Consider the following 56710-nt stretch of genomic DNA (forward strand, 5'->3'; position numbering starts at 1 on the left):
CCAAGACATAGGCTAAGGATACCACAAAAAATCCGCTTAAAGCAACAGTAACTAGCTTTTCCATTCCAAAGCGGAGCACCATATAGGCATTGGAAAAGACAGCCAGGCCAATGGCGATGCTTAAACCTGCAAATATGTAAGGGAAGGCTTCTTTAAGCCCATATTGTTCTTGAAAGATCTGTTGCGATCCGCTGAGATATACAAAGAACGATCCTGCGATCAAACCAGAAATAACTGTACATCCTATGGTCACAGGGTATCGACTGATCTCCTTGAAACCATCTACAAACAAATGGCGGCTCATGGGAATCTTATTTTCCGGCTTTAGGGTCTCCGGTTGTCTTAGATAAAACCACAGACATACCACAGCGCCGATGACCAATTGAAAATAAAATATGGCTTGCCAATTGTAATGGTCTAAAACTAGTTTTCCAAAGGCTGGTGCTACAATAGGAACCAGAAGAAATACCACGGTTACAAAGGACATGATACGTGCCATATAATCTCCGGAGTAGAGATCTCGTATAATAGCAATGGCTATGGTTCTGGGCGCGGAAAGCCCAATGCCTTGAACTATACGACCAAAGATCATAACCCACAAACTGTCTGTACTAACACAAACCAAACTAGCTAGAACGAATAGGCTAAAACCCATGTAGACCACCGGTTTTCTACCCAGACTGTCAGAGAGTGGGCCAAAGAGTAGGGGGCCTAGACCTAAGCCCAAGAAGATCATAATGATAAACAGCTGATTGTCGCTGGGATTGGTGGTGCCCACATGGAATCCGATGATATCTAAAGCAGGCAACAGCGCATCTATCGCTAGGGCAACTATAGACATTAATGCCGCCATCATGGCAACAAATTCTAACTGGGTATTTTTGCGGTTGGCAGACACGCAGCAAAATTACTGCATTTAGAGCGAGCGAACTATTTAATTGGAAAAGAACTGTAACAAATCAATTCTTAATAATTCTTATCGGACAACATGCATCAATCAACTAAAATCACAAAATGAAAATTCCCTCCAAACCCTTGTTGGCCGTCATAGGTTTTTTATTCTTCTCGCTAAGTTTAAGCGCGCAAGTACAAAATCAGCTCAGCTCTGAAGACTGGCAAGCCGACCTCGACTTCTTACAACAAAGCATTCATAAGGATTATCCCTTCTTATTTAAAAAAGTTACCACAGAGAAATGGGATGCCGAAGTGGCTAAACTCCGCAGTGAAATACCAACTATGGCAGATCACGAGATAATGGTTGGGCTATCGCGCATGGTAGCAATGTTTGGATACGGGCACACTTACCTCAGTCTGAGTGGAGGCCAAGTAGACTTTCACAAAATACCTGTGAATTTGTATCAATTCAGCGATGGTGTTTTTATAGAGGGAACCATAAAAGGCCACGAGAAGGCCTTGGGTGCTAAACTCCTTAAAATAGGTGATACCCCTATAGCGAAAGCCATAGAACTTATTTACCCTACAGTATCGGCAGAAAACGAACAGTTCTTTAAGGCATATGGAATCAATGATCTGACCATACCGGAGATCTTGCACGCCCAACGCATTATTCCAAACAACAGCCTGGAAATTCCATTTACTTTGGAAAAAGATGGGCAAGTTTTTACCTATACCTTTAAGGCAGGAGACAAAAAGGCAATTCAAACCAATTACAGTCTTATAAAGACAGAAGGGGAGCTGATCAGCGCTAGAGCACAAAACAGTACTCCTTTGTATTTACAGGAGTTAGACAAGATCTACAACTTTAATTACAATCCAGAGACCAAAACTGTTTATGTGCGTCAAAGTCAGGTGCAGAACGATCCTTCTCAGCCAACCCTAGAAGCATTCTATGCAGAGATCTTTGATTTTATCGCCCAAAATGAGGTAGAACGTTTCATTTTAGACGTTCGATTAAATGGCGGTGGAAACAACTATTTGAACAAGCCGCTTATAACGGGTTTAATCCAATCTAAGGTCAATGAGGTAGGGAAGTTCTTCTGTATTATTGGGCGAAGAACATTTTCGGCCTGCCAGAACTTGGTGAACGAATTGGACAATTACACCAATGTCATATTTGTAGGCGAACCTACAGCAGAAAACCTCAATTTTTATGGAGATAATCGGAAGTTAGTTCTTCCAAACAGCCAGTTCAATGCTCGTTTGTCATGGGCTTGGTGGCAAGACAAACCACAATGGGAAAACCAACAGTGGATGCCACCCAACATTGCTGTTAGCACAACTTTTGAGCAGTACAAGAACAATGAAGATCCTGTGTTGGCAGCGGCTATGGCAGATATTGGCGATGATGTGATACTTGACCCCATGGGCCATTTGACCCAGTTATTTATGGCTGGCGAAATGGAAAAGGTGAGTAGTGAGGCGGCGCGTATGCTGAACGATCCGATGCATCAGTATACCGATTTCGAGGCCTTATTTACACAGGCGGGATACAATTTGCTCAACAGTGACCAAATTCAAGGAGCGCTGTTTGTCTTTGATATGAGCAGTAAACTCTTTACAGATTCTTCGCAGCTGTGGTTAGGTTTAGCAGATGCGCTAAAGGTCAGTGGTAATGTAGATCAGGCCAAACAAGTTTACGCCAAGGTAAGTCAAATGGACCTTTACGGGCCTCAAGGGGAAAAGGCTAGAAGGGCTCTAAAGGAATAATCTTTAGGGTTTAAGACCTAAAGCTTTCCTCTCGAGTCTGAGATTTAACCTCAGGTTCTTGGGTGTGCAAGGTTTTTTCAAAGCCTCCGGAATCTACATTAATAAAGCGAAGTACTTCGGCTTCATTTTTAATCTGATGGCATGTTGCCTTGTAAAAAAGCAAAGGAAAGCTCAAACTGTTTGGATTCTTCTCTAGGATCTTCATCAGGTCGTGTTTGGAGAAGACTGCGTTTGAATCTGTAACCGTTTCTTTTAAATCTACGATTTGATGGAGTTCTCCAGGTAAAAGCGATTCAATCTCGGCCCAAAGGGTTTGGCTTATCTTTTCTTGGCTTATATCGAGGGTAAGCAAGGCCTTTTTGGTAGCAGAGCAGAGGGCTTTTACACGGCGATGTAAGGCGTGATTATCTTTATAAATTAGTGTGATCTGTCTGTTATCATTGCTGAGTGTGTGCATTTTTAGGTATTAATGGTTTGCGGATTTGGCTTTGTATTTTTCTAGCTGAACAAGGAGTTCATCTGTGGCTTGCGCTACAGATTTTTGGAATTCATCGTTTACAGCTTCTGCAAACAAGGTTTCTCCCGGGAGCTCCACGCGAATTCCTGCAGTCATTCGATCATGTGGTAATTGTGCGTCATTGACCTTAAAATAAACGTCGACGCCTGTGATTCGATCACTGCGTTTTAAAATGTGCTGAACTTTGTTTTGGGTGAAATTTTCTAAGACCTCGCTGGAAGCGACATCATGGTATTCGTAATTGATTCTCATATAAAGTGTTTATCAATAAACTACACGAGAAAACGAGAATTCAAAAACTTTAAAACAACTTTATCAGAAACTGTTAAGGCTATGTTATTGTGGATTTGTTGTCTTATTCAAGCCAGAGTATTTATTAGTTGATTGTATCACAAAGGAGGGATCTCAAAATAATCTATTTTACATAATATAAATTATGTGACAATTATAGCAAATAACGAATAGCTCGGCTATTTGATATAATATCAGATATAAGTTCGCGTATGCGAATTATATCGGCAGCTATTGTGTCAAAGTTATTTGCGGTGACTTAGACGGGATATTTTATAAGGTCTCTGATATAAGTTCGCGTGAGCGAATTATATCGGCAGCTATTATGTCAAAGTTATTTGCGGTGATTTAGACGGGATATTTTATAAGGTCTCAGATATAAGTTCGCGTATGCGAATTATATCGGCAGCTATTATGTCAAAGTTATTTGCGGTGACTTAGACGGGATATTTTATAAGGTCTCAGATATAAGTTCGCGTATGCGAATTATATCTGTAGCTATTATGTCAAAGTTATTGTGAGAAACTAAAAGCTTATGCTAAATTCTTAATCACATCCAAAGCTTTGTCAATCTCCGCCTTAGAATTATAAATATGCACAGAATGCCTTAAGAGTTCATTGCCCACAGATCTGGGCTGTAGTTTTTCGCGCTCCCAAAGTGTTTGTTGTAATTCTGGCCCTGTATAACCCTTAACTGCATAAGTTGTGATTCCTGCAGCCATAGCTTCATTGGTTGATGAATGTATAGTCACGTGAGGCATTTGTTTTAATCCATTGCGTAAATACGCTCCCAATTCTTTTATACGACCCAGCCAACGATCTTTCCCGACGCTGTTAAAGAAATCTATGGCAGCACTGTATCCAGCTATCAAAGCTGGGTTCCCGGTTCCGTTTTGCATCAGCCTAAATCCGTGATCGTCCTGATTGTCCCAATTGTAACTCGCTATGGTACTCCAAATGCTGCTCGCCACCTCTTTATTCACATACAACAAACCACTGCCTGGTGGCGCCAACAACCATTTGTGCAAACTGCTGTAATAGGCGTCGCAACCAATATCTTTGACATCTACATCGATATGGCCAACACATTGGGCCCCATCCAATACCGTAAAAATACCACGTCTTCTCGCTTCTTCACAGATGGCTTTTACGGGCATGATTGTACCGTAAACGGATATCATATGCGGAATAGCAATGACCTTGGTTTTAGGGGTAACTTCCTTAAATACAGCCTCGTATATTTGCTGCGGATCGTTTGCAGGCACAGGCATAGTGGCTTGTTTGTACACGCAACCTTTGCGTTTTGCTAAGGTCTGCCAAGCGCCAAATCCGCCCCCGTGCTCCTGATTGGTATTGAGCAATTCGTCTCCGGGCTTAAGGTCTAACCCCATCCCTACGTAATTCATGCCAAAGGTGGCATTTTGCGTTATGGAGATCTCTTTGAAATCACAGTTTATATGGCTTCCAAGCTTTTCTCTAAGCTCCTGATACGGAAAATAACCGCTCAGTAATTCCGGCCCAGATCCGTTCTTATAATCAACTGTGGCTGCCTCTTTGTTCCAATGCAGCATATGATTGATCATAACATCTATCGTATAACCAGGTGTTGGCCCCATGGTACCGTTATTAAAATAGGTCTGCCCTTCTTTAAGCGGGAATTGTTTGCGAATCATGGCCCAGTAATCATCCGGAGTCTCAAAATGTCGCTTTAAAGGATCTAGGGACCAATTCTGAGATTGATCAAACGACATTAAGGGCAAAGAGAGTGCTGCTAGACTAGCGGACTTGAGAAAGGACCTTCGATTAGACATGTTGGTAATTGTAGTTGGTTTTTGCTTAAAATTAGGGAATTCCCCGCTAATTCTAGGCTCTTGAATCCGCCATGGCATTTATGTCCTTATTCTCCAGATGTTTTTTAAGTTGATCTGCAGTAAAACTAGCTATCATCGCATACCCGATTTTTGATGTAGTTGTGATGCTCTTCATCTTCTTTAATAAGCCAAAGAAAGGTCTTAATACCACATAAACTGCATTGTACCAACCCGTGCTCGACTTTATGCCTCGCTCCGGAATGATCATTCCTGGTCTAAAGGCGTAGGCATCTTTAAAACCTTTGTTAAGTACATAATTCTCGGTCTTTCCTTTAACACGAGCCCACATGACTCGTCCGGTTGCGGTACTGTCTGTGCCCGTTCCGGAGACATAATTAAAGACCATATTGGGGTTAAGCTCGTGTAGAATATCTGCAAAGATTACGGTAATGTCGTACGTTATGGCAGTGAATTTGCCCTCATTCATCCCTATGGAAGATACCCCCATGCAATAAAAGCAGGCATCATATCCTTTGAGCTGATCTTTTAGACTATCCAGTTGGGTAAAATCTTCTAGGAGCAACTCCTTCAACTTAGGGTGCTCCATTTGCAGTGATGATCTATTGATCACCAAGGCTTCGGTAATAGAAGCATCGTCCAGGCATTCCAACAAGACCCCCTTGCCTACCATACCTGTACTTCCTGTAATTATAACCTTATACATAACGTAAATTTAAGATTTCTTACCGATACCAATGCTTGCTTTTCAGTTTTACAATACCTTCGCTACACATGTCTATACAATTACAATTTTCGGGTTATCTCGCCACTCCACCGCTATGGGAAGGCAGTGGTCCGATGGGTTTAGAACAATTGCATTTACCCGCTCTTGAAACTCCAATATTCCGACAAGAACTCAGTGGTAAATTTCGCTTGGGCAATCTGGTGGAGCGATTCGTCGCTGCGGAGCTCAATGCACATAAGCACATAAAGATACTAGCTGAGAATGTACAGATTCAGCAAGACAAACGCACTTTAGGAGAACTCGATTGTTTGCTGCGGATAGGTCAAGAAGCCTTGCATTTGGAGGTTATTTATAAATTCTATCTCTACGACCCTGCCCATGGAATAACGCCCTTGGACCATTGGATAGGCCCTAACAGAAGAGATTCCTTGGTCTTAAAGCTCAATAAGCTCGCTGAGAAACAGTTGCCACTCCTCCACCGCCCTGAAACAGCTTCGTATTTACAAACATTTGATCTAGAGGCTGATCATATGACTCAAAAAGTGTGTTTTAAAGCGCAATTGTTCTTGCCTTATAGCCAGAAGGATTTGGATATAACTCCCCTGAGTCCTAAAAGTGTTTATGGCTATTATTTGCCACTCAAAGATTTCCATTTATTCAAAGACTGTAAATGCTATATCCCGCGTAAGCACGATTGGTTGGTAAGTCCGCACACGCAGGTAGCTTGGCTATCTTTTAAACAGGCCTATGAGCGTATAGAAATTTTTCATTTAGAGCAATCTGCACCTTTAGTTTGGGTTAAAGACCCTAAGGGTACTATCTCTAAGATCTTTGTGGTGTGGTGGTGATTACTTCCTAATTGGCAGTTTAATATGAGAAGGATATTTACTCGAATGATGAATAGAATTGGTAGCCACCACGCCTACTGATTCGTCATAATTGTTTCCGCCAGTATTTAAGTTCCTGGCAAATCTTGGGAAATTACTGCTAGATACCTCTATACGGATACGATGCCCTTTTTTAAAGAGATTGCTTGTGGCCATAGGAGTTAGTTTTAGCTCGTAAACCTCCCCTTCTTCCATAAAAACCTCTTTGTCATAACCCTCACGGTAGCGAGCGCGCTGTATGGTTTCATCTAGGTTGTAAGCACGACCATCTGGATATACGTCAATGATCTTAATGGTGAAATCGGTGTCTTTCGCATCCGAAGAAACATAAAGGGTAGATTCTATAAAACCGGTTACCTCCGTATCTTCTGTGAGCACCTCCGAAGAGTAAACCAAAATATTCGGGTTCTCCTCCATGGACTGCTGATCGTAGGCCCCACCTTTAACCGCATTTCCGGTACAACAAACGTTTCCACCATAGCTCATAACCGGATCCATAGGATCATAGGTAAAGGTATCTGGATTGTCTTTGCGCGTTTTTTTAGTTGTTAAAACACCATCGCCATTTAAAGTGTTGGCCTTGCCACCACTGTTCAGGTAAAAGGTGGTCATTTCTACGTCTGCAGGCGGCCACTGTTCTGCAGCCTGCCATTTATTGCTGCCCATAGTGTAATACTGGACTCTAGGAGTATTGGCCTTAAAACCAGTTTCTTCGCCTTTCAGCCACATATCCCACCAAGCATAGATCTGCTCGTCATAATTCAAGCGGGCATCACCCACTGGACGTTCTCCGACTATAGTGTTCTCTGTAGCACGTGTATAAGCACAGTGCAAGGTTGGAGCAATTACCAAATATTGATTGTCTCTAATTACTGCGTCCTTAGAGTTACTGCGGACATGATTGAACAGCGCCAAATTGGGCGTAATGGATACGTCATACCAGCTGGCGAACCAGAATCCCGGTGTGTTTATATCCATAGTATCGTGATAGAGTCCACCGTCATACCAGGCAGGATCATTCGGTTTTCTACGGATCATTTTATCAAAAATCTCTCGCTTCCCGTTTATGTTGGCCAATATATCTTGAATAGGCAAGTGTTTTAAAGCCTCCGCCATGTCTACAGGAGGGTTTTCTGGTGCCAGATCGTAGAAACGCGAAATGCGGATAAGATCTTCTTGCGTAGCTCCGGCAGGTATACCGGGTTTGAACTTATCGTGCTCTACACCGTATAACCAACTAAAGAACAGCATCTGCTCCACGCCGCCACGGTACCAGTTACCCTGTTCGGTGATATCTCCTATCTGCCCTACTCCTGCTCCAAAACCTTGAGGCACCATGGCAAAATGCGCTGGATGATCCAATGCCGCTACGGCCATCTGCCATTCTGCCGTAGAGGAACAGCCGTAAGTTCCTATTCTTCCGTTAGACCATGGCTGAGCCTTCATCCAACTAAAGGCGTCATACCCATCAGTTAAAGGCACTCCAAGTATGTCCCACTCCCCTTCCGAATAATAGCGCCCTCGCTCGTTTTGCACCACATAGGCATAGCCGCGTTTTACTGCTTCATACGCACGCTGAGCTGTACGGGTACGCTGTTTTCCATCACCCCAAGAATTAAAATTATAGGGCGTTCTAGAGAAAATAATTGGTACAGGTTCGTCTGTTTTGGGTCTGTAGATATCTGTTGCCAGTCGGACGCCATCACGCATGGGCATCATTACCTTTTGATCAATTATGGCAATTTCTTCTAGCTTTTTAAGAATATCTTCTTCTTGAGCATTTGTCCATAATGGTAAAACAAATAAAACGAAGAATAAGGTGCGAATTAGCGTGATGCGTGACATAGAAGTTAAGATTTTTGGTTAGCGTTCTTTAAAGGTACTGAAATTTAGAATTCTTCCCGATGTATTTGTCTCTTGTTTCCTTGTGAAACCTGTCGTTAATCGTCGATTTTTGAATTAAGTCTGGATTTATTGTATCTCATCGATTAATTCGATTTTCTATAATAAAGTTGCAGAAATTTCTTACCTTTAATTGCCTCTATTTATGAAACTTACCTGGCTATAGTCGCCACCAATCTCGTCTTTAACTACACGTGCAGATCCTTATTATTCTTAGGCTTTTCGCCTTGGAGTAAAGACTGAATAAACACGCTAACCTCACTGTATGAAGCGACTATTACTCAAGTTAAACTTTGTTCTAAACAAGGACTGGGATCGAACGCGAGAATGGCTCAAGCTCAAGTTGGTCGAATACGCCAGAGCGAGCAGTTATGCGATTCATCGTTAAGATCACCCTTAAATTCAATATCCCCGTTTAGAGCGGGGATATTGTTTTTTAACGACTAGGATCGGTTGGATTTGGAGTTGGTCCGGAATTATTGTGATCTAGCGTGACATCGGCCAAAAAGTGATTGCTAAAAAGTATTTGCATCTCATCACTCAACAAGGCTTGTCTGGCCTTCTTCCAAGATTTTATATTGTCTTTAGGGAACATATGTCCTACCAAGCCTGGAAACTTCCAATCGGCGTTCTTTCCCCAGTGTAGCGTAAAGGGAATATTGTGTTTTTTTAACTCTTCTATCATACGCCTTCCGTATTGATTCAGACTCATGATACGGCGGTTTGGCTTCCAGAGCACGCCATCTATCTCTAACATACAAGTAATTGGAAAACGCGTAAAGGCCATAGTGGCTTCGGATTGTTTTACAAATCGCATGGCGAAGATTCCAGGTATTGGCCCCTCGTTTACGGTGAGATCGGTTAGCACTTTCAAGGCTTTGGCCGCATCTTTATGATCTACGCCAAAGGAACAGGCAAAGGCTGCGCCTTGGTAAGGTGCATCCCAAAAGATCTCTGGTAAGGTGCCGGTAACTATACGTTCCAGGTCATTTATGGGTAAGATGGTCTTTCTAAGGCGTTTAATAAGCCAAGGAATGCTTTTTGGGAATTTCTCCGCGATCTTGATAAAAACATAGATCAGATCGCGATAAATGGATTCTTTGATTATTGGAAAAGGGTCTGGATAAGGAGTGGTGTAAGGCTTCTTGTACATCACCTCCACCACATAGTCCTTTTCGTTGGAATACGGATTTATAAATACTTTATAATGATACGGTCTATTGGGCTTACCTTGAGAATCAACCTCCCCAGGAATTTTAAAATTACTATTGGCAAAGTCCATGCTGATGGCTAGTTCCAAAGCTAACTTTTTAGGGATCTTTTGCACATAGCGCTTGAGCAAGAAGCGGTCTTCTGCCTCTATTACAACACCGTGAATAAATCCAAAACTACCCAAGCTCACCAAAGCTGCTCGAAACAGTTCATCGTCACGGACTATTTTGGTCGCTATTTGAGCGGCAAAGGCATCATTTAAAGCTGGTTTGTTGGCAGGTTCTAGATAGATGATATCCTGCGGATCAGGTCCAGTGATAATATTTAGGCCAACAACGTAGTCCTGTACAGAACCGACATCTAAAGCAGAGCCGTGCACGCCAGTAGAGATGCATCCTGCAATAGTTTGCCCGTTACTAGCTCCGGAGGCTTTTAGTGACTTTCCGTGTGCTGAGAGTACTTCAGAAACTCTTTTAATTGTATTGCCACACTGAAAGAAAAAGATGTTGTCTGCGCTAAAGTTGCTTTGTGCATGCATGTCCGCATCAAAAGTCGGAATGTGCATGTTCATAAATCCGTTGTAATGCATACGGTCGTGATGACTGGCAATATGATTCATAGACCAACGAGATCCGTAGGCGCGAAATCCTTGATTGGCGTTTTGCGTTTCTTTGATCAATCGCTGGATCTCTGCTGCCGCGTCTTTATAACGGGCTATCTTATCGGGCAGATTCCCCTCCCCTTCTAGTTCAGTAATGTATAGTGTTTTCAGCGGGAAAGGCCCGTTGTGATGCAAGGTGTCCCATTCAGACTTTGCGTGAGCTACTGTAGAGGCCATAATCAGTTCGTTTCTAGTTGACAGACATATTTTATCTTCACCTTACGCTTGCGCCCAAAGGTCACGGCACTGAGCAGGATAGCACCAAAGGTGTTGCGGACTTCTACCGTATGCAGGCGTCCTGATTTACAGGCAGAACTTTCCTTGATCAGGTAGTTGATGTCTTGCGTGGTGGCCTTTGCAGTGATAACAGTGTCTAACTCTACAACCTGCATATCGCGATAATAATCAGTTCGCGTACTTAAAGGGTCCGGTTGTTCATCGCCATTGATACTTACAAAACGGACCGAATAGCAAGATTGCAAACACAGACCGAGCGCAAGGAGTATAAATACTCTTATTCTAAAGGGGTTTGTTAGTTGCATTTCTGGGTATTTGATTATGTTTGATTGTGGGCTGAATTGTCTGATTTAAAAGTAGTTGCATCCCTTTGCTTATACAAGAGGATTTATCCCCTAATTGCGGGAGGATTTCCCGTACCTTTGAAGAAACTTAAAAATCTATGGGTTTAGCAATTGGAATATGGCAGGCGGTTCTTATTGGAGTGTTGATCTTTGGGATCATGTTCCTTTCCTTTCTAATAGCTATGATTAAAAAGTACCAAAAACGCAAAAACCAGGGCAAATAAAAACACCTTTTAGGCATAACCCAAAAGGTGTCTTCTTTGTTGATAGTTCTCTAACTCTCATGCCTCCAACTTCTCCTTATAGACAGGCCTGATCTGGATCGGTAGGATTGTACAATTTGGAATACCAGGTGTCTATCCGACCTCCAACGCGATCACTTGCCTCAAAAAGCTCGAATTCTAACCCAAGCGATTGCAAGATCAATCCTGCGTACATACCAGCGAATCCGCCACCTACTATTCCTACTAAGGGCTGACTTTCGTCCAGGTCTAGCTCTGGCCCTTGCGCTGCAAGCTCACATTGCTGTTTAACTTTCTTTAAATAGTGGTCTCCGTAGTTCTTGACCACAAAATCAGAGAAGGCCCTTTTTATTTGACTTTTGGGGGCTGCTTCTTGGGTTTGCTGCTTAGCCTTAAAGGCTGTTGTTTCAGGCTGCGCCGGACTTCTGAATTCTAAATAACTTATGCTGTAGGAATTTTAGGTTGGACTAAACTATTACTACGGCCGATGGTAAACTAGGTGGTAAATACCTGATTTATACTTTTTCTCGTTTTTTGCGTTTACCGCTATTTATAAAGTAAACTCCTGTTAATAATACAGTTGCGGCTATAATTGATTGCGTGCTTATAGACTCCTGCAAAACATACCAACCCAACAGCATGGCGATGATAGGATTTACGTAAGTAGAAGTAGCTACCTTTTCTGGAGAAACTCGCTTGAGCAAATAATTGAAAGAGGTGAAAGCGGCTATACTTCCAAAGATGACCAATATGAGCATTACCCATTGTACGTCTGGTTTCCATTGCTGCGGAGCTACCCAAGCTTCGCCAAAGGCTAAACTCGCTATCAGTAACATAATGCCTCCAAAGAACATCTGAAAGCCTGTATTGACAAAGTAGTTCCTAGGCATATCGGCCTTGGCCACGAACAGACTCCCATAGCCCCAACTCAGCATACAACTAAAGATCATCAGCACTCCTAAAAGACTGTTTGGCCCCATCAAGATCTCATCTTGGCTAATGAGTAAATACATCCCTATGAAACCTAAGAAAACACCGATCATACTTTTGAACTGTATGCGTTTGCCTTGTAAGATCCACATCAGCAATAAAACAACCAAAGGTTGAGCAGCGATCTCTAAAGCGGCAAAATTACTGTCAACGAATTTTAGGGCCCAGACCACTACTCCATTCCCATAGGTCAAGAACAAAAAGCCCACAAAGGCAGTATTGCGCACTTGGCGCCAGCTTATACTGAGTTTGTGGCCCATAAGTCGGGCAATGAGAAAGATCAATAGTCCGGCCGTTGTAAAACGAATGCCTGCTAAATAAAAGGGTTCTAGCTGTTCAACGGCAACCTTATTGAGCATATAGGTTGCGCCCCAAATCACGTAGATGGCAAAAAAGGCCAAAGGAATAAGTGCGCGTTCAGATCTCATATTTGCCATAGGTGGAATTAGTATTCAATACTACTGCAATAAATTGGACTTTCTGTTTAGCGGCCATAGAATTTTCTGAACTCACTATTGGATTTGTTCGATTAGCCGTATTTTTAAAGAGCAAATCACAAACCAATACAATGCGAAAATTACAATTACTATTGCTGTGCTTGTTAATAGCACCACTTTCAATTTTAGGGCAAGAGGAAGATCCTGTTATAGCCGGGATCATTAAAGAAGCCAATGAGAATTCTCAACTAGAACCTTTGGCGCACGAACTTATGGATCTTATTGGGCCAAGATTGGTCGGTACCCCTCAGATGTACGCCGCCCACGAATGGGCTGTTGCCAAATACGGCTCTTGGGGAATAATAGCCGAAAACCAACAATTTGGTACCTGGCGCGGTTGGGAACGCGGTATTACACATATCGATATGGTACATCCACGTGTCCAGAGTCTTAGAGGAACTCAATTGGCCTGGAATCCGAGTACATCTAAAGAAGGAGTAACAGCAGAACTTGTGGTTTTGCCAATGGTAAAGGATTCCTTGGAATTTGCAAAATGGCTCCCTTCGGTAAAAGGGAAATTGGTGATGATCTCTATGAATCAGCCCACTGGCCGTCCAGATTATAACTGGGAAGAATTCGCGACAGAAAAGTCCTTTGAAAAAATGAAAGAAGCACGTGACGAGCAAACCCAGATGTGGCGTGAGAATTTTGAGAACATGGGATACAACAGCCGAACCTTGCCGAAAGCCTTGGAAGATGCAGGAGCTGTAGGTATCGTAACCAGTAATTGGTCTCGAGGTTTTGGGGTGAACAAGATCTTTGGAGCTCGCACTAAGGCAATTCCAACGGTAGATCTAGAATTAGAAGACTACGGAATGTTATACCGCATGGTAGCCTCCGGACAAAAACCTCAATTGAATATAGTTGCCTTATCTAAGGAGTTGGGAGAAATGCCCACCTTCAATACTATTGGAGAGATAAGAGGAACTGAATTGCCCAACGAGTACGTGATACTGTCTGCTCATTTTGATTCTTGGGACGGTGGTACAGGTGCTACGGATAACGGAACAGGAACCCTTGTTATGATGGAGGCTATGCGTCTGCTTAAGAAGTTCTACCCTAACCCTAAGCGTACCATTCTAGTTGGTCATTGGGGAAGTGAAGAACAAGGTTTAAACGGCTCCAGAGCTTTTGTAGAAGACAATCCAAAGGTGGTAGAAGGCACGCAAGCACTTTTTAATCAAGATAATGGGACCGGTCGAGTAGTTCGTATTTCTGGAGGTGGTTTTCTGAATAGCTACGATTATCTAAGCCGCTGGTTGGCTGCAGTTCCTAAAGAGATCACTGATGAGATTGAGACTAGTTTTCCAGGTTCTCCTGCTAGAGGAGGATCGGACTATGCGAGCTTTCAGGCTATGGGTGCACCAGCATTTAGTTTGAGTTCTTTGAATTGGTCGTATTGGAATTATACCTGGCATACCAACAGAGACACTTACGACAAGATCGTTTTTGATGATGTTCGCAACAATGCCATACTAACAGCCATTTTAGCTTATATGGCTTCTGAGGATCCGGAGCGAACCTCCAGAGAGAAAGCTGTACTGCCTTTAAATCCTAGAACAGGAGAGCCAAGAGAATGGCCTACTCCTAGAAGCCCTAACCGCCGTGGTGGAATGGAATAAATTGCTAAGCGGCATACTTGGATAAAAGCGCTCCAAGGGTGTAAAGCGTAGAAAAAACCAACCAAAGCAGTTGTGGTAATAGCCACAGCTGCAACTTTGGGGTTTGTGCTTTAAGTTGTTTGAAATAATAGACAGTAAGGCCTAAGGTGAGTAGGTTAACTATAAACCCAGATTCTATTGGATAGACATAAGGAGTTACCAATGGGTAAAGCCAAATGACGACTAAGAGCACTACCCCGGTCTTAAACAAGGGAGTCTGCATATTTTGGCGCTTGTTGAGCGTTAATAAGATAAAGATCAAAAGGCCGCTAAGAACGATCCAGATTCCGGTTGCGTAATCTGGAACCCAAGAAAGGGCATCTAATAATTGGTCTATCATAGCAATAGAATTTAAAGCAAAGTAAATACATTTTACTGCTATAATTGCTGATTTTTATCAAACATTATCATTGGGTTAAAAATCTTGGACTAAGCCCAGAATGACAGTATTTTAAAGAAATTTGTAAAAAAACAGAATGACCATATTTGTAGACATGGATGAAGTGCTTGCCGATACTTACGGGGCACACATAGACATTTACAATAAAGAGTTTAATGCAAACCTGACCTTGGACGATATTTCAAGTGGAGAGGTTTGGGAGAATGTTCCCTATGAACATTTGCAGAATGTTAAAGATCACGTTTGGCGCGATGGTTTCTTTAGGGAGTTGCCCCTAATCAAAGACAGTCAAGAGGTAATGCGGGAACTAGCCGCCAAACATGAAGTTTATATCGCTACAGCTGCTACGCAGTTTCCAAATTCTCTAAGAGAGAAAAGCGATTGGTTAGATGAACACTTCCCTTTCATTACTTGGGAGTACCGCATTTTGTGTGGGCATAAATTTATTTTGGATGGCGATGTTCTTATAGACGACCGTTCTTATAACCTAAAATATTTTAACGGTCGTGGGCTGCTTTTTAACTCGCCTCATAACAGAAAAGACGAGGGTTACGAAAGGGTAGCCAACTGGCAAGAGGTAGCTGAAAAACTTCTGGACTAAGTATTTTAACAATTCGCTAACGCAACCTGGCACGTTATTTAAGACTTATAAGTATAGAGACATAAGTTTAATTAACAACAAAGCGTTATGACCTTTTTATTTAAGAATTGGGCAGCCAAGAGAGCCAGATTACTGGTGCTGCTTGAAGAGTACGCTAAAGCCAGTAGTTATGCGATCCACAGATAATATAAGTATTGCTTTTAGCACTGTATGAATCCCTTTGAACGTAGCATTTGAAGGGATTTGTTTTTTGCATAAAAAAGGCGATGAAAATCACCGCCTAATCCTTAATGTCCTGTCAAGCTCCCCAACTTGCAGTACTGTCCAAATGTAAGTCTTCAAGGTTAAGGAAATTACCGTATTTCTACCTGTTTTTAATTTAGAAGCTATAGCGCTAACTCAGATAGCGCTCTTTAATGATATTGTTGTGCCAAATTTCGTGTCCCAACACAATAAAAGCAGCAGCTCCAGCGGTTAAAGGACGCTGACTCGCGGTTCCTTTTTTGTGAAAATCTGCTTCGGTTAAGGACTCTAGAATCGAAATACTGTAAGCCCTGGTGATGGCGTACTCATTGATAAGCGCCTCTTGCGATTTCTCATTCGCTCTAGAAGTCGGCACATAGACATCTTGATCAAAACCGCTAATATTGCCTTGTTCTCCTCTAGCTATCCTAAAACAGCGATGGATAAATATGCGTTCGGTGTCTATTATGTGTTGGACAACTTCTGCCAAGGTCCATTTGCCAGCGGCATAACTGTGGTACCAGCTTTTATTGGGGATGTTTTTAAAAAAAGCTACAATCTCTTCTCCTTGCTCGCGGTAGGCCTGAATTAGATCGACATTTTTGGGGACTGCACAGAGATAGAGCTCGTAGTATTCAAAATAATCCTGAGGGTTTAATTCGGATACTGTCATGAGATCTCTTTATAGACTCAATTTATAAAAAAATAGAACGCTCCCGAGAGCGAAGTTTAAAATTACCACAAAATAACTTCTAATCGGGAGCGTTGCAACAACACTAATTTACTCACTAACTGTATGGATATCGGGCAACCAACCCGAGTAAATTACGGTCTACTGTTTTGTAAATTTTATTCTGGACGGAGCGGTTCCAAATCCGCAGCGACCATCAAATCCTAAATATCCTTCTACAAACCAAACCTCAAAGACACTGTCGTCTAAGATGTTGGCGGGTGCGTTCTCTTCTCCTGGACCTAGTAAAATAGGGCTTGACGTGGAGAATGTGCATTGCCCGATTACACTGGACAATTGATTCTTTCTAAATACCACTTGGTCACAGACTATGCTAAACTCATAAATTCTAGGCTGTTCGTTTGATGGATGAGATAATATATGCTTGAGTCTAACCTGTCTTACTGTATTGGAATGCGGTGCCTTTTCTACAGACACCAAAGTTCCGCTTTCATTAAAAGTAGGCCCTAAGGGGCCGTCTATAATGCTCGTCATTACATAGTCACCAGTAAATAGCTCCTCGTCTATTGGTTCCACTACATTGATCGTATAACAATAGGGACTACTAAAAAAAGTCTCGTAGGCCAAGATTATCGAACTGGCCATGCCTGTTGTAAAAGAACGTCCGTCAGTCAGGCGAATGACTGTCCGCAATAAGAACTGATCACTACATGAAATGTTTTCCAAAGAGACTCCCACAGCCGCTGCCATGGCTGCCTGTGAGTAGTTCAGGGTTATTTTGGGAAAACCATTGGCTCCCAAACCAAAATCTTCTGGTAATAAGCTGCCTAAACTGGCCTCTGTGGTCGAGAAGTCGCCACCTGCCGGAGTGTTATCTACAAAGCTAACTATAAGGTCTACAGCTTCCAGCAGGTCGCCGTCTAATTCATCTTGCACTTCAATATCAACACTAAATACGCTATCAGGATCTCCGACATTGAATTCTGCATTGTTGAACTGCAAAGTCCTCACTACAGCTCCGTATTCTATTTCTTCTGTAAAAATGTCTATAGCTTTCTCATCGTCCGAACAAGAATACCACGGCAGAATACTACAGATCAGCAGTATACTTCTCTTCATTTTTCTTTTTCAATTCTTTTCGATTGGCAAGATGAAAGTAGCAGCAAAATGTGCAAAAACAGTGTTTACCGATAAATGTTTACCAGTGCAATGAAGAAGTAAATACTCTAGGAAGCTTTACTATTATTGAGCTTAGCGCTGAGGCTTATTGATGATGAATTTCGCGCGAACACCTGTGGCTAAATTCCATTCATTAGAGAAAAGTAAGGCCCCGTCGTCGTCTATGATGATAAATTCTGCTGTATTTGGTCCAGAAGTTCCTTGATTGAGCGCTTCTATTTCTACGGTATTCATTCCCGGGTCTAAAAAGAGCTCAAAATCTTGATAACCACTACCGAGTCGAACATTGGGAACAAGAACATTGTCGTTGATATACACGCGAACACGGTCTCCATCTACAAATTCGTGATCGCGACAGCGCAAAACGACAAATTTGGCATTTGAGGTGTATTGTCCAAAGAATTGATTCTGAAGATATTCGTCTTTTTCCTCCTTGTCTTTGGTGAAGTATTTGGGGGCTTTATCGCTTTTGGTGCTTAAAAAACCCGTATCAGTTGTGAATTTGATGCCTTCTTTCTCGGTCTCTCCTATGCTTAAAGTATCGGTTACACTGAACTGTCCGAATCCTTGTTTGTCTTCAGGATTGTCGAGACCAAAATTTGGAATGCTCAAACTACTGCCAGAAATATTGAAATCGTCACTGCTAGAACCAAATGGGATGTCCAAACCAGAACTAGAACCCATAGGACTATCTATTTGTGCTAAAGCGGCGGTCGTCGCAATAAACAAACACCAAAAAAGTAGTGATCTTTTCATAATCATATTCGTAGCAAATATCGTGCAAAAAATGACAAATAGAGCCCATTAACCCGAATTAACCTGCAGTTAACACATTTGTCTAGAATTTGTACATTTAGTCCAACTAATCAATTAAAATTTATTCCCATGACAGAGACAAAAAAACCCACTGCCCTATTTTGGGTGATCGCCATTGTGGCATTGGTTTGGAATATTATTGGTGTTTTACAGTATTTAGGAAACGCCTTTATGACTGAACAGGAGTTAAATATGTACACTACAGCGGAACAAGAGTTAATAACCGGTACACCGTCATGGGCTACCGCGGCCTTTGCTATAGCTGTTTGGTTCGGTATATTAGGATCTGTAGCTCTTTTACTTAAAAGAAAGTTAGCTTATGCTCTTTTCCTTCTGTCACTGTTGGGTATAATTGGCCAGAGTATTTATACTTTCTTTCTCTCAAATTATGTCGAAATTATGGGTGGAGAAGGTCTTATTTTACCCATAATGATAATTGTTTTAGGGGTTTTCTTCTTCTGGTACTCTAAAAAGTCCATTCAGGAGGGTATTCTTAAATAATAATTTAAACCCCTGATTATTCAGGGGTTAACTCTTTACCTTTTGTTCACAAAAGGTTGATAATTCCCCTTGTTTTTAACGTAGAAAAACTGAAGTTTTTTTTAGTTTTATCTTTGATTTTGTAGTATTTTTCGTCCATTATATTGGGATTGGGGTGCATTGATGAAGAATTTTTTAATAGCCTTAGTGGTATTTGCCGTTTGGACCTTTTTTGCACTGTGGCTGTATTCATTGCTTAAGGCCCCTGATAATATATCCTGGACAAAAGGCAGTGTTGAAGATTCGACAGCACAGCAAGTAATCGAACAAGTGAACCAAGATACCATTACAACTACCATCGCCGCTAAAGATACGCTATTAGCTACTCAGACGCGCGTACAGCGTGACGGACTTATCGGTAAGGATGCTGATGGTTTAACGGTCTTCTATTTCGATCAAGGATTACAGATCAAAAAGAACGATTCCCTAGTTTATAGCAATAGCGCAAATCTGGATTACAAATACAAGATCTTGAATTATCTCTTGGAACATCCCGATATGGAAGTAACGGTAATCTCTCGCTACAGTGCAGACGAAGCCTTTACAAGTCCTAACTTTGGAGTAATAAGAGGAGAATTCATAAAAGAGGAACTGGTTAGTGCAGGAATCCCTCGAGAGGTTATAGTTATCAAATCAGATATTCAAGATATTCCTTTTGATACTGCCAACACTTACGATAACGGTATAGCCTTTAAATTCAATCCATTAGATACAGAGCGCATAGCACAAATGGCCAATGCGATCCCAAAGAACAAAGTGGTCTACCCAACTTTCACCAATTCTGGGATTCTTGTCAATAAGGAATTGCGTGATATACTGGAAGAAATAAAAGTTGTGCTTGAGGAAAGGCCAGAGATGACCGTGAAGATTGTTGGACACACCGACAATATTGGGAATTATCAAGACAATTATAATCTGGGACTAAAATATGCCAGACAGGTTCGCTGGTTTTTTATTGCCAGAGGAAATATAGATAAGGCTCGTATCATGGCGTTATCAAAAGGAGAATCGGAACCGATAGACTCTAACAACTCCCAACGCGGAAGAGACCTAAACAGACGAATAGAAATTATTTTTAATTAATGGAGGGACTAGCTGACATCTTCGCTAACAATATGTGGTCTGCCTACTTGGAGATCAGTATTTTGATGCTCAGTTCCTTTTTAATTGGTTATTTGGCGAGCTTGCAACTCAATAGTGGTAAATACAAAAAAAACATTAAGAAACTCCGCAAAGAGCTTGATGCAAGCCAGAGTGAGGCTGCAAAGGATATCGATGTGCTCTACACAGAGATCGAACCCAAGATCATAGAGACCATAGAGAGTCGCACCCAACAAGTCGCTGTGGCTCCACCAACAAGAAAGCAAACCGTTGTTACCACGATAACTCCTGAACCAGAAACAGCGACTCCGATCCGCAGCCAACAAGAGGTCGCAGCTAAAGCTAGTGCTACTTATCAGAAGGCACTAGAGAAAAAGGAGCTTAATTTTGACAATTTCGGTTACGCCAGTGCCAGCGAAAAAGACGATCTAACCCAGATCAGTGGTGTTGGACCGTACATAGAACAAAAGCTCAACGAGATCGGTATCTATACTTATGATCAGATCAGTAGGTTCAATTGGGAGGATATTCAAACAGTTACCGAAATGATCGATTTCTTCCCAGGACGCATGGAAAGAGACAATTGGGTCGGTCAAGCGGAGCGACTGAAAAACTACTAGTATGTCTCTATCGACCTTGGATTGGGGGATCATCCTCGCTTTTTTTATTGTTTTTGCGATTATTGGAATAGCCGTTACCAAACGCGCAGGTAAGAATACCCAAGAATTCTTTCTCTCCGGAAGGAATATGCCTTGGTGGCTATTGGGCATATCTATGGTGGCGACCACCTTTTCTGCAGATACGCCAAATCTGGTTACCGATATTGTTAGACAAAACGGGGTTTCTGGAAACTGGGCCTGGTGGGCTTTCCTGATCACGGGAATGCTTACCGTATTTGTTTACGCCAAACTCTGGCGACGATCTAAGGTGGTAACCGATCTCGAATTCTACGAACTGCGTTATAGTGGTAAAGCTGCCGCATTCTTAAGAGGATTCCGAGCCATTTATTTAGGAGTGATCTTCAATGTTTTAATTATGGCCTCTGTATGTTTGGCTGCTATTAAAATAGGAGGTGTCATGTTCGGTTTGGAACCCTGGCAATGTGTACTCTATGCCAGTGTAATCACAGTGATATACAGTACTCTTGGTGGTTTACGAGGTGTGATTTTTACTGACTTTCTGCAGTTTTTAGTTGCTATGGTAGGCTCAATTTGGGCTGCATATTATATCATTAATCTACCAGAGGTCGGTGGATTGGACGCTATGCTTGCGCATCCCAATGTTGCCGATAAACTAAACTTCCTACCAGACTTTAACGATACCGAATCACTAATTGTGCTTTTGTTAATTCCTGTAGCAGTACAATGGTGGAGTGTTTGGTATCCCGGCGCGGAACCAGGTGGAGGTGGTTATATTGCTCAGCGAATGCTGTCTGCCAAAGACGAAAAGAATGCCATAGGCGCTACCCTACTGTTTAATATTACCCATTATGCCCTTAGACCTTGGCCTTGGATTTTGATCGCCTTAGCTTCTTTGGTACTTTATCCGGAACTTACAGATATAGGATCTGCCTTTCCGAATACCGTATTGGGTCACGATCTGGGTTATTCTGCTATGCTGACCAAATTGCCTGCCGGGCTACTTGGTTTGGTATTGGCTTCGCTCATAGCGGCTTTTATGAGCACCATATCTACACATTTAAATTGGGGTTCTTCTTATATCGCCTTGGATTTCTATCAGCGTTTTATAAAACCTGAAGCCTCAGAAAAGGAACTCGTTGGTGTAGGTCGTATATCTACGGTATTGTTGATGGTCATAGCTGCTTGTTTGGCATTGTTCTTGACCGATGCCTACGGAACCTTTAAAATATTACTACAGATAGGTGCCGGCACGGGTTCTATATTTATCATGCGCTGGTTTTGGTGGCGGGTTAATGCTTATTCGGAGATTAGCGGGATGATCGTATCTTTTATTGTTGCAGTTTACTTCGAGTTTGTTCACGAAGAATTCTTTACTCCAATTGCAGATCATTATGTGTTAGTAATTGGTGTGGGAATTACCACACTCACATGGCTGCTCGTTACCCTAATTACTCGCCCAACTGCTACAGATAAACTGGTTGCGTTCTACAATGCCATTACGCCTTATGGTATCGGTTGGAACGGACTAAAACGCAAGGCATCCGAAGCACAAATAAACCTGCGTGAGAGTGGTGATAATTTCACTGCAGATCTGGGCTCTATGCTCTTGGGGATCCTTTTGGTTTACACCTCCCTGTTTGGTTTAGGCTTTGCACTGTACAGCAATCTGCTGGGTGCTTTGATCATGTTTGGTATAGCCGCTGTGGCAGGATTTGGGATATACAGATTCTGGCGCAATAAAAAAGGCACTGCATCTAGCAGCGCCTCTTAATTCTCATTATTTAGAAACGAGTTAATTGTTGTTCAGGATAAGCGGCAGCCCATCTTGTCCAGATCCAATTATGACCATTTTGCTATTTGGAGACTTAGAAAGCTCTAAAGTTGCTTGAATACCCTTTTCCTGCAGGATCTTATCGGTAAGCGAGGCACTTAGAATTCTATTCGCCGCTGCTTTACCCTCTGCTTCTATACGTTGGCGCTCTGCTTCTTTTTCTGCCTTTTCTAATCGGAACTCGTATTCCAAGGACTCTTGTTCTTGTTTTAGCTTACGCTCGATAGCATCCTTGATAGTTGGTGGAAGAGTAACATCTCTAACCAATACACGGTTAAGCTGAATATACTCCTCGTCTAAGATCTTCTTGGTCTCTGCAAAGATCTCGTCTTGGATAGCATCACGCTTGGTAGAATACAATTGCTCCGGAGTATAACGTCCAACTACGGAACGCGCAGCCGAACGTATCGCTGGCTGTACCAATCGAGAGAGGTAGTTCTCCCCTTTTTCGTTATGTAATTTTCCGAGCTGCGACACATCTGGTTGATACAGTACAGAGGCGTCTAATTGAATTTCTAATCCATTAGAGGACAGTACGTCCATGTTCTCTGATACTTCTTGCTGACGCACTTCGTACTTGATCACCTCGTTCCAAGGCATCACAAAATTAAGTCCTTGAGGCATGGCCGGCTTGTTCGGGTCTACACCACCACTTAGCGTTTCGTAGAGTACGCCGGAATAACCTGCTTCTATTCGTACAAAAGATTTAAACAAAAGTATAAGCAGTAGAATAACTGCTATTAGTACGGGGATCCCGAGTTTGGGTAATTTTTCCATGATTTCAATATTATATTAATCCGTTGTATTTTCTGGTAAACCACTCTGCAGCAAGTAGTAAGGCCAGCAAGCCGAGCAGATATTTTAGGGATATTAAAGGTACAACATTTTGCCTACTTTTTTGAACAGGTACAAAGCGTGGATCTTGCAGTAGCGCTGCCTTTAATTCAGCGAGCTGATCTTCGTAATACAACTGCGCTCCGCTACCAGTTGCCAGTGCATTAAGTTTTAAAGCGTTTGGATTGATAAACTGATCCTCTACGCTAAAATCTAATACATTGAACTGACCGCTTCTGGCAATCCCTTGTCCTTCTACAGTAACGGTGAAATCGTAAACACCTGCTGCCAGACCGTTGAGATTGGCTTGGAAATAATTATTTTTTAGCAGCATGGGTAGTCGCTGACTGTTTCCTGAGGAGTTTGTATAGGTTAAATACAGTGATGCTTCCGGATCGAACTGATAATTCTCGTTAAAATACTGGGCCTGGATGCTGATGGCGGCATTGCTGTAATAAAAGGTCTCATAATTCACATTGAGCCTACTACGTCGCTTATTGGAAGATAGGTATTGCACCATATTGGCAACAAGGTCGTCGAATTGCTTAAAGTCTCTATTCTCTACATAAGCATGTGCACGCCATCGCCAAAGGTCTTCAGCATCCCAAACGGCTTCACGGATCCCATCGGACTCAAAACTAAAGAGCATGGGCGATTCTGTGAATATTCCAGATATGGTCTGACTCAGCAGTTCATCATAAGGAACAAAAACATCTAGGCTACCAAATTGGGTCAATAAGGGTGGGTAATTGCTAAAGTCTACAGGATCTAAAGCGAATATGGCATAGTTCCTATTGGTTTCTGCACTAACCAACTCCTCACCTGCCGCACCTAATTTGGCATATTTGAGTTGTACCTCATTGATAAAATCCCAATCCGTTTGCAATCCGGTAATTGTCCATCTGTTCTTTTTCAAGCTCTCTAATTCCTCATACACGGTATTAAAGCGCGAGTCAGGCTGGTACAGAATGACCAATTGATACTCATCTAATTGCCCAACAGCGGCTGTTGGTTCCAAAACAGTGACCTGCCTTTGTTTTAATTGAGTGATCGCTTTCTTTAAGGCTCCCAGATCTGGATGCTGAACTGAAGCCACAATGGCCACTTTGGTGCTCTGATCTATAACCTCTACCGCAAATTGTTGGTAATTGTTGTTGGTGTTTCGCTCCGCTGTTAAAGGTGTCAACTCCGCAGTGTAGCTCTGAATACCCACTTGTTCAGCCTTTAAATAAAGTGTGAGCGTTGTTGCATTGTTTGTACTGTTAAATGTTAAGGGTTGTCGCGAAACCACTTGACTTCCCCTGCGAATAACGAGATTGGTGTTTACACCGCGATCTCCGGTATAGGCCAAAGATAATTCCAAAGGAAATTCATTGTCCTGATAGGCATATCGATTGGCGTTGACACGCGTAATTCGGAGATCCTCGTACTGCGTAGTATCGCCCACAACAAGAGGAAATACAGGATTTTTTAAGCGATTGCCTAAACTGCTATAGTTGCTTCCTAAGGTTTGATTTCCATCGGTCAATAAAACGGTAGTGGTGGCTTGCTTATCGTATATGGCACCAAGGTCACGAAGACCAGTGGCTATATCAGAAGCTGCGCCCTTAAAGTCCAAACTGTCCAAAGGACCAAAGGATTGATCAAACTGATAGGCCTGTACTTTAAATCGTCGCTCTAGTTCAGTATCCGTAACTATATCGTTTAGCAAGCTTTTGACCAAAGAATCTCTGGATAGGCTGCGGATAGAACTAGAATTATCAACCAATACATTTAGTGCTGGCTTTTCGGTGTAATACGATACCTGTTCTATCTTGGGATTTATAAGCAACACCCCTAAACACAGGAGCGTCAAGAATCGTAAAAGCCCGAGTGCCCAGCGCAATTTTGGATTTAAACGACTCTTAAAACCATACATATAAGCAGACACCCCAAGCGCTACTACAGCTACTGCAATAAGATACAAAAGGGTGGTTGCCGACATTAAATGATTTGAGTACTAATTTTTAAGTGAGCATTCCGCCGTCCACATTGAGCACTTGCCCAGTAATATAGGCCGATAGATCACTGGCTAAGAAAACACATGCATTAGCGATATCTTCCGGCTGTCCTCCACGTTTTAAAGGAATTGCATTGCGCCATCCCTGAACGGTATCTGGATCCAACTTAGCGGTCATTTCCGTTTCTATGAATCCTGGGGCGATCACATTACAACGAATAGAGCGCGACCCGAGTTCTAGGGCAACAGACTTACTAAAACCTATAATACCCGCTTTAGAAGCTGCATAATTGGCTTGTCCGGCGTTTCCTTTTACCCCAACTACGGAACTCATATTGATGATGGATCCGTTGCGTTGCTTTAAAAAGGTACGCTGAATAGCTTTGGTCATATTGAAAACAGACTTTAAGTTCACCTCGATCACCTTGTCAAAGTCTTCTTCGCTCATGCGCATCAACAAGTTGTCCTTGGTAATACCAGCATTGTTGATCACTACATCTACCGAGCCAAAATCTTCGAGTACTTGTTTTACCAAGTCCTCACATTGCTGATAGTCAGCAGCATTAGATTGATAAGCTTTTGCTTGTACACCTTTGGCGTTGAGCTCGCTTGCCAAGGCGTTGGCTGCCTCGGCAGAAGAACTGTAAGTGAAAGCAACATTAGCGCCGTGGGCGGCAAATACTTCTGCAATACCTTTTCCTATTCCGCGGCTTCCACCGGTAATGATCGCTGTTTTTCCTTCAAGTAATTTCAAAGTGGTAAATTTTAGTTGGTTGAATGGTAAAGATAAGAAATGAGGTGGCTTTAAATAAAAAGAGACCGTATAAAATTATGGTAATTTACACGGTCTCTTCTTAAAACTTTTAACAGGCTATCCCAGTACTTCTGCGACTTTCTTCCCGATCTCTGCAGGAGAATCCACCACGTGGATCCCACACTGTCGCATGATCTTTTTCTTGGCCTGTGCAGTGTCTTCGCTTCCGCCTACAATAGCTCCAGCGTGCCCCATAGTACGTCCTTTAGGTGCAGTCTCTCCGGCGATAAAACCAACAACCGGTTTATTGCTTCCACTGGCTTGGTACCAGTTAGCGGCATCGGCTTCTAGCTGCCCTCCGATCTCTCCGATCATAACAACACATTTGGTTTCCGGATCGTTGATCAACATTTCTACAGCCTCTTTGGTGGTTGTTCCAATGATAGGATCGCCGCCAATTCCAATGGCTGTGGTGATACCTAGACCTTGGCGCACAACCTGGTCTGCTGCCTCATAAGTAAGTGTTCCTGATTTAGAAACAATGCCTACGTTTCCTTTTTTGAAAACAAAACCTGGCATGATCCCAACTTTGGCTTCGCCCGGAGTGATAACTCCTGGACAGTTTGGTCCTACTAAACGACAATCGCGCTCAGAGATATAATTAGATGCTTTGATCATATCAGCCACAGGGATTCCTTCAGTAATGGTAATGATAACCTTGATCCCAGCATCGGCGGCCTCCATAATGGCATCCGCAGCAAAAGCTGGTGGTACAAAAATGATAGTAGTGTCTGCACCAGTGGCCTTAACGGCTTCTTCTACGGTATTGAAAACCGGACGGTCCAAATGGGTTTGCCCACCTTTACCAGGAGTTACACCTCCGACAACATTGGTGCCGTACTCGATCATTTGCCCGGCGTGGAAAGTTCCTTCGCTTCCGGTGAAACCTTGTACAATTATCTTAGAATCTTTATTGACTAATACGCTCATAAGTAGCTGTGATTTACATTTGATTTTTCGGAGTACAAAAATACACTTTTATCTCCTAAAAAATAAGTGGACTAAACTTTTACTTTGTGGTAAGATTCGGTGGTGTCATCTAGGTCAGTAACCGGCTGACTTACTTGATATCCGCGGTACATTTGGCCATCTTTGATCTCCCAAATAGCTATAAAATGAGCAATGCCCAATTCCTCCTCCGGGTTTTCTATAGTGCGCACATAGTACTTGTAGCGGATTGTCACAAAATTATCGTCTTGCAATAGGTGACTAACTTCAATACGCAGGTCGTGGTAGGTATTTCTGATCTCTCCGAAGAAGCCTTCCAAATCGTCAAAATTCATAATGGTAAGGCCGTCATTACTGTTCCAGATCAAGGTGATCTCCGGATGGAAATAAGTCTTTAATACCGTTGGATCGCCGAGAATATTGGCCTTGTAAAAATTGCGTACTACTGCTTTCGACATCTTATTTGTTTTGTTGTTTGAGTTGTTCCATCAGCGCAGGTATCATTCTAATGGAAGCTATTTCTTTGTATTTCTTTCTGAACTCATCCGCAGGGATTCCAAAATAATGCTTCCCTCCTTCTAAGGATTTACTCACGCCAGCTTTAGCAGAGATAACGGTTTTATCTCCTATGGTAATACCACTGGTAATTCCTACTTGGCCCCAAACCGTAACTTGGTTGCCCATTACCACACAGCCAGCGATACCGGTTTGCGAAGCAATAAGGCAGCGCTCTCCAATCACCGTATCGTGGCCTATATGAACTTGGTTGTCGATCTTGGTGCCTTTCATTATGGTAGTATCGCCGGTAACGCCCTTGTCTATAGTACAAAGTGCACCGAGGTCCACATCGTCTTGAATCACCACCCGGCCGCCACTTAAAAGCTTGTCATAGCCTTCCGGTCTGTTCTTGTAATAGAATGCATCGGCTCCCAAAACAGTTCCGGAGTGTATGGTTACGTTATCTCCAATAACACAGTGATCGTAAATACTCACATTGGCATGAATGACACAATTAGCCCCTATGGTCACATTGTTTCCTATAAAAGCACCAGGCTGAATCTGCGTATCGTGCCCTATGCTTGCTGTAGGAGCAATTAAAGCAGAAGCAGACACAAACGGCATAAAGTGTCTGGTCAAGGTGTTGAAGTCTCTAAATGGATCTTCAGAAACCAGTAAGGCCTTGCCCTCTGGGCAGTCCACTTCTTTATTAATCAAAACCACAGTTGCTGCGGATTCTAATGCTTTATCGTAATACTTCGGATGGTCTACAAAGACTATATCTCCAGGGGTTACCACATGGATCTCGTTCATTCCCTCCACAGGAAAATCGTCGGCACCAACATAAGTTGATCCGATGAGTTCGGCGATCTCTTTAAGTGTATGTGGCTTAGGAAACTTCATAAGTCTAAGATAAAAAAACGCCCCATAATCATGGGACGTTTACAACAGGGAATCTAAATTATTCTTTAATGCGCTCCTGGTAGTTACCTTTTTCGGTATCAACGCGAATCTTGTCGCCTTCATTGATGAATAAGGGAACATTCACTGTGGCACCGGTCTCTACGGTTGCTGGTTTGGTCGCGTTGGTCGCGGTATTTCCTTTAACTCCAGGTTCTGTGGCAGTTACTTCCAAGATCACGTGTGGAGGCATTTCTACAGAGAGCGGCATATTGTCTTCTGAGTTAATGATCACAGTTACCACTTCTCCTTCTTTCATAAGCTCTGGAGTATCTAAAGCGTCTTTCTGAAGTTGGATCTGGGTGTAATCTTCCGTATTCATAAAGTGGAAGGTCTCACCTTCGTTGTACAAATACTGGAATTTGTGGGTTTCTACGCGTACATCTTCGATCTTATGACCGGCAGAGAAAGTATTGTCGATCACTTTTCCTGTGGTAACACTTTTAAGCTTGGTTCTTACAAAGGCAGGGCCTTTCCCTGGCTTAACGTGTAAGAATTCAATGATCTTGTAGATATCGTGGTTGTATTTAATACAAAGTCCTTTGCGGATGTCTGAAGTACTTGCCATATGATTTAATTGCTGAAGTATCCTTTCATGATACCTCGTTTTGAACGTTTTATAAATTCGAGCACCTCGTCGCGTTCTGGGGTGGCTTCCATTTCGGCCTCAATGATCGCAACGGCTTGGGTGTTGTTTAAATTCTTTTGATACAGGATACGGTATATGTTCTGTATTTCGCGGATCTTCTCCGTAGAGAAACCTCTCCTGCGCAATCCCACGGAGTTAATCCCCACATAAGAAAGCGGCTCACGTGCAGCTTTTACATAAGGAGGCACATCTTTACGCACCAAAGATCCTCCGGTAACAAAAGCGTGGTTACCAATGGTACAAAATTGTTGGATGGCAGTCATACCTGCTAACACGACATGATCTCCCACGGTAATATGTCCAGCTAAAGTACTGTTGTTAGAAAAGATACAATTATCACCTACGATACAATCGTGGGCAATATGGCAGTAGGCCATGATCCAGCAGTTCTTTCCGATCACTGTTTTGCCGCGATCTGTAGTACCGCGGTTTACCGTAACGTATTCGCGCAAGGTAGTTCCGTCTCCAATTTCTACGATAGTGTCTTCATCGTTGAATTTGAGATCTTGTGGAATAGCACTAATTACCGCTCCAGGAAAGATATTACAGTTCTTCCCGATACGCGCACCTTCCATGATGGTCACGTTAGAGCCGATCCAAGTTCCCTCGCCTATCACCACATTGTTGTGAATGGTGGTAAAGGGTTCTATCACCACGTTCTTGGCGATCTTGGCCCCGGGATGCACATATGCTAAAGGTTGATTCATTCCGTAGTTATAAGATTGTTATTTGGACTTGACGATCTGTGCCATAAGCTCTGCCTCCGTAGCCAATTTATCTCCTACATAAGCAGATGCCTTCATATGGACAATTCCACGACGGATCGGACTGATCAAATCCAGTTTAAAGATAAGGGTATCTCCCGGGGTAACCTGCTGCTTGAATCGAACATTGTCTATCTTCATAAAAAAGGTCAGGTAATTCTCCGGGTCTGGAACGGTGCTTAAAGCGAGTATACCTCCTGTTTGCGCCATGGCCTCAACAATAAGAACACCAGGCATAACAGGTGCTCCAGGGAAGTGACCTACAAAGAATGGCTCGTTCATGGTCACGTTCTTGAGTCCAACTACATGCGAGTCACTTAACTCTAAAACCTTGTCTACCAATAAGAACGGCGGACGGTGTGGCAACATGGCCATGATCTGGTTTACGTCTTTTACCGGTGGCTTGCTCAGATCGAACTTAGGCACCTTATTGCGACGTTCCATTTTAATGATCTTGGACATTTTCTTTGCAAACTGGGTGTTCACATAATGCCCAGGTTTATTGGCAATGACCTTCCCGCGGATACGAGTCCCTATAAGGGCTAGATCGCCTACTACATCTAGCAGTTTGTGTCTGGCAGCCTCGTTGGGGTGGTGTAAGGTCAGATTATCTAAAATTCCATTAGGCTTAACCGAAATAGAATCTTTACCAAAAGCCTCGCGCAGTTTGTCCATGGTCTTTGGTGACAATTCTTTGTCTACATAAACGATGGCATTGTTCAGGTCTCCACCTTTTATAAGTCCGTGATCTAGAAGCGTTTCTATTTCATGAAGGAAACTAAAGGTTCTAGAGTCCGAAATTTCAGCTTTAAAATCCGAAAGATACTTCATGGTGGCGTTCTGCGTACCTAGGATCTTGGTGCCGAAATCGACCATAGTGGTGATCTGGTACTCATCCGCAGGCATTACTATGATCTCGCTGCCTGTTTCAGGGTCGCTGTAAGAGATCACGTCTTTGACCACGTATTCTTCTCGCATGGCATCCTGCTCCTTAATCCCAGCCTTTTCAATGGCTTCTACAAAGAATTTTGAGGAACCGTCCATAATTGGAGGCTCCGAAGCGTCCAATTCAATGATACAATTATCTACTTCCATACCAACCAAAGCAGCTAATACGTGCTCCGAGGTCTGGATCTTTACACCTAACTTCTCCAAGTTGGTTCCGCGTTGGGTATTGACCACATAGTTGGCGTCTGCCTCTATGGTTGGTGTACCCTCAAGGTCAGCTCTTACAAAGGCGTAGCCGTGATTTTCCGGAGCTGGTTTGAATGTAAGTGTTACGTTTTTTCCAGTGTGTAATCCCACACCTTTAAGCGATACTTCCTTTTCTATGGTGCGTTGTTTGGCGCCAGTTTCACTCATTGTCTTGGTTTTTTTCAATAGCGTTAAAACGATCTATTATTTTAGGAAGATTTTTAAAGTGCACATAGCTCTTATTGTAATCGCCATAATTAAGGGCTGGTGAACCTTGCAACACTTCATTGTCTTTTACATTTCTGCCGATACCACTCTGCGCCTGAATACGCACATTGTTTCCTATTGTTACATGACCAACTATTCCAACCTGGCCACCTATCAAACAGTTCTTGCCTATCTTGGTAGAGCCAGCTACTCCAGACTGGGCAGCGATAGCCGTGTTTTCACCGATCTCGACATTGTGCGCAATTTGGATCTGGTTATCCAATTTAACTCCGCGGCGAATAATGGTAGAACCTAGTGTGGCTCTGTCTATAGTAGTTCCGGCGCCGACATCCACATGATCTTCTATGATCACGTTTCCAGTCTGAGGTACTTTTTGATATTCGCCTTTTTCATTAGGTGTAAAACCGAAACCATCGGCACCAACAATGGCACCTGAATGAATCACACAGTGTTTGCCTATAACTGATTCTGAATAGATCTTAGCCCCGGCAAAGACAACGCAATTATCACCTATCTGTACATTGTCTCCTATATATACGTTGGGATAGATCTTAACGTTGTCACCAATAGAAACATTTTCTCCGAGATACGAGAAAGCTCCCATATAGAGGTTTTCACCATATTTGGCGCTGTCTGCTATGAACACAGGTTGTTCTATTCCTGTCTTGTTCATTTTGACTTGGTTGTAATATTCTAATAAGGTGGAGAACGCTTTATAGGCATCCTCTACACGGATCAAGGTGGTATCTAAGCTGTCTTCGGCTTTAAAATCCTTGTTTACAATAGTGATAGACGCCTGCGTCTTGTATATGTAAGAAGTATACTTCGGATTCGATAAAAAGGTTAAACTCCCTGGAGAGCCTTCCTCGATCTTTGCGAGTTTTGACACTTCTACGTCAGGATTACCTTCTATTTCCCCTTCCAGTATGCCCGCTATTTGCGTTGCTGTGAATTTCATAGTTCTCTAAGTGCTTGTGGAAGAGGCCGCTCGGCTCTGTCTAGTGCGTGGTTTGGGTTGCTCATCCTGCGCTTTCAATTGATGCAAAAATAGAAAAAATTAATAATGTTTTCCTTTGGGATAACACAGATAGTGTTTAGTGACTTCTCTGGTCAAGGCCTTTAAATTTAGTTGATCACTTGCACCAGCCACATCCGTAAGTTTTCCGTTTTTACTCAATAGATTTATATTTTGAGTATCGTTGCGATAGGCCCGATTGGTCACTTGTCCTTCAAACACAAAATAATGGGTCTGATCCATAGGTATACCAAGAGCTTTACTCACCTTTTCTTTGTGTTTGTCAACTTGCGCAGACGTTGGTTTTTTATTCTTGAGTTTTACTTTAGGAAGATCCCTGTCCAAGATCATATTAGACAGTTTGGACAAAATACTATCGCTGTGGTCGCACCACCCTTTCAAAGCCTGTATAATATCGTGGTCGTCCAAACGGGCAAAATGCCTCAGTGCTGTCTGATCAAACACTTCGGATTCTCGTTTTAAAAAGAACATCAGAGGTTCACTGGCTTCTAAACTATCTCCCTGAGCGATCAATTCTTTAGCACGCTGCAAGACACGAATTAGCACTTGCTCTGCTGCTAAACCTGTTTTATGTAGGTAAACCGACCAATACATCAGCCTTCTGGCCACTAAAAACTTCTCGACAGAATAAATAGCTTTGGATTCTACTACCAATTGATCGTTGGCAACATTAAGCATACTTATAAGACGCTCACTATTGATGTTTCCTTCTGAGGCCCCAGTGTAAAAACTGTCGCGCTTAAGGTAGTCCAGACGGTCCATGTCTAACTGTCCAGAGACTAATTGATGTAAGAACTTTCTGGGATAGCTGTCATTGAATATGGAGATAGCCAACGTTAATCTCTCGTTAAAGTTTTTGTTGAGCGCTTCCATAAATTGCAATGAAATCTGCTCGTGATCCACTCCAGTGACAAGACTGTGTTCTAAAGCATGTGAAAAAGGCCCGTGTCCTATATCGTGTAACAAAATGGCCACGTAAAGCGCCTCTTCTTCCTCCTTAGAAATCACAATGTCCTTATAGCGAAGTACTTGTACCGCCTTCTGCATAAGGTGCATGCAGCCTAAAGCGTGGTGAAAGCGCGTGTGATGCGCTCCGGGAAAAACCAAATACGACATACCCATCTGCGTAATTCTGCGCAAGCGTTGAAAATAGGTATGCTCTATCAGGTCAAAGACCAACGCATTTGGGATGGTAATAAATCCGTAAATTGGATCGTTAAAGAGAGTAAGTTTCTTACGGGTATTCAAACCTTTCAATTAAGCCTCAAAAGCAAAGATACATATATGAGTGACATAAAAGTACTGTGGGTCGACGATGAGATCGATTTACTTAAACCTCACATTCTTTTTCTGGAACAAAAAAACTATGCTGTGACAACAGCCCAAAGTGGTACGGAAGCTTTGGAAGAGATAGACAAGCAGCAATTCGACATTGTCTTTTTAGACGAGAACATGCCTGGCCTGACAGGGCTGGAGACGCTTGCAGAGATCAAAGAGAAGCAAGCTACGCTTCCAGTTGTTATGATTACCAAGAGTGAAGAAGAATATATTATGGAAGAGGCCATTGGCGCTAAGATTGCCGATTATCTCATCAAACCAGTGAATCCAAATCAGATTCTACTCAGCCTTAAAAAGAATCTAGATCACAGTCGTCTGGTCTCTGAGAAGACCACTTCTGACTATCAACAAGAATTTAGAAAGATCGCTATGGACCTCTCTATGGTTAATTCGCATCAGGAGTGGGTAGATCTTTATCAGCGTTTGATCTATTGGGAATTACAATTAGAGGATATAGAAGATTCCGGCATGTTCGAGATTTTAGAATCGCAAAAGATCGAGGCCAACACCCAGTTCTGCAAATTTATCGACAAACACTATCCGGATTGGTTCAACAATACAGATCAGGCCCCAATGATGTCTCACAACTTATTTAAAGACTGGATTCAGCCTGAATTGGGGGATAAACCGACACTTTTGGTAGTAGTAGACAACTTGCGCTACGACCAATGGAAGGCTTTTGAACCGATTGTTTCTAATGCGTATAAAAAAGAAAAGGAAAAGGCCTTTTACAGCATCTTACCTACTGCTACACAATACGCGCGAAACGCCATATTTTCTGGATTAATGCCGAGTGAGATGGAGCGCCTACACAAGGACTGGTGGCTCAACGATACCGATGAGGGTGGAAAGAACATGCACGAGCACGATTTCCTTGGAGCTCAATTGAATCGTTTAGGGCTAGATATCAAGTGGGAATACCATAAGATCTCCAGTTTAAAACAAGGCAAACGCTTGGTAGATAATTTTAGATCGCAAAAGAACAACGATCTCACCGTGGTGGTGTACAATTTTGTGGATATGCTTTCGCATTCTAAAACAGAAATGGAAGTAATTAAAGAGTTGGCATCTAATGACAAGTCATATCGTTCATTGACGCAGAGCTGGTTTAAGAACAGCCCGCTGTTGGAGATTATTCAACAGGCAGCACAAATGGGCTTTAAACTGATAATCACTACAGATCACGGTACCATTAATGTAAAGACCCCTTCTAAGGTAATTGGCGATAAGAATACCAGTTTGAACTTGCGTTACAAAACGGGAAGAAGTTTAACCTATGAGGATAAAGATGTCTTGGCGGCTAAAGACCCAAAGTCCGTTCACCTACCGGCAATTAATATGAGTAGTTCGTTCATCTTTGCCAAGGGCGATTTATTTTTTGCTTATCCCAACAACTACAACCATTATGTAAGCTATTACAGAAATACCTACCAGCACGGCGGTGTGTCTCTGGAAGAGATGATCATTCCGTTTGCGGTATTGAATCCGCGATAAAATCATCTTGTTTTTGCTTGTTGAGGTTTCGTATAAAATAAGACGGCTGTATCCCTGTTCTAGAATAGAATGCCTTTGAGAACGATTGAGCATTACCAAAGCCCACCTCTTCTGCAATGGCTTTTATGGTGTATTTTCTAAAGCGCGGATTATTCTTGAGCTGATCTACGGCATAAGCTATTCGCAATTCGCTGATGTATTGAGAGAAGTTTTTATCCTTTTTAAGGTTGACGACCTTCGATAAATAGGACGAATTGGTATTAAAACGCTTGGCCACACTCTGTAAGGAAGTATCTTTTCTGGTGAACTGATGTTTGCTTTCAAAGCGCTCCAGTTTTTGGAGTATGTCTTTTACTATGGCGGCAGAGATATCGTTTCTCCTGTGGTCTGTCTTTAGTTCTTGTTGATCTTCTAAGCCGTTTTTTATCAACGCTTGAAAGCGCTTTTTATATTGGTTTTGTTTCCAGAAATAATAAAATCCAGCCCCCAGGCTTAGGAACAACAAGCCAACTGTAAAAAGTTGTTTGCGCTTCTCTTTAACTTGCTCCCATTCCAACTGAGCGATAAGTTTCTCCTTTTCGGCTAAGAGTAAGGGGGTTTCGAAATCATCTATTAATCCCCTATTAATCTTTTTGTATGAATGCTTAAAAAGACTATCGACAATGAGCAGTTTATTCAAAATTTTCACTTGTGAAAATTTATCTCCTTTCTCTTTATAAATTCTATATAATTCAGTTAAGAAAGGTCTTTGTGAGGGGACTATGTGTGGCTCAATGTCAAATAAACTATCTGCGATTAAAAGGTACTCTAAACCTTCGTTAGTATTACCCATTTTTAATGAATTCATGCCCAAATAATAGTAAGAATTCAACTTGCTGTTTATTAGATCTAAACTAGGCATATACTTCGCAAGCGTATCAAATGATTTTTTATAATTTCCCCGGTAATATTCAATTTCCGCACTTCTTCTTTTAAGTGAAATCGACTTATCTTCATCTTTTAACTCCTTAATAATTTCTTCTGATATTGAAGATAAATGAAGTGCTTTCTCGTATTCCTTATTCAAAACGTAAGAAGTAATTAAGGAGCTCAATGCATCTAATTTGTCACTAAGGTACTGTCTTCTCAAAACAAGTTGATTAATTTTAAAGCCTGGGCGAGAAGATGATTTTAGGCTTTTTTCATAATCTAGAGTATCGATAAATCTGATGAGGTTTTTACTTAGATCAATACCTCGTAAGGGACTTGACCATCTTGAGGTTATGTCAATAATACATTTTCTGATATATAATTCGTGAATGACATTATTTTGAGAAATAGCATACTCTTGCGCTTTTGCATAATTCTCTAATGCGTCACTGTATAGTCTTTTGTTCGCTAAGTATGAGGCTTTAAGTAAATATCCAATACCGGGATATGTTTTATGATTAAGATTCTTGGTTAATCTAATAATCGAATCAGCATATATCAAAGAAGTGTCATTCGAAAAAGATCTAGAAATTCGATCATATGCTCGTGCAATAACAATTGTATCATTATTTGTTTTCCCAAATTTCAAGTACAATTTCGATGCTTCTTTTACTAAATCGTTGTTTTCAGTGCTATCGATTACTACTAATAATTCTTCATCCGTAAGCTCCTCAAGATTCAAATCTGGAGTTTGAGAATTCACCAAATTGAAAAAAGATAAAAACAAAACGACAAATAAGATGTACTTCATAGTCTAGTATAGTTTCATTGAAACTAGTTTAAAATTTCATCCCAGAAAATTGTGAATAGTGTAAATTCATAAATCTGTATTGTTTTTAAGTAGTCAATCTATACAAACTATAGCAATAGAATCTTCTATTCATAAATCTGTACAGTTATCATTTTTATGGCTGACATTTTGATCATAGGTTTGAACTGCGATGAAAAAGTGTCGTCTTGCATTTTAGTACTAATAGGGGAGTAACTACGAACGCGGCATTTTCTTCATCGCATTTTTTATTAAATTTGCTTATAAACGATTTGATTGTAACCTGTTGATAATCAGAGGCTATATATATTAGCCGTAATAGTGAATTCCATTTTTCTTACAGCAGGTTACATTTAATCGATAAAATTTTGATATAATCGATTATTTATTACATTTGTAAAGTTCGTAAATAGCAAATGACAGATTTTACGTACAGTTTAGAAGATGTTACCGCAGTTGCCAAACAAGTAATGGTGCAACTTAAAGGCCGGATCGTACTGTTGTACGGTGAGCTTGGAGTAGGAAAGACTACCCTGTTGAAGGCTTTAATGAAGGAGTTGGGGGTTGAGGACCAAATTAGCAGTCCTACCTATGCATTGGTTCACGAATATTCGTCCAAATTAGGTCCGATATACCACTTTGATTGTTATCGGCTAAAATCCGCTGAAGATGCAGAAATGCTAGGTTTCACGGAATATTTAGACAGTGGTAATTGGGTCTTTGTTGAATGGCCGGAAAAGGTGGAACATCTATTAGATCAAGAAAGGAACATTTTACGGTTTAGCCGTAATACAGATAATACAAGAACCCTAAATCTAAAAAGTGAACAAACGATCAAGGAACCTACTTAAGTAAGCGATCATTTGTAGGACAAAAAAATACATAGCTGATTTTTCGTGCGAAATTGCCGTCATTTGGCTTAGCTAGACTGCTATAAAAAAGTATAACCGACTAAGTTAAGGTGATAATAGTTCGAAAACTTCTGTTTTAATGGGCTAGGTTTGTACTATTAACCTCACAAAAAAACAGTAAATGAAAGCTACAAAGTATTTATTGATCGTTGCATTATTTGGGTTTGGTCTAATGACCTCTTGTACACCTGAAAGTATCGAAGATGAGCAAACCGAACAACAAGTCGACAATACACTCAAGCCACCAGCAAACGGATAAAAAGTCCCTTTTGATCGGAGGTGTAATAGTAATATTGATTGCTATTGTTCCATTCATCTTTTATTCATACAAGAATTTCCCAGCCGATTCACAGGTCTGGGAAACTTCTTTTTTTAGTATTGAAACAGGATTTCCTAACTGGTTCGCTTACGCGTGGTATTTAGTTGGAAAAATTGTTCCATTATATCTGCTATTATTGTGGTTTTTCACCTGTAAGCACTGGTGGCATTGGATTATTTTAGTCCCAATTGCAATGTATTCTTTTCAACTATGGTCATTGATTTGGGAAAGTTCCGGTAAACCCATAGATGAATTGGAGTTAGCTTATATAATTCCATTGATGGCGGTCATCGTGCCTTCAGTTTATCTAATTCGAGCTAAACTATTCAATTCCATCCGCGGAAATGATTTAAAGTCATTCGAAGAAGAACTTGCTCAAGAAAAAACACTTTGGGGTCAAATCAAAGACCTTTTCCGCTAAGAGTCCCTTATTTGGAACTTGCTTTATATTTATCGTATCTTGGGTTAGACTAAACACCCAATCATGGCTGAGCAGCTATCGCCCTTTACCAAGGCGGAACTTTTACCACAAGAAGAAAAATTGGAGATTGCCCAAGAACACGGCGAGCTTTTTATTGGTATCCCCAAGGAGGTTTACTTCCAAGAACGCAGAATTTGCTTAACTCCAGACGCTGTAGGAGCACTCGTCTCCAACGGTCATAAAGTACTTATAGAATCTAATGCCGGTGCTCAAGCCAGTTTTTCTGACAAAGACTATTCAGAAGCTGGTGCAATAATTACCACAGACACAAAGAAGGTGTTTGGCTGTCCTATCATTTTAAAAGTAGAGCCCCCTACTCTAGATGAGCTCGAAATGATCAACCCAAACACAACCATCATCTCGGCGCTTCAGCTTAAAACACAACAGGCAAGTTATTTCAGGGCCTTAGCTAAAAAGAAGATAACTGCCCTGGCATTTGAATTTATCAAAGATCAGGATGGAGCATATCCCGCCGTAAGGGCTTTAAGCGAGATAGCTGGTACAGCCTCTGTTTTGATAGCCTCAGAAATTATGGCCAACGACAAACAAGGCAACGGAATGATGTTCGGCAACATCAGTGGTGTGCCCCCTGTAGAAGTTGTTGTTATTGGAGCTGGTACTGTTGGTGAATTTGCCGCTCGATCTGCCATTGGGCTCGGTGCCAACGTAAAAGTGTTCGATAATTCACTAACGCGTTTAAGACTCTTACAGACCAATTTAGGACGCACCTTATACACATCTACAGTGCAACCAAAGTATTTGCTTAAGGCGCTCAAACGCTGCGATGTAGCTATTGGTGCGGTACGTGGAAAGAACCGATCTCCTGTGGTTGTGAACAGAGATATGGTGGCGGCCATGAAAAAAGGGGCTGTAATCATTGATGTGAGCATAGACATGGGAGGCTGCTTTGAGACCAGTGAGGTTACCAATCACGATAAACCCACAGTGATACAAGAAGGGGTGATCCATTACGGTGTACCGAATATTCCAGCCAGATATCCAAAAACATCTTCTATAAGCATCAGTAACATATTCACGCCCTACCTCTTGCAAATGGGTGAATGCGGGGGACTAGAAAATGCCATCCGCTTTGATTCCGGATTAAAAAATGGGTTGTATTTTTACCGTGGTATTTTAACCAATAAGTCTGTTGCAGACTGGTTTGACATGAAATACAGCGATATAAATCTTCTTATCTTTTAATATGACCCGTGTAAAACGCTTTGCCTACTTTTTTGGAGGATTCAGCGTAGGTGTTTTTCTGCTGATGTTTTTCTTAGGCGGAAAGAATGCCTCTTGCGCTTATGGACCAAATGCCCGTGTGCTAAAGAATATTCGCATTAAACATCCTGAAATTAGTGCAACTGCACTACAAGGCATGAGTAACCATGGCTTAGACACTACAGTGGTGAGTCAGTTCTTGCGAAACGGAAAAGTGCTCTTTCGCGACAGCAATATCAAAATAAACGACAGCTGTAAGCAGTATGCGATCCGCGGTCGAGCCAAGGACGATCAGCGTTATTTAATGCAAGTAAAGAATTGTGATTCTACGGCCTTTATTACAAATTTCACGAAATACGCAGATAATTAAAGTTTTCTACGCTGCTTCTCCCCTTTCAGTAAGGAAAGTTCTCTCGAGGTTTGACCAGCAACAGAAGTGTTCTCCTCTGCCCTGCGGATCAAATAAGGCATAACATCTTTTACCGGTCCAAAAGGAATATACTTGGCTACGTTATAGCCGGCAGCTGCAAGGTTGTAAGAAATATGATCACTCATGCCAAACAACTGTCCAAACCACACTCTTGAGTCGTTCTTTGCTATACCGTATTGCTGCATAAGTTCCATGGCTAAATAGCAACTCTCTTCGTTATGAGAGCCGATAAAGACTGCAATATCATCCAGGTTTTGCAAAATGTATCGCAGCGTATCATTAAAAGTAGCATCTGTTTGTGCCTTGCTGGCACAAATTGGACTTGGATAAGCTAGTTCTTCAGCACGATCGTTCTCTTTTTCCATATAGGCGCCTCGCACAATTTTAAAGGCCAACTTGTATCCTTTAGCCCGAGCCTCTAAATGCAATTCCTTTAAATAATCTAAGCGGTCCCAGCGATAGCACTGTAGGGTGTTGAATATGAGTGGTTTCTCCTTATTGTATTTCTGCATCATTTGAGTCACCAACTCATCCGCAGCATCTTGCATCCAAGATTCTTCTCCATCAATAAGCAAGGCTACATCATGTGCTACAGCTTTTTGGCAGGCCGACTCGTAACGCGTAACTATGGCCTCCCACTCAGCTTGCTCTTCTACACTTAAAGCATCGCCGGCAGACTTTTTTTGCCAGATCTTAAAGCGTCCTAATCCTGTCGGCTTGAAAACAGAGAACGGCATAGCGTCCTTCTCATCCGCGAATACTGTGAGTTCATTTACCTTCGCCAAAGTCTTATCGAACTGTTCTTGGGTCTCCTTACCTTCAACAGAATAATCCAATACCGCATGAACACCCGCTTCATAGAGCTTGTCTACAGTAGGCAGACAGTCCTCTTCATTTACGCCTCCGCAGAAATGATCGAACACCGTAGAGCGTATCAGCCCTTCAACTGGCAGGTTGATGTTCAGCGCAAATTTTGTGGCTGCTGTACCAATTTTTACAAGCGGCTCACTCGCAATCATTTTAAACAAGAAATACGCGCGCTCCAATTCGGAATCGGACTTAAGAGCGAAAGCTACTTCGGTATTCTCAAAGATCTTTTCGGTAGGCATATTTATAAAATTTCGACTTACAAATATAATTAGAATTGACGGCTATTTGCCGGAAAACCGCTAATTTGGCAGTAAAGAAAAAACAGGATGCAAGCCATTACATCAGGAGCCGCTCCCATCTATTTCAGCCAACAGATTTACAGTGAAATATCGGCATATTTAGCCCAAAACAATCCAAGCTCTGTGGTTATCTTAACAGATGATAATACCTATGCAGATTGCCTACCTTTAATGTTGGATGAACTGGAATTTGAAACTGAACCCAACATTCTGGTCATGCCAGCAGGCGAGGCTTTTAAAACTATGGAAGTGACGGTATCTATTATCGATGAACTTTCTAACCTGCTGACAGACAGAAAGGCACTGATGATCAATTTAGGGGGAGGCGTGGTCACTGACTTAGGTGGCTTTGTGGCCTCTATCTACAAGCGAGGTATAACGTATATTAATTTGCCTACTTCCCTACTCGCTATGGTCGATGCTTCTGTTGGAGGAAAGACCGGAGTAGATCACGGAATGCTTAAAAATCAGATTGGAGTTATAAATAATGGTGTTATGGTTGGTGTAGATATAAATTATCTGGCCACCTTACCCGAAAGACAAATGCGATCTGGATTTGCAGAGATCATAAAACACGGCTTGATCTCCAATGACGACTATTGGAGCTCTGTGCTAAACTTTGATCCGCAGACCTTAGAGGGCCTCGATACCCTTATTCGCGATTCCGTTGTAATAAAAAATGAAGTGGTAAAACAAGACCCAACCGAAAAAGGATTACGCAAGATCTTGAATTTTGGTCACACACTTGGGCATGCCATAGAAACTTACTCGTTAGAAAGTGACACCATGGAAGATCTGCTGCATGGAGAAGCCATTGCCATAGGTTTGGTAATGGAAACCTTTCTATCTAAAGAGCGATTCGGATTTCCTGATCAGGAGCTTCAAAAACTAAAATCGATCGTAAAGAGTTATTACCCCAAAGTGGCTTTTGACCAGGCGGCCATTGAAGAAATTCAAGGCTATATGTTACACGACAAAAAGAATGTAAAAGGACAGGTTAATTTTGTGTTATTGCGTGATATAGGGCAGCCTGAATTTGATCAAATTGTCGACAACGAACTGATTAACAGAGCTTTCGACTTTTACACGAAAGAAATGTAAAGTTTTAGATTTCGGTTTGGACTATTATTTTTTTAGCTACCTTTAAAGATATATGAATCTCCAATGTCATGAAACGGGTTATAGTCGATATCAAAAAACTAACACCAGAAATTCTCTCCCTTTTGGTGGAACGCTATCCTGACGGATACGACGATGATCACATCATCACCTTTAAAAACATGCATAATGATACCATAGAAGCAGTAGAGGTGCGTACCGAAGATACAGTCTACTTGGTCAAAGTTAGCGCACGCTTAGCCAGTGCTATGGCCGATTTTGAAGAAGATGACGATGACTCCACGACTGACAACAACACAACAGAAGATGTCGCACTACCTGCGGCAGAAACGGAAGATCAAGACTAAAGTTCGTTGAAAATAGTATGCATCAGACGTTTTTTGTCGTTGATGCTTTCTTCTAAGGAGATCATGGTTTCTGTTCTCATAACTCCCTCAATATCATCGAGCTTAAAGATGACATCTTTGGCATGCAAAGTGTCTCTAGCACGAAGTTTACAGAAGATGTTGAACTTTCCTGTTGTGATATGTGCGACAGTTACATATGGAATTTCATGAATTCGCTCTAACACGAATTGTGTCTGAGAAGTGTTGTGAAGAAATACTCCCACATACGCGATAAACGAGTACCCTAACTTGGTATAATCTAAGGTTAAAGAAGAACCAGTAATGATCCCTGCCTCTTCCATCTTTTTTACTCTTACGTGTACAGTACCTGCGGAGATCAACAATTTCTTAGCAATATCCGTAAAAGGCACACGAGTGTTTTGTATTAGGATGTCCAGGATCTGATGATCTACGTCGTCAAGTTTGAATTTAGCCATAATAGCAACTGATAGGTGTTAAACAACAATCTCATTACAAAATTATGAGAAAAATAGGCGAAATCACAGATTTTATTGAAGATTTTTTAAAGACTGTACTTTTTTTGTACATAATCGTCAATAAATGAGGACCAGTGGTCTTTATTCAAACGTTTGAGTAAGCTACTCAGTTCACCACCATCCGCATAACGATGGGCATAAAGCCTAGGAGTTTCCTCCTTAGGTAATAGCTGCGGTATAAATCGCAAACGATCTTTTTCAACAACTTCTTTGTATTGAAACTGCAGGTCTTTATTATGGGCAGAAGATCCTGGCAAGCCACCTTTAACTACGATATCACAATAGTTGACTGTGTTCTCTGGCAATTCCAGATAAGCCGACAATACTTCATCCGCTGGGGGCAACTCATCATGTACAAGCAAACTATCAAACAAGATCTTATATGCACATTGAATTAAGGCTGCGGTGTTGTTTCGCTGATAATCCAATTGATATTGACCCGCTTCGAATAAAATGGTTGGGACACCAGTAGCAGTAAAGGTGTCGCCTACACAGTTTAAATTAAAGCTATCATCGTATCGACCTATTTGTTTACCTAGCTCCTCGTGCAACTTATTGGTAATGCGATTAATTAGAGCCATAGCTTTTAGTCGCGCTGGGGTAATGGTTCTATCCGTATCGGCCGCAGGCGCCAAAAAAGACAAAACCGCAGGATTCTCTGTCCCAGTTAGGCCGTAGATACTGCGCTGTCCGTGTAAATTCAAACAGAGGTTTGGTTTAAACGCAGTGAACGCATCTGACAAGATCTTGCTTTCTGGCTGCGTCAGGGCCTGAGCGTCGCGATTCAGATCGACCTCGTTGGCATTCTCACGCGTAAAACGCTCAGAACCGTCGGGGTTAAGCATTGGAATAGCAAGTATCGTCAAACTTTCAAACAACTCCTTAGTTTTTGGATCAGACTCAAGAGCTAGGAAGTAATTTAATAATGCTTTTGTGGTAGTCGATTCGTTACCGTGCATTTGTGACCAACAAAGCACTTTAAAACTACCACGTCCAAATCTTAGAGCCTGTACGGGTCTGTTCTCAACAGATAGCCCTAGCTCTTCTAAAGTAAAAAGATCGGAAGCAGCTAATCGATTTAAAACTGGTGTAATGGTCCGTAATGGTAGGTAACGATTGGTTAGGTTCACTGTAGAGACAAACTATGTTGTTACAAATGTAAACAATCGATAATTTACAAATGTAAACAAAAAAATGAATGCAATTAGTTACAAATGTAAACGCTTCAATGTCCTGTGATACCGCGTTATAGAGAAAAGTAATTAATACAATATAATTGATAACTATATTATTTATTTTCAATAGTTTATAATGTTTTATATCTACTATTAGTTTAGTTAAAATACGTCTAATTTTGTTAAAACTGTAGCCCCATAATCCTTATTACGTTACATTTGTAACATACTTTGTTCTCATGGTAAACACAGAAGCCTTTTCTAAGCGTTTAAAGCAGGTCATGGACTTTTACGGTCTTAGCTCGGCAGCATTTGCAGAGACCATTGGTGTGAACAGATCTAGTATCTCTCACCTACTTTCTGGAAGAAATAAACCCAGTTTGGATTTTGTGATCAAAGTAGTCGAATCTTTTGAGGAAGTTGAACTCTATTGGTTGCTCAATGGTAAAGGCGAATTTCCAAAAGCCGGTGCAACCTCTTATATAGAAGAAAAACCTGAAATTGAACAAACCGAAATTGAGCCAGAGAAAAAGCAAGAGCAACAAATGGCCAACGATTCTGCAATTGAACAAATCATAATCTTTTACAAGGACGGAAGTTTTAAGAAATACCGCCCCAATTAAGCGGCATTTTCACGAAATTTGTAAAGTGAAAAAGATACTCCTACTCGGTGCTATATTTTTAAGTTTAATTGCTTGTCAGGAGCCAGAGCGTAATTGTGCCGACTTCAAAACAGGAACCTTTACTTTTGAGGAGTTCGTTAATGGGGAGCTCAAGCAGACCACCTTTGTACGTAACGATTCTATCGAGATCGATTATTACGACGAGAAGATAGATACTTTTAGTATCCGTTGGATCAACGACTGTGAGTACGTAATGAAAAATTTACGTCCTAAGAATCAAGCCGAAGAACGCCCGGTCCACTTTAAGATCTTAAAAACAGAAGGAAGTAACTACACTTTCGAATACGCAATGGTGATTAAAAAGAATAAAGCTAGCAAACGATATGTGCGGCAAGGCACTGCTACGAAAGTTAGCGAAGCCACTACTAGAACAAAGTAGTCTGCCCTTCTTCTCCAGAATCGTCTTTTGAGTCTTCCGGAGTGGCATCTGTTTCTTTCGAGTCACCTTCAGCTTCTTGAGCCGTACTTATATCTTGCTCATCCACTACTTCCATGTCTTCTGCTGGTAAGGCTTCTGGAGCCTCATACGGCAACGGTTCCATTGCATTGATCTCTAAGACCTTGTCTTTGGTGAGCTGGTTGCCCATAGCACTGATTCCCTTGACCGCTATGAATTCTTCCAGGTTGATCACCAAGTTATCTTTTCTGTCCTTTCCGCGCTTTTTGGCAAATACCACCTCAGCCTGTGGGCGATAGTCTGTAAATATGCATTCTAATTGAGAATCACTGTGGTCGCCTATTACGCTCTCTTCTTTGTCTGGATTTTCTATCAAGAAGCGTTTTACGTAATAGAGTTCCTTGCTTCCCTCCCAGTATATAGCTGTGAGCGGTTTCTTCGGATCCCATTTCTCCAGTACGATCATATCGCTGTCGAAATGTAAGGTCATCTCTGGAATAACCGTTTTGACCATTCCGGACTGATTGATGATAAGCAAGCGATCTTCACTTCTAAAATCGCCCAAGAAATCTCCTCGGCCATCTACATTCAAGCGTTGCACAGTATCGTCAAACCATATCTTACGGGGCTTAAGTGTAGACAAGCCCTTTTCTTTAAGCTCAATGCGCTTTACAGGATACTTGGTCACAATATTTCCTTTGGAATTGCGACCCTTAACTAGCTGATCGGCAAAATCCAGATCGAACTTGAGTTTCTTTATGCTGCCGGATTGGCGTAAAAGCACGGTAACTAGCTCTGCTTCTCCATTGGGATTCGCTGTAAAATACAGTACTTTACTGCCTTTATTGCCTGCTGTAAGATCGTAGTGTTTGTCTCTTGTCATTGCAGTAACGGCAAATCGCTTGACATAAGTGGCTCCACGAGTCCCGTCTTTATAGATCATGTTATAGATGGTGCGCTTGTCTTTCTTTTTAAAGACAGCAACATGAATGATCCCTTTGCCAACAAAGATCTTGTTGTCCACCTTGGTCACCATCATTTGACCGTCTTGTGTAAAGACAATGATATCGTCTATGTCGGAACAATCGGTAACGTATTCGTCTCGGCGCAAAGAAGTCCCAATAAAACCTTCCTCTCTGTTTACATAAAGTTTGGTGTTCCTAATTACTACCTTGGTGGCTTCTATATCTTCAAAGACACGGATCTCAGTTTTACGCTCCTTACCTGCTGCATAGGTTTTCTTTAATCGCTTAAAATAATCTATCGCATACTCGATCAGGTGTGCTAGATGGTGTTTCACCTCTGCGATCTGCTCTTCTAAGGCCTCAATCTTTTGTTGGGCCTTGTCAATATCGAATTTTGAAATCCTCTTAATTCGGATCTCTGTCAAACGCGTAATATCCTCTGTGGTAACCGCGCGCTTCAAATGTTTGATATGAGGCTTAAGCCCCTTGTCGATAGCAGTAATGACACCGTCCCAGGTTTCTTCTTCCTCTATGTCGCGATAAATACGATTTTCAATGAAGATCCGCTCCAAGGAGGCAAAATGCCACTGCTCTTCTAATTCTCCCAATTGGATCTCCAGTTCACTCTTAAGCAGCTCTACAGTGCGATCCGTTGAACTTCTGAGCATTTCAGAGACACCTATAAAAAGCGGTTTGTTGTCTTCGATAACACAGCCTAAAGGAGAAATAGAGGTCTCGCAATTGGTAAAGGCATACAAGGCATCAATGGTCTTATCTGGAGAAATACCACTTGGTAGATGCACCAAGATCTCTACATCTGCGGCAGTGTTGTCCTCGATCTTCTTGATCTTGATCTTGCCTTTGTCATTGGCTTTTAAGATCGAATCAATGAGTGAGCTCGTCGTCGTGCCAAAAGGGATCTCGGTAATGACAAGTGTATTTTTATCGTATTGGCTGATACGCGCTCTACTGCGGATCTTACCTCCGCGTAAACCGTCGTTATAGTTTGTAAAATCAGCAATACCGCCCGTTGGAAAATCCGGGAGTATCGTAAAGCGTTTACCTTGCAAGTGCTTTATAGAGGCATCGATAAGCTCTACAAAGTTGTGCGGCATTATCTTGGTTGAAAGACCAACGGCAATACCCTCTGCTCCCTGGGCCAAAAGCAATGGGAATTTTACAGGAAGGTGAATTGGCTCTTTCTTTCGGCCGTCGTACGAGGATTGCCAATCGGTGGTCTTTGGGTTGTAGACAACATCTAAGGCGAACTTAGACAACCTCGCCTCGATATAACGAGAAGCCGCTGCTCTATCTCCAGTTAGTATGTTTCCCCAGTTTCCTTGCGTGTCAATAAGCAGATCCTTCTGACCTATTTGTACCATAGCATCCGCTATAGAGGCATCCCCGTGTGGGTGGTACTGCATGGTATGCCCAACAATATTTGCTACTTTGTTGTAGCGTCCGTCATCCAAATCCTTTAGGGAATGCATGATCCGACGCTGCACAGGTTTAAAACCATCTTCAATGGCAGGAACAGCACGTTCTAAGATCACATAAGAGGCGTAATCCAAGAACCAATCCTGGTACATTCCTGTTACCTTGGTGATGGTATCTTGAGAATCTTCTGGGTTTAATTCGTCTGAATTCAAAGGAGTTTGATCGCTCATAGTCTGTCTACGCGTGTTAAGGCTCTAGTCCTCTACACGGTCCAATTCAACCTTTAGGTTATTGATAATAAATTCTTGTCGGTCCGGGGTATTCTTGCCCATATAGAAATTCAGCAGCGACTCTATGGACATGGCCTTGTCAAGCATCACAGGATCTAAACGAATATCATTGCCTATAAAATGCTTGAACTCATCCGGAGAGATCTCCCCCAATCCCTTGAATCGTGTGATCTCTGGCTTGGGCTTGAGTTTTTCTATGGCATCTATCCGCTCCTGTTCCGAATAACAGTAGATGGTCTCTTTTTTGTTTCGCACTCTAAAAAGTGGGGTTTGTAGAATGTAGAGATGCCCTTCTTTGATCAGCTCAGGAAAGAACTGCAAAAAGAAAGTGATAAGTAGCAAACGAATATGCATCCCATCCACATCGGCATCCGTAGCAATTACAATGTTATTGTATCTTAAGTCTTCTAGTGACTCTTCTATGTTGAGTGCAGCTTGCAAGAGGTTGAACTCTTCGTTCTCGTAAACGATCTTCTTGCTCATCCCGTAAGAGTTCAGAGGCTTTCCTCTAAGTGAGAATACTGCTTGGGTGTTCACATCACGACTCTTGGTGATACTACCACTTGCAGAATCTCCCTCCGTAATAAACAACGTTGATTCCAAACGACGATCGTTCTTCATATCACCTAAATGCACACGGCAGTCGCGAAGCTTTTTGTTGTGAAGACTCGCTTTCTTTGCCCGTTCCTTAGCCAATTTGCGAATACCAGAAAGTTCCTTGCGCTCGCGTTCGGCTTGCATGATCTTGCGTTGCAGCTTTTCTGCCGTCTCTGAATTCTTGTGTAAGAAGTTGTCAACTTGAGTTTTGACAAAATCGTTGATATACGTTCTTACAGTAGGCAAACCGTCTCCCATTTCTGTAGAACCTAGCTTGGTCTTGGTCTGTGACTCAAAAACAGGTTCCATCACTTTCACGCTAATGGCTGCTACTATCGACTTTCGAATATCACTGGCGTCGTAGTTCTTGCCGTAGAACTCACGAACAGTTTTTACAACTGCCTCACGAAAAGCAGCTTGGTGCGTCCCTCCTTGGGTAGTATTCTGCCCGTTGACAAAGGAGTGATACTCTTCGCTATATTGTGTTTTGGAATGAGTTATGGCCACCTCAATATCATCACCGCGCAAATGGATGATAGGATACAGCATATCCTCCTTATTCATATTATCCTCCAACAGATCCTTTAGACCATTGGCAGAATGATACTTTTCTCCATTGAAATCAATAGTAAGTCCAGGGTTGAGATACACATAGTTCTTGAGCATCTTGGCCACATACTCCGAACGGTACTTGTAGTTTTTAAAGATCTCCGGATCGGGTACAAAGCTCACCTTGGTACCTTTCCTGCGGGAAGTGTCTTCCACTGGTAGGTCTTCCACCAACTCGCCGTATGCAAAAGTGGCGGCTTTGATCTGCTGGTCTCTAACAGATTCGACACGAAAACTAGTAGATAAGGCATTTACGGCTTTGGTACCTACACCGTTCAAACCTACAGATTTTTTAAAGGCTCTGGAGTCGTATTTACCTCCAGTGTTCATTTTAGAAACCACGTCCACTACTTTACCCAAAGGTATCCCTCGGCCGTAATCTCGTACGTGAACTTCCTTGTCTTTGATGCGGATTTCGATGGTCTTTCCGGCACCCATGACGAATTCATCGATACAGTTGTCTATTACCTCTTTGAGTAAGATGTAAATACCATCGTCTGGAGAAGAACCGTCTCCCAGCTTCCCGATGTACATTCCGGGACGCATGCGGATGTGCTCCTTCCAATCCAGCGAGCGTATATTATCCTCGGTATATTGCGCTTCTTTTGCCATTAATCTGTTGTGGGAGTATGCCTGCTAATATAGGATTTCGACTACTTTTTTAAAACCAGAATTGCTTAAAGTAATTAACAATAAGACCCATGAAATTGTTAAGAAATACAGGGCTTAAGCGGATATTCACTTGAATCCTTTAAGATTTTATTAACATTTTGAGCTTTTTTGCGACTAATACCATAAATCCCTTCCTATTATCATGCATTCAGGTGGCGCAAATACCGTATTGAGAAACAACCGCAAGCTGCTTAAAAAACGCTCCAGCCGTTTTAAGAGCAAGCGCACTATTATGGGCCTGAAAGACAAGGACATCCGCAGAGATGAGTCCGAAAACAAAAAGCTCACAACATGGAGCGCCTCAGAAATAAAACGAGTTGGTAGAAAGCTACGTCGCAGAAGACGTGTAGAAACAGCAATTGTCCTTTTACTGATCTTTGCCGCTTTGCTATTTATATTCAGCAGCTTTAGTAGTTATCACAAGCCAGAGTCACACACTGCTCCTGTTGCCGCTAAACAGGCTTCAAGAAACCAAACAGACCTGGAAGAAGTATCAGAAGACCCCTATGTGCAATCAAAAGATGTTAAAGCGGAGCAATATATGATCTTTGGTAGGGAGTTTTTTTATTCCGGACAATACCAGCGAGCACTAAAAATGTTTGAAAAAGCCTTGGCGCTGTCGCCTAAGCATTGTTTGGCATCTGCGTGGATAGACAATACCAATGAACAATTGGATGCTCTTCGAGTACAAAATCTGAAAAAACTCGGAGAAACCCGCTCTGTTTCTATGTATGAGAATCGTTAGACGTTAAAACGGAACAGCATAACGTCTCCGTCTTGAACTATGTATTCCTTCCCTTCTATTCCGAGTTTACCGGCTTCCTTGACCTTTTCTCGGGAGCCGAGCTCGGCATAATCGTCATAGGCAATTACCTCTGCACGAATAAATCCTTTTTCAAAGTCTGAGTGAATAACACCTGCAGCTTGCGGCGCTGTGGCTCCAATTGGCACAGTCCAAGCGCGAACTTCTTTTTCTCCTGCTGTAAAGTAAGTCTGCAAGTTGAGCAGTTGGTAGGCTCCGCGTATCAATTTTGAGGCTCCAGGCTCTTCTAAACCAATATCGTCCAAGAACATCTGACGTTCTTCGTAGTCTTCCAACTCGTTGATATCTGCCTCTATTCCTACAGCTAATACCAAAACCTCTGCGTTTTCTTGTGCTACCGCAGCTTTCACTTGTTCTACATAAGCGTTGCCACTAACTGCACTGGACTCATCCACATTACAAACATACATTACGGGTTTGTCGGTAATTAGTTGTAGTTGATCTACAAAAGCCTCTCTAGCATCCTCCGGTACGTCTATAGCGCGTACAGAATTTCCAGCCTCCAAGCCTGATTTGATCAAATTCAAAGCTGCTTCTTCTTTTTGAGCTTCTTTATTCCCTGTTTTAGCAGCGCGTTTTACTTTGTCCAAGCGCTTTTCTACAGTTTCTAGATCTTTTAGCTGCAGCTCGATGTCTATGGTTTCCTTATCTCTAACTGGGTCCACTGAACCGTCAACATGAACAATATTGTCATTGTCAAAACAGCGTAGTACATGCAGAATAGCATCGGTCTCACGAATGTTCCCTAAGAATTGATTCCCCAAACCTTCACCCTTGCTAGCACCTTTAACAAGCCCTGCAATATCAACGATCTCAACAGTGGCAGGTACCACACGCTCTGGATTTACAAGCTTCTCTAAAACCTCCAGCCTAATATCTGGCACGTTCACCACTCCTAAGTTAGGTTCTATGGTACAGAAAGGAAAGTTGGCACTTTGCGCTTTCGCGTTAGACAAACAATTAAACAGAGTTGATTTTCCTACGTTGGGTAATCCTACAATTCCGGCTTTCATAAGCGCTATTCGATTTGGCGGCAAAGATAAGAATTGCCCCCTATTCCCGAAGCAGTAAAGTGAATTAAATCATCGAATGAATTGGTCTAAGGAAGCGCGGTATTTATCGAACTCCCCTAAATTGTTGTGACGGCCTTCTTCTATGGTGACAAAATGGGCATAGGCCGGTTTGAATTCCATAAATAGTTTTTGCCCAGAACTGAAAGGAACCACTCCGTCTCTGGTACCGTGCAAGATCAACGTTGGGCAGTCCACCGCTGGGGCATACTGAAAACTGGGAAACTCATATTTTATGAGCCATTGAACGGGCAAATATCTAAAACGCGTATTAGCAATATCTTCTATACTGTAAAACGGGGTTTCTAAGATCAAGCGACCGGGTTTATTCTCCGCAGCCAAAAAGGTCGAAACACTGGTGCCTAAAGAACGGCCGAATACGGTAATGTTTTGCTCGGGATATTGCACTTTAGCATGATCGTAAAAAAGTTGCGCATCGGTATACATACTCGGTTCTGCAGGCTCGCCTCCGCTTTTACCGTATCCGCGGTAATCCATCACTATAACATCGTAACCATAGCGCGTATACTGCTGCGCTATGTCTCCCCAGCGATCTAAATTACCTGCATTTCCGTGGTAGTATAAAATCACCCCTTTGGGTTCAGGAACTTTAAAATGCAAGGCATTCAACGCTATACTGTCTGGAGTCCAGAGGTTGAATTCCTCAAACTTGGATTCAAACTGATAGACATGATCCGAAGCCAATGGCTGCGGCTGAAACATGATATTGTCTTGAATGAAATACATAAAAATTGAAAAAACCGTATACGGTATCGTAAAAATGGCGACCCCAAAGAACAGTTTACGCATTGGCTTTAGAACTGTGTTTTACTTTCATACTAGTTGTTTCCAGATCGATCTCCGTGGGTTCAGAAGTGAGTATCTCGCTGAGCATACGATGGTAGGATTCGAAATTATTCAAATTCTTATGCCCTCCGCCAATGACTGCGTAAAGCCTTGTCCTAGTTGGATTTATCTTGGATAACTTAATGCTTGACTTAAAGGGAATTAGCTTGTCTTGTGTGCCGTGGATTATATGTATCGGGCAGCGTACATATTTGAGCCATTTGTAGGTAGGCATCGGATACTTTAAAATGACCGATAGCGGCATAAAGGGCATGTATCTCGAAGTTGTCTTAGTTAGGCTGTAGTAAGGCGCGTCCAAAATAAGCATCCGCGGATGATTCTCTGAGGCGATCTTGGCGGCAAAGCCAGACCCCATGGAACGGCCGTAGATTATGATGTATTCTTCGCTCACGCGTTCGCGAATCTTGTTGTAGACATATTGCACATCGCGTTTAATGGCCTTTTGGCTGCGTTTGCCCGTACTTTTACCAAATCCACGGTAATCTAACATGATCACGTCGTACTTATGACGGGTAAAATCAACTGCGAACTTTCCCCAGCCTTTTATACTCTTGGAGTTACCTTTTAAGTAAAGCACTACACCTATCGGATCTTTTACCTTAAAATGCAAACCGTTTATTACCACGCCATCGCGGGTTTCTAGGTTGTATTCTTGTACGATCTGATTTTCGTAATAGAACTGAAAATCTTTAGGTAGCTTCTCTGGCTTAAACAAGAAATAATCTTGAACATAGTACAATACCAAGCTTATTGCCATATAAATGGCAAGGACAGTGAGCGTGATATTTAACCAGACAGGCATGATGTGATTTCCTCTAAAATAATAAAATCTAGAGTTCACCCCCGAAATAGGACATAAAAAAACGCCGAATATGCGGCGTTTCTAATAAGTTGTTTTATGATCAGTGGTGCATAAAGGCCTGCTTTCCGAGCAAGGTCCCTTCGTCTTCTACGTGATTTTCGTCTGGCACACAACAATCTACCGGACATACGGCTGCACATTGCGGCTCTTCATGAAAGCCCATGCACTCTGTACATTTATCGGGTACTATATAGTAGATCTCATCGCTTATAGGTTGTTGGGTCTCTTCTGCGTTCACAGCAGCTCCGTTGGGCAAAACCAAGTCTCCTGTGAGATCTGTCCCGTCTGCATATCGCCAATCGTCGGCACCCTCATAAATGGCAGTGTTTGGGCACTCTGGCTCACAGGCGCCGCAATTGATACATTCGTCGGTAATTATGATCGCCATAGCATTTTCTTTTTCTAACTTTGCCATGCAAAAATAAAGCGTAAAAGCGGTAATCACAAATGAAGTTGGATCTAGAAAAACGCATAGCGAGTTGGAGCAAGCTTGGAGATGAACTCAAAGCCCTAATGGCCCAAGACCCACCTTCTGAAGATTTTAAGCACTTATTGAACCGCGCTGAAGCTCATAACGGCTGGTTTACCGAAGAGCAAGTGCGCTTTGCTTTAGTGGCTTGGGTAGACGAATTGCAGGCCCAAAGACTTGAAAACTGGCTAGCTTCCTATAGCATTAATGACAATGAGCCCAAGACGATAGCTGTAATAGCCGCAGGAAACATTCCTATGGTAGGACTGCATGACGCGCTTTGCGTGCTTTTAAGTGGGAACAAGCTGCAAATAAAACTCTCCTCCAACGATCAGTTGCTGCTGCCCTATCTCTTTGACAGGTTAATAGCCATTGAGCCGACTTGGAAAGACTATATCGAAGTTAGAAAGGAAACTGTCTCCGATTACGATGCTGTAATTGCAACAGGGAGCAATAATACTGCTCGCTATTTTGCACATTACTTTAAGAATAAGCCCCACATAATTAGACGCAATAGAAATTCTGTCGCTGTTTTGTCTGGCGAAGAATCTGCCGAGGAATTGGCTGGCCTATCCAATGATATATTTCGCTATTACGGCCTGGGTTGCCGTTCGGTATCGAAACTCTATGTTCCTGTAGGCTATGATTTTGACAAGGTTTTCAAGGCCGTTTACGCTTGGAAACACCTGCTCGAGCACAAGAAATACGAAAACAATTACGATTACAACAAAGCTGTCTTTTTAATGAGCCAATTCGATTTTCTAGAGAATGGCTTCTTTATGATAAAGCAAGACGAGCGCATGGCTTCTCCTATTGCTAGTGTATTCTACGAGACCTATGCAATCAAAGAAGATCTTAAGGACAAACTCCAAGCAAAGCAAGATCAAATCCAATGTATTGTAGGGCCAAAAAGCATATCAAATGCTATTCCCTTTGGAACTTCCCAAAGTCCCAGACTCAACGACTATGCTGATGGCCTAGACACTATGGATTTCTTGTTAAAACTTTAGTTGATAATTTATTGCTTAATTAACACAGGACATTCACTTAATTAACATCTTTGTACTCTTAATAAAACAAGCATGCAGAAACATAATTTTAGCGCCGGCCCATGTATTTTACCTCAGTCTGTAATGCAAAAAGCTGCAGATGCAGTGGTAGATTACAATGGAATAGGACTATCTATAATTGAGATCTCACACAGAAGTAAGGAATTTGTTGCCGTAATGGAGAATGCCAGAAGCCTGGCTTTGGAACATCTCGGTTTGATTGGTAAAGGTTATCAGGCATTATTCTTACAAGGTGGCGCCAGCATGCAGTTCCTTATGGTAGCCTACAATCTGCTTAAAACCAAAGCTGGCTATCTCAATACAGGAACTTGGTCATCTAAAGCCATCAAAGAAGCAAAACTTTTTGGAGATCTGGTTGAAGTAGCTTCGTCTAAAGACAAAAATTTCAATTATATCCCAAAAGCTTATGAGATTCCCTCGGGCTTAGATTATTTGCACCTAACTACCAACAACACCATTTTCGGTACTCAGATCAAAGAGATTCCACAAACGGATGCGCCATTGGTGTGCGATATGAGTAGTGACATCTTTTCACGTGAATTAGACTTTAGCCAATTCGATATTATCTATGCGGGAGCTCAAAAGAATATGGGGCCAGCCGGAACTACGTTGGTGGTTGTAAAAGAGGAAATCCTTGGGCAGGTTCAGCGTAGCATTCCATCTATGTTGGACTATCAGGTGCATCTTGGAAAAGACAGTATGTTTAACACGCCCCCTGTATTTGCCGTCTATACCTCAATGTTGACCATGGAGTGGTTAAAGGCGCAAGGTGGTATTGCAACCATAGCGCAGATCAACGAGGCCAAAGCGTCTCTTTTATACAATGAGATCGATAGCAACGAACTCTTTACAGGTTTTGTGGCAGATCCGGCAGACCGATCTACTATGAATGCCACTTTTACTATTAATGACGAATCACAAGCCGATCGTTTTAACAAGATGTGGCAAGAAGCAGGTATTAATGGCCTGAACGGACACCGTAGTGTTGGA

General features: G+C 42.1%; 57 protein-coding genes (2 of these 57 cut by a window edge). 22 read left to right on the forward strand and 35 right to left on the reverse strand.

Translation table 11 applies throughout. The features are described 5' to 3' along the window. A protein-coding gene (locus AC0J2F_RS00850) for a multidrug effflux MFS transporter (RefSeq protein WP_473008157.1) crosses the window boundary here: on the reverse strand, positions 1-898 show its 5' portion. The gene continues 326 nt to the left of window position 1, outside the view; the window shows 898 of its 1224 coding nt (coding positions 1-898); its start codon is at positions 896-898; its stop codon lies beyond the left edge, outside the window. A gap of 116 nt (positions 899-1014) precedes the next feature. Here AC0J2F_RS00850 and AC0J2F_RS00855 point away from each other — a divergent pair, with 116 nt between their 5' ends. Next, positions 1015-2667 carry a hypothetical protein gene (locus AC0J2F_RS00855; RefSeq protein WP_473008158.1) on the forward strand — a complete coding sequence of 551 codons (1653 nt, stop codon included), beginning with the start codon at positions 1015-1017 and terminating at the stop codon, positions 2665-2667. 10 nt (positions 2668-2677) lie between these two features. Here the strand turns inward: AC0J2F_RS00855 and AC0J2F_RS00860 are convergent, their stop codons facing one another. From AC0J2F_RS00860 to AC0J2F_RS00875, 4 genes are all read right to left on the reverse strand, one after another. Further along, positions 2678-3124 carry a hypothetical protein gene (locus AC0J2F_RS00860; RefSeq protein WP_473008159.1) on the reverse strand — a complete coding sequence of 149 codons (447 nt, stop codon included), beginning with the start codon at positions 3122-3124 and terminating at the stop codon, positions 2678-2680. Between the two features lie 9 nt (positions 3125-3133). Next, on the reverse strand, positions 3134-3436 hold the full coding sequence (locus tag AC0J2F_RS00865) for an HPF/RaiA family ribosome-associated protein (protein WP_473008160.1): 303 nt from the start codon (positions 3434-3436) through the stop codon (positions 3134-3136). A gap of 572 nt (positions 3437-4008) precedes the next feature. Continuing rightward, positions 4009-5226 carry an aminotransferase class V-fold PLP-dependent enzyme gene (locus tag AC0J2F_RS00870; RefSeq protein WP_473008161.1) on the reverse strand — a complete coding sequence of 406 codons (1218 nt, stop codon included), beginning with the start codon at positions 5224-5226 and terminating at the stop codon, positions 4009-4011. 112 nt (positions 5227-5338) lie between these two features. Beyond that, positions 5339-6010: a Rossmann-fold NAD(P)-binding domain-containing protein gene (locus tag AC0J2F_RS00875; protein ID WP_473008162.1), complete on the reverse strand. Its 672-nt coding sequence runs from the start codon at positions 6008-6010 to the stop codon at positions 5339-5341. A gap of 68 nt (positions 6011-6078) precedes the next feature. On the opposite strand from AC0J2F_RS00875, the gene AC0J2F_RS00880 reads away from it, so the two are divergent. Next, positions 6079-6879 carry a DUF1853 family protein gene (locus AC0J2F_RS00880; protein WP_473008163.1) on the forward strand — a complete coding sequence of 267 codons (801 nt, stop codon included), beginning with the start codon at positions 6079-6081 and terminating at the stop codon, positions 6877-6879. On the opposite strand, the gene AC0J2F_RS00885 is transcribed toward AC0J2F_RS00880, so the two are convergent. Then, entirely contained in the window at positions 6880-8763 is a 1884-nt protein-coding gene (locus AC0J2F_RS00885) for a CocE/NonD family hydrolase (protein ID WP_473008164.1), read from the reverse strand. It lies immediately after the preceding gene. Positions 8764-9085: 322 nt separating this feature from the next. Here AC0J2F_RS00885 and AC0J2F_RS00890 point away from each other — a divergent pair, with 322 nt between their 5' ends. Next, entirely contained in the window at positions 9086-9208 is a 123-nt protein-coding gene (locus AC0J2F_RS00890) for a hypothetical protein (protein WP_374957735.1), read from the forward strand. Positions 9209-9256: 48 nt separating this feature from the next. Here the strand turns inward: AC0J2F_RS00890 and AC0J2F_RS00895 are convergent, their stop codons facing one another. From AC0J2F_RS00895 to AC0J2F_RS00910, 4 genes are all read right to left on the reverse strand, one after another. Beyond that, positions 9257-10870, reverse strand: a complete 1614-nt coding sequence (locus AC0J2F_RS00895; RefSeq protein WP_473008165.1) for an FAD-binding protein — start codon at positions 10868-10870, stop codon at positions 9257-9259. A gap of 2 nt (positions 10871-10872) precedes the next feature. Next, positions 10873-11235 carry a hypothetical protein gene (locus AC0J2F_RS00900; RefSeq protein ID WP_473008166.1) on the reverse strand — a complete coding sequence of 121 codons (363 nt, stop codon included), beginning with the start codon at positions 11233-11235 and terminating at the stop codon, positions 10873-10875. A 339-nt stretch (positions 11236-11574) separates the two neighbouring features. After that, positions 11575-11844, reverse strand: coding sequence for an NAD(P)-binding protein (locus tag AC0J2F_RS00905; protein ID WP_374957738.1), 270 nt, complete (start codon positions 11842-11844; stop codon positions 11575-11577). Between the two features lie 187 nt (positions 11845-12031). After that, positions 12032-12934 carry an EamA family transporter gene (locus AC0J2F_RS00910; RefSeq protein WP_374957752.1) on the reverse strand — a complete coding sequence of 301 codons (903 nt, stop codon included), beginning with the start codon at positions 12932-12934 and terminating at the stop codon, positions 12032-12034. A gap of 140 nt (positions 12935-13074) precedes the next feature. Here AC0J2F_RS00910 and AC0J2F_RS00915 point away from each other — a divergent pair, with 140 nt between their 5' ends. Further along, positions 13075-14625 carry a M20/M25/M40 family metallo-hydrolase gene (locus AC0J2F_RS00915; protein WP_473008167.1) on the forward strand — a complete coding sequence of 517 codons (1551 nt, stop codon included), beginning with the start codon at positions 13075-13077 and terminating at the stop codon, positions 14623-14625. 4 nt (positions 14626-14629) lie between these two features. Here AC0J2F_RS00915 and AC0J2F_RS00920 read toward each other — a convergent pair whose 3' ends face one another. Next, on the reverse strand, positions 14630-15004 hold the full coding sequence (locus AC0J2F_RS00920) for a hypothetical protein (RefSeq protein ID WP_473008168.1): 375 nt from the start codon (positions 15002-15004) through the stop codon (positions 14630-14632). Positions 15005-15140: 136 nt separating this feature from the next. Between AC0J2F_RS00920 and AC0J2F_RS00925 the strand changes: the two genes are divergently transcribed. Further along, entirely contained in the window at positions 15141-15665 is a 525-nt protein-coding gene (locus tag AC0J2F_RS00925; RefSeq protein ID WP_473008169.1) for a 5' nucleotidase, NT5C type, read from the forward strand. 394 nt (positions 15666-16059) lie between these two features. On the opposite strand, the gene AC0J2F_RS00930 is transcribed toward AC0J2F_RS00925, so the two are convergent. From AC0J2F_RS00930 to AC0J2F_RS00940, 3 genes are all read right to left on the reverse strand, one after another. Further along, complete coding sequence (locus AC0J2F_RS00930) at positions 16060-16581, reverse strand: DinB family protein (RefSeq protein ID WP_473008170.1); 522 nt, start codon at positions 16579-16581, stop codon at positions 16060-16062. A 159-nt stretch (positions 16582-16740) separates the two neighbouring features. Beyond that, positions 16741-17718 (reverse strand): hypothetical protein, encoded by a 978-nt coding sequence (locus AC0J2F_RS00935; protein WP_473008171.1) that lies wholly within the window; start codon positions 17716-17718, stop codon positions 16741-16743. Between the two features lie 132 nt (positions 17719-17850). Then, entirely contained in the window at positions 17851-18534 is a 684-nt protein-coding gene (locus tag AC0J2F_RS00940; RefSeq protein ID WP_473008172.1) for a hypothetical protein, read from the reverse strand. Positions 18535-18663: 129 nt separating this feature from the next. On the opposite strand from AC0J2F_RS00940, the gene AC0J2F_RS00945 reads away from it, so the two are divergent. The 4 genes from AC0J2F_RS00945 (at position 18664) to AC0J2F_RS00960 (ending at position 22647) form a co-directional block, all read left to right on the forward strand. Continuing rightward, the gene (locus AC0J2F_RS00945; protein ID WP_473008173.1) at positions 18664-19095 is read left to right on the forward strand and encodes a hypothetical protein; all 432 of its coding nucleotides are present in this window, start codon (positions 18664-18666) and stop codon (positions 19093-19095) included. Positions 19096-19257: 162 nt separating this feature from the next. Further along, positions 19258-20217: an OmpA family protein gene (locus AC0J2F_RS00950; protein WP_473008174.1), complete on the forward strand. Its 960-nt coding sequence runs from the start codon at positions 19258-19260 to the stop codon at positions 20215-20217. Further along, on the forward strand, positions 20217-20855 hold the full coding sequence (locus AC0J2F_RS00955) for a hypothetical protein (protein WP_473008175.1): 639 nt from the start codon (positions 20217-20219) through the stop codon (positions 20853-20855). The genes AC0J2F_RS00950 and AC0J2F_RS00955 overlap by 1 nt, the downstream gene beginning before the upstream one ends. Position 20856: 1 nt before the next feature. Beyond that, positions 20857-22647, forward strand: coding sequence for a sodium:solute symporter family protein (locus AC0J2F_RS00960; protein WP_473008176.1), 1791 nt, complete (start codon positions 20857-20859; stop codon positions 22645-22647). Between the two features lie 21 nt (positions 22648-22668). Here AC0J2F_RS00960 and AC0J2F_RS00965 read toward each other — a convergent pair whose 3' ends face one another. The 11 genes from AC0J2F_RS00965 to AC0J2F_RS01015 all read right to left on the reverse strand — a co-directional run bounded on the left by AC0J2F_RS00965 (position 22669) and on the right by AC0J2F_RS01015 (position 33879). Beyond that, positions 22669-23484, reverse strand: a complete 816-nt coding sequence (locus AC0J2F_RS00965; RefSeq protein ID WP_087525249.1) for a prohibitin family protein — start codon at positions 23482-23484, stop codon at positions 22669-22671. Positions 23485-23494: 10 nt separating this feature from the next. Next, the gene (locus tag AC0J2F_RS00970; RefSeq protein ID WP_473008177.1) at positions 23495-25525 is read right to left on the reverse strand and encodes a VWA domain-containing protein; all 2031 of its coding nucleotides are present in this window, start codon (positions 25523-25525) and stop codon (positions 23495-23497) included. 22 nt (positions 25526-25547) lie between these two features. Then, positions 25548-26294, reverse strand: coding sequence for a 3-oxoacyl-[acyl-carrier-protein] reductase (gene fabG / locus AC0J2F_RS00975; protein WP_473008178.1), 747 nt, complete (start codon positions 26292-26294; stop codon positions 25548-25550). Between the two features lie 117 nt (positions 26295-26411). Continuing rightward, positions 26412-27284, reverse strand: coding sequence for a succinate--CoA ligase subunit alpha (gene sucD, locus AC0J2F_RS00980; RefSeq protein ID WP_473008179.1), 873 nt, complete (start codon positions 27282-27284; stop codon positions 26412-26414). A gap of 71 nt (positions 27285-27355) precedes the next feature. Continuing rightward, a complete protein-coding gene (locus tag AC0J2F_RS00985) occupies positions 27356-27760 on the reverse strand; it encodes a nuclear transport factor 2 family protein (protein WP_473008180.1) in 405 nt (134 codons plus the stop codon). A 1-nt stretch (position 27761) separates the two neighbouring features. Continuing rightward, entirely contained in the window at positions 27762-28703 is a 942-nt protein-coding gene (locus AC0J2F_RS00990; RefSeq protein WP_473008181.1) for a UDP-3-O-(3-hydroxymyristoyl)glucosamine N-acyltransferase, read from the reverse strand. Between the two features lie 58 nt (positions 28704-28761). Further along, positions 28762-29328 (reverse strand): elongation factor P, encoded by a 567-nt coding sequence (efp, locus tag AC0J2F_RS00995; RefSeq protein ID WP_473008182.1) that lies wholly within the window; start codon positions 29326-29328, stop codon positions 28762-28764. A gap of 5 nt (positions 29329-29333) precedes the next feature. Continuing rightward, on the reverse strand, positions 29334-30116 hold the full coding sequence (gene lpxA, locus AC0J2F_RS01000) for an acyl-ACP--UDP-N-acetylglucosamine O-acyltransferase (RefSeq protein ID WP_087525242.1): 783 nt from the start codon (positions 30114-30116) through the stop codon (positions 29334-29336). An 18-nt stretch (positions 30117-30134) separates the two neighbouring features. Beyond that, positions 30135-31535 carry a bifunctional UDP-3-O-[3-hydroxymyristoyl] N-acetylglucosamine deacetylase/3-hydroxyacyl-ACP dehydratase gene (locus tag AC0J2F_RS01005; protein ID WP_473008183.1) on the reverse strand — a complete coding sequence of 467 codons (1401 nt, stop codon included), beginning with the start codon at positions 31533-31535 and terminating at the stop codon, positions 30135-30137. Beyond that, complete coding sequence (gene lpxD / locus AC0J2F_RS01010; protein ID WP_473008184.1) at positions 31528-32553, reverse strand: UDP-3-O-(3-hydroxymyristoyl)glucosamine N-acyltransferase; 1026 nt, start codon at positions 32551-32553, stop codon at positions 31528-31530. Before lpxD ends, AC0J2F_RS01005 begins: the two co-directional genes overlap by 8 nt. A 99-nt stretch (positions 32554-32652) precedes the next feature. Then, complete coding sequence (locus tag AC0J2F_RS01015; RefSeq protein ID WP_473008185.1) at positions 32653-33879, reverse strand: HD domain-containing protein; 1227 nt, start codon at positions 33877-33879, stop codon at positions 32653-32655. Positions 33880-33915: 36 nt separating this feature from the next. Between AC0J2F_RS01015 and porX the strand changes: the two genes are divergently transcribed. Further along, positions 33916-35463, forward strand: coding sequence for a T9SS response regulator signal transducer PorX (gene porX / locus AC0J2F_RS01020; protein ID WP_473008186.1), 1548 nt, complete (start codon positions 33916-33918; stop codon positions 35461-35463). Here porX and AC0J2F_RS01025 read toward each other — a convergent pair. Then, on the reverse strand, positions 35432-37183 hold the full coding sequence (locus AC0J2F_RS01025) for a helix-turn-helix domain-containing protein (protein ID WP_473008187.1): 1752 nt from the start codon (positions 37181-37183) through the stop codon (positions 35432-35434). The two genes, porX and AC0J2F_RS01025, sit on opposite strands and share 32 nt — an antisense overlap. 434 nt (positions 37184-37617) lie before the next feature. Between AC0J2F_RS01025 and tsaE the strand changes: the two genes are divergently transcribed. The 5 genes from tsaE to AC0J2F_RS01050 all read left to right on the forward strand — a co-directional run bounded on the left by tsaE (position 37618) and on the right by AC0J2F_RS01050 (position 40503). Next, positions 37618-38052: a tRNA (adenosine(37)-N6)-threonylcarbamoyltransferase complex ATPase subunit type 1 TsaE gene (gene tsaE / locus AC0J2F_RS01030; protein WP_473008188.1), complete on the forward strand. Its 435-nt coding sequence runs from the start codon at positions 37618-37620 to the stop codon at positions 38050-38052. A 181-nt stretch (positions 38053-38233) separates the two neighbouring features. After that, the gene (locus tag AC0J2F_RS01035) at positions 38234-38371 is read left to right on the forward strand and encodes a hypothetical protein (protein WP_473008189.1); all 138 of its coding nucleotides are present in this window, start codon (positions 38234-38236) and stop codon (positions 38369-38371) included. Between the two features lie 10 nt (positions 38372-38381). After that, positions 38382-38852: a hypothetical protein gene (locus tag AC0J2F_RS01040; RefSeq protein ID WP_473008190.1), complete on the forward strand. Its 471-nt coding sequence runs from the start codon at positions 38382-38384 to the stop codon at positions 38850-38852. A 63-nt stretch (positions 38853-38915) separates the two neighbouring features. Beyond that, complete coding sequence (locus tag AC0J2F_RS01045; RefSeq protein ID WP_473008191.1) at positions 38916-40115, forward strand: alanine dehydrogenase; 1200 nt, start codon at positions 38916-38918, stop codon at positions 40113-40115. A gap of 1 nt (position 40116) precedes the next feature. Next, a complete protein-coding gene (locus AC0J2F_RS01050; RefSeq protein WP_473008192.1) occupies positions 40117-40503 on the forward strand; it encodes a hypothetical protein in 387 nt (128 codons plus the stop codon). Here AC0J2F_RS01050 and AC0J2F_RS01055 read toward each other — a convergent pair. Continuing rightward, positions 40500-41672, reverse strand: a complete 1173-nt coding sequence (locus AC0J2F_RS01055) for a proline dehydrogenase family protein (RefSeq protein WP_473008193.1) — start codon at positions 41670-41672, stop codon at positions 40500-40502. The genes AC0J2F_RS01050 and AC0J2F_RS01055 overlap by 4 nt on opposite strands. An 87-nt stretch (positions 41673-41759) precedes the next feature. On the opposite strand from AC0J2F_RS01055, the gene aroB reads away from it, so the two are divergent. Then, positions 41760-42833 carry a 3-dehydroquinate synthase gene (gene aroB / locus AC0J2F_RS01060; RefSeq protein ID WP_473008194.1) on the forward strand — a complete coding sequence of 358 codons (1074 nt, stop codon included), beginning with the start codon at positions 41760-41762 and terminating at the stop codon, positions 42831-42833. A gap of 68 nt (positions 42834-42901) precedes the next feature. Next, positions 42902-43198: a hypothetical protein gene (locus tag AC0J2F_RS01065; RefSeq protein ID WP_473008195.1), complete on the forward strand. Its 297-nt coding sequence runs from the start codon at positions 42902-42904 to the stop codon at positions 43196-43198. Here the strand turns inward: AC0J2F_RS01065 and AC0J2F_RS01070 are convergent. Beyond that, complete coding sequence (locus AC0J2F_RS01070; RefSeq protein WP_473008196.1) at positions 43195-43674, reverse strand: Lrp/AsnC family transcriptional regulator; 480 nt, start codon at positions 43672-43674, stop codon at positions 43195-43197. The two genes, AC0J2F_RS01065 and AC0J2F_RS01070, sit on opposite strands and share 4 nt — an antisense overlap. 86 nt (positions 43675-43760) lie before the next feature. After that, entirely contained in the window at positions 43761-44864 is a 1104-nt protein-coding gene (locus tag AC0J2F_RS01075; RefSeq protein ID WP_473008197.1) for a M14 family zinc carboxypeptidase, read from the reverse strand. Positions 44865-45148: 284 nt separating this feature from the next. Here AC0J2F_RS01075 and AC0J2F_RS01080 point away from each other — a divergent pair, with 284 nt between their 5' ends. Both AC0J2F_RS01080 and AC0J2F_RS01085 read left to right on the forward strand, forming a co-directional pair. Continuing rightward, entirely contained in the window at positions 45149-45532 is a 384-nt protein-coding gene (locus AC0J2F_RS01080) for a helix-turn-helix domain-containing protein (RefSeq protein ID WP_473008198.1), read from the forward strand. 25 nt (positions 45533-45557) lie between these two features. Beyond that, positions 45558-45971, forward strand: coding sequence for a DNA topoisomerase IV (locus AC0J2F_RS01085; RefSeq protein ID WP_473008200.1), 414 nt, complete (start codon positions 45558-45560; stop codon positions 45969-45971). Here AC0J2F_RS01085 and AC0J2F_RS01090 read toward each other — a convergent pair. Both AC0J2F_RS01090 and AC0J2F_RS01095 read right to left on the reverse strand, forming a co-directional pair. Continuing rightward, complete coding sequence (locus AC0J2F_RS01090) at positions 45958-48621, reverse strand: DNA gyrase/topoisomerase IV subunit A (RefSeq protein WP_473008201.1); 2664 nt, start codon at positions 48619-48621, stop codon at positions 45958-45960. The two genes, AC0J2F_RS01085 and AC0J2F_RS01090, sit on opposite strands and share 14 nt — an antisense overlap. Before the next feature lie 24 nt (positions 48622-48645). Further along, positions 48646-50499: a DNA topoisomerase IV subunit B gene (locus AC0J2F_RS01095; protein WP_473008202.1), complete on the reverse strand. Its 1854-nt coding sequence runs from the start codon at positions 50497-50499 to the stop codon at positions 48646-48648. Positions 50500-50701: 202 nt separating this feature from the next. Between AC0J2F_RS01095 and AC0J2F_RS01100 the strand changes: the two genes are divergently transcribed. Continuing rightward, a complete protein-coding gene (locus AC0J2F_RS01100) occupies positions 50702-51304 on the forward strand; it encodes a tetratricopeptide repeat protein (RefSeq protein WP_473008204.1) in 603 nt (200 codons plus the stop codon). Here the strand turns inward: AC0J2F_RS01100 and ychF are convergent. The 4 genes from ychF to AC0J2F_RS01120 all read right to left on the reverse strand — a co-directional run bounded on the left by ychF (position 51301) and on the right by AC0J2F_RS01120 (position 54569). Next, entirely contained in the window at positions 51301-52395 is a 1095-nt protein-coding gene (gene ychF, locus AC0J2F_RS01105) for a redox-regulated ATPase YchF (RefSeq protein WP_473008205.1), read from the reverse strand. The two genes, AC0J2F_RS01100 and ychF, sit on opposite strands and share 4 nt — an antisense overlap. 69 nt (positions 52396-52464) lie before the next feature. Then, positions 52465-53199: an alpha/beta hydrolase gene (locus AC0J2F_RS01110; RefSeq protein WP_473008206.1), complete on the reverse strand. Its 735-nt coding sequence runs from the start codon at positions 53197-53199 to the stop codon at positions 52465-52467. A gap of 55 nt (positions 53200-53254) precedes the next feature. After that, on the reverse strand, positions 53255-54121 hold the full coding sequence (locus AC0J2F_RS01115) for an alpha/beta hydrolase (RefSeq protein WP_473008207.1): 867 nt from the start codon (positions 54119-54121) through the stop codon (positions 53255-53257). A gap of 100 nt (positions 54122-54221) precedes the next feature. Continuing rightward, positions 54222-54569: a 4Fe-4S dicluster domain-containing protein gene (locus tag AC0J2F_RS01120; RefSeq protein WP_473009352.1), complete on the reverse strand. Its 348-nt coding sequence runs from the start codon at positions 54567-54569 to the stop codon at positions 54222-54224. Positions 54570-54628: 59 nt separating this feature from the next. Between AC0J2F_RS01120 and AC0J2F_RS01125 the strand changes: the two genes are divergently transcribed. Beyond that, complete coding sequence (locus tag AC0J2F_RS01125; protein ID WP_473008208.1) at positions 54629-55660, forward strand: acyl-CoA reductase; 1032 nt, start codon at positions 54629-54631, stop codon at positions 55658-55660. A gap of 72 nt (positions 55661-55732) precedes the next feature. Continuing rightward, positions 55733-56710, forward strand: partial view of a 3-phosphoserine/phosphohydroxythreonine transaminase gene (serC, locus tag AC0J2F_RS01130; protein ID WP_473008210.1) — the 5' portion only. Its footprint extends 90 nt past the window's final position; 978 of the gene's 1068 nt are visible here — the first part of the coding sequence; the start codon lies at positions 55733-55735; the stop codon falls past the right edge of the window.

This window comes from Gilvibacter sp. CC01, from assembly GCF_055755295.1.

Bases quoted from the DNA above. Each gene is read 5' to 3' on its own strand.
- AC0J2F_RS01100 (WP_473008204.1), top strand. From the start codon at position 50,702: ATGCATTCAGGTGGCGCAAATACCGTATTGAGAAACAACCGCAAGCTG.
- AC0J2F_RS01055 (WP_473008193.1), bottom strand. From the start codon at position 41,672: ATGCCTACCGAAAAGATCTTTGAGAATACCGAAGTAGCTTTCGCTCTT.
- AC0J2F_RS00855 (WP_473008158.1), top strand. From the start codon at position 1,015: ATGAAAATTCCCTCCAAACCCTTGTTGGCCGTCATAGGTTTTTTATTC.
- AC0J2F_RS01095 (WP_473008202.1), bottom strand. From the start codon at position 50,499: ATGGCAAAAGAAGCGCAATATACCGAGGATAATATACGCTCGCTGGAT.
- tsaE (WP_473008188.1), top strand. From the start codon at position 37,618: ATGACAGATTTTACGTACAGTTTAGAAGATGTTACCGCAGTTGCCAAA.
- AC0J2F_RS00885 (WP_473008164.1), bottom strand. From the start codon at position 8,763: ATGTCACGCATCACGCTAATTCGCACCTTATTCTTCGTTTTATTTGTT.
- AC0J2F_RS00940 (WP_473008172.1), bottom strand. From the start codon at position 18,534: ATGAAAAGATCACTACTTTTTTGGTGTTTGTTTATTGCGACGACCGCC.
- AC0J2F_RS01050 (WP_473008192.1), top strand. From the start codon at position 40,117: ATGACCCGTGTAAAACGCTTTGCCTACTTTTTTGGAGGATTCAGCGTA.
- aroB (WP_473008194.1), top strand. From the start codon at position 41,760: ATGCAAGCCATTACATCAGGAGCCGCTCCCATCTATTTCAGCCAACAG.
- AC0J2F_RS01070 (WP_473008196.1), bottom strand. From the start codon at position 43,674: ATGGCTAAATTCAAACTTGACGACGTAGATCATCAGATCCTGGACATC.
- AC0J2F_RS01125 (WP_473008208.1), top strand. From the start codon at position 54,629: ATGAAGTTGGATCTAGAAAAACGCATAGCGAGTTGGAGCAAGCTTGGA.
- AC0J2F_RS00890 (WP_374957735.1), top strand. From the start codon at position 9,086: ATGAAGCGACTATTACTCAAGTTAAACTTTGTTCTAAACAAGGACTGG.
- AC0J2F_RS01065 (WP_473008195.1), top strand. From the start codon at position 42,902: ATGAAACGGGTTATAGTCGATATCAAAAAACTAACACCAGAAATTCTC.
- AC0J2F_RS01115 (WP_473008207.1), bottom strand. From the start codon at position 54,121: ATGCCTGTCTGGTTAAATATCACGCTCACTGTCCTTGCCATTTATATG.
- AC0J2F_RS00945 (WP_473008173.1), top strand. From the start codon at position 18,664: ATGACAGAGACAAAAAAACCCACTGCCCTATTTTGGGTGATCGCCATT.
- AC0J2F_RS00925 (WP_473008169.1), top strand. From the start codon at position 15,141: ATGACCATATTTGTAGACATGGATGAAGTGCTTGCCGATACTTACGGG.
- AC0J2F_RS01110 (WP_473008206.1), bottom strand. From the start codon at position 53,199: ATGTATTTCATTCAAGACAATATCATGTTTCAGCCGCAGCCATTGGCT.
- AC0J2F_RS00860 (WP_473008159.1), bottom strand. From the start codon at position 3,124: ATGCACACACTCAGCAATGATAACAGACAGATCACACTAATTTATAAA.
- lpxD (WP_473008184.1), bottom strand. From the start codon at position 32,553: ATGAAATTCACAGCAACGCAAATAGCGGGCATACTGGAAGGGGAAATA.
- sucD (WP_473008179.1), bottom strand. From the start codon at position 27,284: ATGAGCGTATTAGTCAATAAAGATTCTAAGATAATTGTACAAGGTTTC.
- AC0J2F_RS00900 (WP_473008166.1), bottom strand. From the start codon at position 11,235: ATGCAACTAACAAACCCCTTTAGAATAAGAGTATTTATACTCCTTGCG.
- lpxA (WP_087525242.1), bottom strand. From the start codon at position 30,116: ATGAATCAACCTTTAGCATATGTGCATCCCGGGGCCAAGATCGCCAAG.
- AC0J2F_RS00895 (WP_473008165.1), bottom strand. From the start codon at position 10,870: ATGGCCTCTACAGTAGCTCACGCAAAGTCTGAATGGGACACCTTGCAT.
- AC0J2F_RS00865 (WP_473008160.1), bottom strand. From the start codon at position 3,436: ATGAGAATCAATTACGAATACCATGATGTCGCTTCCAGCGAGGTCTTA.
- AC0J2F_RS01045 (WP_473008191.1), top strand. From the start codon at position 38,916: ATGGCTGAGCAGCTATCGCCCTTTACCAAGGCGGAACTTTTACCACAA.
- AC0J2F_RS00870 (WP_473008161.1), bottom strand. From the start codon at position 5,226: ATGTCGTTTGATCAATCTCAGAATTGGTCCCTAGATCCTTTAAAGCGA.
- AC0J2F_RS00990 (WP_473008181.1), bottom strand. From the start codon at position 28,703: ATGAAGTTTCCTAAGCCACATACACTTAAAGAGATCGCCGAACTCATC.
- AC0J2F_RS00930 (WP_473008170.1), bottom strand. From the start codon at position 16,581: ATGACAGTATCCGAATTAAACCCTCAGGATTATTTTGAATACTACGAG.
- AC0J2F_RS00955 (WP_473008175.1), top strand. From the start codon at position 20,217: ATGGAGGGACTAGCTGACATCTTCGCTAACAATATGTGGTCTGCCTAC.
- AC0J2F_RS01080 (WP_473008198.1), top strand. From the start codon at position 45,149: ATGGTAAACACAGAAGCCTTTTCTAAGCGTTTAAAGCAGGTCATGGAC.
- AC0J2F_RS00935 (WP_473008171.1), bottom strand. From the start codon at position 17,718: ATGAAGAGAAGTATACTGCTGATCTGTAGTATTCTGCCGTGGTATTCT.
- AC0J2F_RS00950 (WP_473008174.1), top strand. From the start codon at position 19,258: ATGAAGAATTTTTTAATAGCCTTAGTGGTATTTGCCGTTTGGACCTTT.
- AC0J2F_RS00960 (WP_473008176.1), top strand. From the start codon at position 20,857: ATGTCTCTATCGACCTTGGATTGGGGGATCATCCTCGCTTTTTTTATT.
- AC0J2F_RS01025 (WP_473008187.1), bottom strand. From the start codon at position 37,183: ATGAAGTACATCTTATTTGTCGTTTTGTTTTTATCTTTTTTCAATTTG.
- AC0J2F_RS00875 (WP_473008162.1), bottom strand. From the start codon at position 6,010: ATGTATAAGGTTATAATTACAGGAAGTACAGGTATGGTAGGCAAGGGG.
- AC0J2F_RS00970 (WP_473008177.1), bottom strand. From the start codon at position 25,525: ATGTCGGCAACCACCCTTTTGTATCTTATTGCAGTAGCTGTAGTAGCG.
- AC0J2F_RS00920 (WP_473008168.1), bottom strand. From the start codon at position 15,004: ATGATAGACCAATTATTAGATGCCCTTTCTTGGGTTCCAGATTACGCA.
- AC0J2F_RS00910 (WP_374957752.1), bottom strand. From the start codon at position 12,934: ATGAGATCTGAACGCGCACTTATTCCTTTGGCCTTTTTTGCCATCTAC.
- porX (WP_473008186.1), top strand. From the start codon at position 33,916: ATGAGTGACATAAAAGTACTGTGGGTCGACGATGAGATCGATTTACTT.
- AC0J2F_RS00880 (WP_473008163.1), top strand. From the start codon at position 6,079: ATGTCTATACAATTACAATTTTCGGGTTATCTCGCCACTCCACCGCTA.
- AC0J2F_RS01035 (WP_473008189.1), top strand. From the start codon at position 38,234: ATGAAAGCTACAAAGTATTTATTGATCGTTGCATTATTTGGGTTTGGT.
- AC0J2F_RS01005 (WP_473008183.1), bottom strand. From the start codon at position 31,535: ATGAGTGAAACTGGCGCCAAACAACGCACCATAGAAAAGGAAGTATCG.
- AC0J2F_RS01120 (WP_473009352.1), bottom strand. From the start codon at position 54,569: ATGGCGATCATAATTACCGACGAATGTATCAATTGCGGCGCCTGTGAG.
- AC0J2F_RS00965 (WP_087525249.1), bottom strand. From the start codon at position 23,484: ATGGAAAAATTACCCAAACTCGGGATCCCCGTACTAATAGCAGTTATT.
- ychF (WP_473008205.1), bottom strand. From the start codon at position 52,395: ATGAAAGCCGGAATTGTAGGATTACCCAACGTAGGAAAATCAACTCTG.
- efp (WP_473008182.1), bottom strand. From the start codon at position 29,328: ATGGCAAGTACTTCAGACATCCGCAAAGGACTTTGTATTAAATACAAC.
- AC0J2F_RS00985 (WP_473008180.1), bottom strand. From the start codon at position 27,760: ATGTCGAAAGCAGTAGTACGCAATTTTTACAAGGCCAATATTCTCGGC.
- AC0J2F_RS01090 (WP_473008201.1), bottom strand. From the start codon at position 48,621: ATGAGCGATCAAACTCCTTTGAATTCAGACGAATTAAACCCAGAAGAT.
- AC0J2F_RS00915 (WP_473008167.1), top strand. From the start codon at position 13,075: ATGCGAAAATTACAATTACTATTGCTGTGCTTGTTAATAGCACCACTT.